Source organism: Streptomyces sp. NPDC002845 (assembly GCF_053591955.1).
The window spans coordinates 56,717-103,557 of the sequence record NZ_JBSFUU010000034.1 but is presented as its reverse complement, the minus strand read 5'-3'; the positions used below and the strand labels follow the sequence as shown (position 1 = coordinate 103,557).

At 70.2% G+C, this 46,841-nt stretch carries 47 protein-coding genes and 2 pseudogenes (1 of these 49 cut by a window edge); 15 read left to right on the top strand and 34 right to left on the bottom strand.

The annotated features are described in order from the left end of the window. Nucleotides 1-287: 287 nt before the first annotated feature. A pseudogene (locus tag ACWD3C_RS24970) lies at nucleotides 288-416 on the top strand (IS3 family transposase); the annotation flags it as partial. Between the two features lie 219 nt (nucleotides 417-635). Here the strand turns inward: ACWD3C_RS24970 and ACWD3C_RS24965 are convergent. The 3 genes from ACWD3C_RS24965 to ACWD3C_RS24955 all read right to left on the bottom strand — a co-directional run bounded on the left by ACWD3C_RS24965 (nucleotide 636) and on the right by ACWD3C_RS24955 (nucleotide 4,051). After that, nucleotides 636-2,495, bottom strand: coding sequence for a 2OG-Fe(II) oxygenase (locus tag ACWD3C_RS24965; protein ID WP_451147472.1), 1,860 nt, complete (start codon nucleotides 2,493-2,495; stop codon nucleotides 636-638). A gap of 900 nt (nucleotides 2,496-3,395) precedes the next feature. Then, nucleotides 3,396-3,812 (bottom strand): PIN domain-containing protein, encoded by a 417-nt coding sequence (locus ACWD3C_RS24960; protein ID WP_451147470.1) that lies wholly within the window; start codon nucleotides 3,810-3,812, stop codon nucleotides 3,396-3,398. Further along, nucleotides 3,809-4,051: a type II toxin-antitoxin system VapB family antitoxin gene (locus ACWD3C_RS24955; protein WP_451147468.1), complete on the bottom strand. Its 243-nt coding sequence runs from the start codon at nucleotides 4,049-4,051 to the stop codon at nucleotides 3,809-3,811. Before ACWD3C_RS24955 ends, ACWD3C_RS24960 begins: the two co-directional genes overlap by 4 nt. A 356-nt stretch (nucleotides 4,052-4,407) precedes the next feature. On the opposite strand from ACWD3C_RS24955, the gene ACWD3C_RS24950 reads away from it, so the two are divergent. Together ACWD3C_RS24950 and ACWD3C_RS24945 are read left to right on the top strand one after the other, a co-directional pair. Then, the gene (locus tag ACWD3C_RS24950; protein WP_451147466.1) at nucleotides 4,408-6,492 is read left to right on the top strand and encodes a hypothetical protein; all 2,085 of its coding nucleotides are present in this window, start codon (nucleotides 4,408-4,410) and stop codon (nucleotides 6,490-6,492) included. Nucleotides 6,493-6,616: 124 nt separating this feature from the next. Then, the gene (locus ACWD3C_RS24945) at nucleotides 6,617-7,336 is read left to right on the top strand and encodes a UPF0158 family protein (RefSeq protein WP_451147464.1); all 720 of its coding nucleotides are present in this window, start codon (nucleotides 6,617-6,619) and stop codon (nucleotides 7,334-7,336) included. A gap of 1,603 nt (nucleotides 7,337-8,939) precedes the next feature. Here the strand turns inward: ACWD3C_RS24945 and ACWD3C_RS24940 are convergent. Beyond that, nucleotides 8,940-9,287 carry a winged helix-turn-helix transcriptional regulator gene (locus tag ACWD3C_RS24940; RefSeq protein WP_451147462.1) on the bottom strand — a complete coding sequence of 116 codons (348 nt, stop codon included), beginning with the start codon at nucleotides 9,285-9,287 and terminating at the stop codon, nucleotides 8,940-8,942. An 82-nt stretch (nucleotides 9,288-9,369) separates the two neighbouring features. Here ACWD3C_RS24940 and ACWD3C_RS24935 point away from each other — a divergent pair, with 82 nt between their 5' ends. Next, complete coding sequence (locus ACWD3C_RS24935) at nucleotides 9,370-10,206, top strand: MBL fold metallo-hydrolase (RefSeq protein ID WP_451147460.1); 837 nt, start codon at nucleotides 9,370-9,372, stop codon at nucleotides 10,204-10,206. Then, nucleotides 10,203-11,087 carry an alpha/beta hydrolase gene (locus ACWD3C_RS24930; RefSeq protein ID WP_451147458.1) on the top strand — a complete coding sequence of 295 codons (885 nt, stop codon included), beginning with the start codon at nucleotides 10,203-10,205 and terminating at the stop codon, nucleotides 11,085-11,087. Before ACWD3C_RS24935 ends, ACWD3C_RS24930 begins: the two co-directional genes overlap by 4 nt. 684 nt (nucleotides 11,088-11,771) lie before the next feature. Here ACWD3C_RS24930 and ACWD3C_RS24925 read toward each other — a convergent pair. The 3 genes from ACWD3C_RS24925 to ACWD3C_RS24915 all read right to left on the bottom strand — a co-directional run bounded on the left by ACWD3C_RS24925 (nucleotide 11,772) and on the right by ACWD3C_RS24915 (nucleotide 14,131). Then, nucleotides 11,772-12,131, bottom strand: a complete 360-nt coding sequence (locus tag ACWD3C_RS24925) for a hypothetical protein (protein WP_451147456.1) — start codon at nucleotides 12,129-12,131, stop codon at nucleotides 11,772-11,774. A 504-nt stretch (nucleotides 12,132-12,635) separates the two neighbouring features. Continuing rightward, nucleotides 12,636-13,610, bottom strand: coding sequence for a YihY/virulence factor BrkB family protein (locus tag ACWD3C_RS24920; protein WP_451147454.1), 975 nt, complete (start codon nucleotides 13,608-13,610; stop codon nucleotides 12,636-12,638). Further along, complete coding sequence (locus ACWD3C_RS24915; RefSeq protein WP_451147452.1) at nucleotides 13,598-14,131, bottom strand: hypothetical protein; 534 nt, start codon at nucleotides 14,129-14,131, stop codon at nucleotides 13,598-13,600. Before ACWD3C_RS24915 ends, ACWD3C_RS24920 begins: the two co-directional genes overlap by 13 nt. 116 nt (nucleotides 14,132-14,247) lie before the next feature. On the opposite strand from ACWD3C_RS24915, the gene ACWD3C_RS24910 reads away from it, so the two are divergent. Together ACWD3C_RS24910 and ACWD3C_RS24905 are read left to right on the top strand one after the other, a co-directional pair. Further along, nucleotides 14,248-14,403, top strand: coding sequence for a DUF6131 family protein (locus ACWD3C_RS24910; protein ID WP_451147450.1), 156 nt, complete (start codon nucleotides 14,248-14,250; stop codon nucleotides 14,401-14,403). A gap of 1,285 nt (nucleotides 14,404-15,688) precedes the next feature. Then, complete coding sequence (locus ACWD3C_RS24905) at nucleotides 15,689-15,976, top strand: class I SAM-dependent methyltransferase (RefSeq protein WP_451147448.1); 288 nt, start codon at nucleotides 15,689-15,691, stop codon at nucleotides 15,974-15,976. Here the strand turns inward: ACWD3C_RS24905 and ACWD3C_RS24900 are convergent. Both ACWD3C_RS24900 and ACWD3C_RS24895 read right to left on the bottom strand, forming a co-directional pair. Beyond that, nucleotides 15,963-16,592: a hypothetical protein gene (locus tag ACWD3C_RS24900; protein ID WP_451147446.1), complete on the bottom strand. Its 630-nt coding sequence runs from the start codon at nucleotides 16,590-16,592 to the stop codon at nucleotides 15,963-15,965. The genes ACWD3C_RS24905 and ACWD3C_RS24900 overlap by 14 nt on opposite strands. A 556-nt stretch (nucleotides 16,593-17,148) precedes the next feature. After that, nucleotides 17,149-17,331 carry a hypothetical protein gene (locus ACWD3C_RS24895; protein WP_451147487.1) on the bottom strand — a complete coding sequence of 61 codons (183 nt, stop codon included), beginning with the start codon at nucleotides 17,329-17,331 and terminating at the stop codon, nucleotides 17,149-17,151. A gap of 37 nt (nucleotides 17,332-17,368) precedes the next feature. On the opposite strand from ACWD3C_RS24895, the pseudogene ACWD3C_RS24890 reads away from it, so the two are divergent. From ACWD3C_RS24890 to ACWD3C_RS24880, 3 genes and pseudogenes are all read left to right on the top strand, one after another. Next, a pseudogene (locus tag ACWD3C_RS24890) lies at nucleotides 17,369-17,617 on the top strand (peptidase inhibitor family I36 protein); the annotation flags it as partial. A gap of 103 nt (nucleotides 17,618-17,720) precedes the next feature. Then, on the top strand, nucleotides 17,721-18,695 hold the full coding sequence (locus tag ACWD3C_RS24885; protein ID WP_451147444.1) for a hypothetical protein: 975 nt from the start codon (nucleotides 17,721-17,723) through the stop codon (nucleotides 18,693-18,695). Continuing rightward, nucleotides 18,653-19,153, top strand: a complete 501-nt coding sequence (locus ACWD3C_RS24880; protein WP_451147442.1) for a peptidase inhibitor family I36 protein — start codon at nucleotides 18,653-18,655, stop codon at nucleotides 19,151-19,153. Before ACWD3C_RS24885 ends, ACWD3C_RS24880 begins: the two co-directional genes overlap by 43 nt. A gap of 18 nt (nucleotides 19,154-19,171) precedes the next feature. Here ACWD3C_RS24880 and ACWD3C_RS24875 read toward each other — a convergent pair whose 3' ends face one another. The 16 genes from ACWD3C_RS24875 to ACWD3C_RS24800 form a co-directional block, all read right to left on the bottom strand. After that, the gene (locus ACWD3C_RS24875; protein WP_451147440.1) at nucleotides 19,172-19,930 is read right to left on the bottom strand and encodes a class I SAM-dependent methyltransferase; all 759 of its coding nucleotides are present in this window, start codon (nucleotides 19,928-19,930) and stop codon (nucleotides 19,172-19,174) included. A gap of 81 nt (nucleotides 19,931-20,011) precedes the next feature. Continuing rightward, nucleotides 20,012-20,620, bottom strand: a complete 609-nt coding sequence (locus ACWD3C_RS24870) for a hypothetical protein (protein ID WP_451147438.1) — start codon at nucleotides 20,618-20,620, stop codon at nucleotides 20,012-20,014. Then, a complete protein-coding gene (locus ACWD3C_RS24865; RefSeq protein WP_451147436.1) occupies nucleotides 20,617-21,885 on the bottom strand; it encodes an MAB_1171c family putative transporter in 1,269 nt (422 codons plus the stop codon). The genes ACWD3C_RS24870 and ACWD3C_RS24865 overlap by 4 nt, the downstream gene beginning before the upstream one ends. A 10-nt stretch (nucleotides 21,886-21,895) precedes the next feature. Further along, nucleotides 21,896-22,579: a hypothetical protein gene (locus ACWD3C_RS24860; protein ID WP_451147434.1), complete on the bottom strand. Its 684-nt coding sequence runs from the start codon at nucleotides 22,577-22,579 to the stop codon at nucleotides 21,896-21,898. Between the two features lie 219 nt (nucleotides 22,580-22,798). Beyond that, nucleotides 22,799-23,305: an XRE family transcriptional regulator gene (locus ACWD3C_RS24855; RefSeq protein ID WP_451147432.1), complete on the bottom strand. Its 507-nt coding sequence runs from the start codon at nucleotides 23,303-23,305 to the stop codon at nucleotides 22,799-22,801. A gap of 448 nt (nucleotides 23,306-23,753) precedes the next feature. Continuing rightward, a complete protein-coding gene (locus tag ACWD3C_RS24850; protein WP_451147430.1) occupies nucleotides 23,754-25,439 on the bottom strand; it encodes a Na(+)/H(+) antiporter subunit D in 1,686 nt (561 codons plus the stop codon). Further along, nucleotides 25,429-25,959, bottom strand: coding sequence for a hypothetical protein (locus ACWD3C_RS24845; RefSeq protein WP_451147428.1), 531 nt, complete (start codon nucleotides 25,957-25,959; stop codon nucleotides 25,429-25,431). Before ACWD3C_RS24845 ends, ACWD3C_RS24850 begins: the two co-directional genes overlap by 11 nt. Beyond that, nucleotides 25,956-27,428 (bottom strand): proton-conducting transporter transmembrane domain-containing protein, encoded by a 1,473-nt coding sequence (locus ACWD3C_RS24840; protein WP_451147485.1) that lies wholly within the window; start codon nucleotides 27,426-27,428, stop codon nucleotides 25,956-25,958. Before ACWD3C_RS24840 ends, ACWD3C_RS24845 begins: the two co-directional genes overlap by 4 nt. A gap of 1 nt (nucleotide 27,429) precedes the next feature. Beyond that, complete coding sequence (locus tag ACWD3C_RS24835) at nucleotides 27,430-28,908, bottom strand: monovalent cation/H+ antiporter subunit D family protein (protein ID WP_451147426.1); 1,479 nt, start codon at nucleotides 28,906-28,908, stop codon at nucleotides 27,430-27,432. Then, entirely contained in the window at nucleotides 28,905-29,402 is a 498-nt protein-coding gene (locus tag ACWD3C_RS24830) for a cation:proton antiporter subunit C (protein WP_451147424.1), read from the bottom strand. The genes ACWD3C_RS24835 and ACWD3C_RS24830 overlap by 4 nt, the downstream gene beginning before the upstream one ends. Then, nucleotides 29,399-30,394, bottom strand: coding sequence for a DUF4040 domain-containing protein (locus tag ACWD3C_RS24825; protein WP_451147422.1), 996 nt, complete (start codon nucleotides 30,392-30,394; stop codon nucleotides 29,399-29,401). The genes ACWD3C_RS24830 and ACWD3C_RS24825 overlap by 4 nt, the downstream gene beginning before the upstream one ends. Next, nucleotides 30,391-30,705, bottom strand: coding sequence for a monovalent cation/H(+) antiporter subunit G (gene mnhG, locus ACWD3C_RS24820; protein WP_451147420.1), 315 nt, complete (start codon nucleotides 30,703-30,705; stop codon nucleotides 30,391-30,393). Before mnhG ends, ACWD3C_RS24825 begins: the two co-directional genes overlap by 4 nt. Then, on the bottom strand, nucleotides 30,702-30,983 hold the full coding sequence (locus ACWD3C_RS24815; RefSeq protein ID WP_451147418.1) for a monovalent cation/H+ antiporter complex subunit F: 282 nt from the start codon (nucleotides 30,981-30,983) through the stop codon (nucleotides 30,702-30,704). The genes mnhG and ACWD3C_RS24815 overlap by 4 nt, the downstream gene beginning before the upstream one ends. Then, nucleotides 30,980-31,519 (bottom strand): Na+/H+ antiporter subunit E, encoded by a 540-nt coding sequence (locus ACWD3C_RS24810; protein ID WP_451147416.1) that lies wholly within the window; start codon nucleotides 31,517-31,519, stop codon nucleotides 30,980-30,982. Before ACWD3C_RS24810 ends, ACWD3C_RS24815 begins: the two co-directional genes overlap by 4 nt. Further along, the gene (locus ACWD3C_RS24805; protein ID WP_451147414.1) at nucleotides 31,516-31,824 is read right to left on the bottom strand and encodes a hypothetical protein; all 309 of its coding nucleotides are present in this window, start codon (nucleotides 31,822-31,824) and stop codon (nucleotides 31,516-31,518) included. The genes ACWD3C_RS24810 and ACWD3C_RS24805 overlap by 4 nt, the downstream gene beginning before the upstream one ends. Continuing rightward, nucleotides 31,824-32,312: a CBS domain-containing protein gene (locus ACWD3C_RS24800; RefSeq protein WP_451147412.1), complete on the bottom strand. Its 489-nt coding sequence runs from the start codon at nucleotides 32,310-32,312 to the stop codon at nucleotides 31,824-31,826. Before ACWD3C_RS24800 ends, ACWD3C_RS24805 begins: the two co-directional genes overlap by 1 nt. A 225-nt stretch (nucleotides 32,313-32,537) precedes the next feature. On the opposite strand from ACWD3C_RS24800, the gene ACWD3C_RS24795 reads away from it, so the two are divergent. Beyond that, on the top strand, nucleotides 32,538-33,737 hold the full coding sequence (locus ACWD3C_RS24795; RefSeq protein WP_451147410.1) for a PucR family transcriptional regulator: 1,200 nt from the start codon (nucleotides 32,538-32,540) through the stop codon (nucleotides 33,735-33,737). A gap of 315 nt (nucleotides 33,738-34,052) precedes the next feature. On the opposite strand, the gene ACWD3C_RS24790 is transcribed toward ACWD3C_RS24795, so the two are convergent. The 4 genes from ACWD3C_RS24790 to ACWD3C_RS24775 form a co-directional block, all read right to left on the bottom strand. Beyond that, complete coding sequence (locus tag ACWD3C_RS24790) at nucleotides 34,053-35,768, bottom strand: bifunctional 3'-5' exonuclease/DNA polymerase (RefSeq protein ID WP_451147408.1); 1,716 nt, start codon at nucleotides 35,766-35,768, stop codon at nucleotides 34,053-34,055. 217 nt (nucleotides 35,769-35,985) lie between these two features. Further along, the gene (locus ACWD3C_RS24785) at nucleotides 35,986-36,726 is read right to left on the bottom strand and encodes a Clp protease N-terminal domain-containing protein (protein WP_451147406.1); all 741 of its coding nucleotides are present in this window, start codon (nucleotides 36,724-36,726) and stop codon (nucleotides 35,986-35,988) included. A 67-nt stretch (nucleotides 36,727-36,793) separates the two neighbouring features. After that, on the bottom strand, nucleotides 36,794-37,423 hold the full coding sequence (locus tag ACWD3C_RS24780; RefSeq protein WP_451147404.1) for a LysE family translocator: 630 nt from the start codon (nucleotides 37,421-37,423) through the stop codon (nucleotides 36,794-36,796). 125 nt (nucleotides 37,424-37,548) lie between these two features. Beyond that, on the bottom strand, nucleotides 37,549-39,738 hold the full coding sequence (locus ACWD3C_RS24775; protein WP_451147402.1) for an FtsX-like permease family protein: 2,190 nt from the start codon (nucleotides 39,736-39,738) through the stop codon (nucleotides 37,549-37,551). A gap of 206 nt (nucleotides 39,739-39,944) precedes the next feature. Between ACWD3C_RS24775 and ACWD3C_RS24770 the strand changes: the two genes are divergently transcribed. Then, on the top strand, nucleotides 39,945-41,096 hold the full coding sequence (locus ACWD3C_RS24770) for a DUF2786 domain-containing protein (RefSeq protein WP_451147400.1): 1,152 nt from the start codon (nucleotides 39,945-39,947) through the stop codon (nucleotides 41,094-41,096). 15 nt (nucleotides 41,097-41,111) lie between these two features. Here the strand turns inward: ACWD3C_RS24770 and ACWD3C_RS24765 are convergent, their stop codons facing one another. The 5 genes from ACWD3C_RS24765 to rpmB form a co-directional block, all read right to left on the bottom strand. Then, on the bottom strand, nucleotides 41,112-41,696 hold the full coding sequence (locus ACWD3C_RS24765) for a DUF4232 domain-containing protein (protein WP_451147398.1): 585 nt from the start codon (nucleotides 41,694-41,696) through the stop codon (nucleotides 41,112-41,114). Between the two features lie 100 nt (nucleotides 41,697-41,796). Then, a complete protein-coding gene (locus tag ACWD3C_RS24760; protein WP_451147396.1) occupies nucleotides 41,797-42,294 on the bottom strand; it encodes a hypothetical protein in 498 nt (165 codons plus the stop codon). A 68-nt stretch (nucleotides 42,295-42,362) separates the two neighbouring features. After that, entirely contained in the window at nucleotides 42,363-44,045 is a 1,683-nt protein-coding gene (locus ACWD3C_RS24755; protein WP_451147394.1) for a zinc ribbon domain-containing protein, read from the bottom strand. A 404-nt stretch (nucleotides 44,046-44,449) separates the two neighbouring features. Next, nucleotides 44,450-44,755: a 30S ribosomal protein S14 gene (gene rpsN / locus ACWD3C_RS24750; protein ID WP_451147392.1), complete on the bottom strand. Its 306-nt coding sequence runs from the start codon at nucleotides 44,753-44,755 to the stop codon at nucleotides 44,450-44,452. A gap of 39 nt (nucleotides 44,756-44,794) precedes the next feature. Beyond that, nucleotides 44,795-45,031, bottom strand: coding sequence for a 50S ribosomal protein L28 (gene rpmB, locus ACWD3C_RS24745; protein ID WP_218513959.1), 237 nt, complete (start codon nucleotides 45,029-45,031; stop codon nucleotides 44,795-44,797). 62 nt (nucleotides 45,032-45,093) lie between these two features. On the opposite strand from rpmB, the gene rpmG reads away from it, so the two are divergent. The 3 genes in view from rpmG to ACWD3C_RS24730 are tightly spaced (at most 5 nt apart) and all read left to right on the top strand, a layout consistent with a single transcriptional unit that may run on beyond the window. Next, nucleotides 45,094-45,258, top strand: coding sequence for a 50S ribosomal protein L33 (rpmG, locus tag ACWD3C_RS24740; protein ID WP_033321692.1), 165 nt, complete (start codon nucleotides 45,094-45,096; stop codon nucleotides 45,256-45,258). A gap of 5 nt (nucleotides 45,259-45,263) precedes the next feature. Next, nucleotides 45,264-45,512: a type B 50S ribosomal protein L31 gene (locus ACWD3C_RS24735; RefSeq protein WP_451147390.1), complete on the top strand. Its 249-nt coding sequence runs from the start codon at nucleotides 45,264-45,266 to the stop codon at nucleotides 45,510-45,512. A 3-nt stretch (nucleotides 45,513-45,515) separates the two neighbouring features. Beyond that, nucleotides 45,516-46,841: the 5' portion of a GTP-binding protein gene (locus ACWD3C_RS24730; protein WP_451147388.1), read on the top strand. Its footprint extends 372 nt past the window's final position; the window shows 1,326 of its 1,698 coding nt (coding positions 1-1,326); its start codon is at nucleotides 45,516-45,518; its stop codon lies off the right edge, out of view.

Here is a 46,841-nt window from a genome sequence, read left to right as displayed (position 1 = left end):
AGACTGTGACGGTGCCTGTCGCGAAGGCCCCTATCGGGACACGTCCCCTGCCCGGCGGCAGCGAGTACTGCTCCAGCAGTGGCCGACAGATCAACGCCAAGGCAGCAACGCCAGTCGAAGCACGGGTCAGGCCACCGCCCGGAGCGGCACCTGAGCATCCTCACAGTCGAAGCACGGGCCCACCCGTGTCGACGACGGCCCCCCCCGCCCCACCGGCGGCACGCGTTACCGGATCGTTTCAAGGTGTACTCGGTGGATTCAAGCTCGCCGAACACCGCGACGCGGACGGTATCGCGGCGAGTATCGGATCAGTCGGAGATGCATACGACAACGCCCTGATGGAATCAACGACCGGCCTGTACAAAACCGAGTTGATCAAGCTTCAGCGCCCCTGGAAGTCGCTCTCCCAGGTCGAGGTGGCCGGGCCCGCGCCTGGCTGGCCGAGGAGGGTTATTGCCCGAGGCTTCCGGCGCTGCGGCAGACGGCGTGATCCTGTCCCGCACGGCCGGAGGAATCGGCCCTTGTTCCGCTGGGTATTGCAGAGGCTGACCAGACGTCTATCTCACTTCAAACCACGGCCGACGGTTCATCGCATTCGCCAACAACGTCTCACGGGCTCAACACGGCCCAGCGGGCTAGGCGTTCCAGGTCGAGGTCAGCCATGTCAGGTCGGCTTCGGCCTGGCGGCGGGCGGTCCGCTCGCGGGTGAACAGCTGCTCGGTCTTGGTCAGCACGAGGGTGTACGGGCGTCCCTGCCGTCTGGTCTGGTGGTGCACCGGGAGTTCGGCTGAGTCGATCTTGGTGTGCACGTGCCGACGCCCGTCCTTCGCCAGCGGCCATTCGAGGACTCGCCGCGAGCGGGAACCAACGAACGTCTCCAAGGTCACGCACAGTTCGCAGCCGCAACCGGTCCAGGCGATCGACCAGTCGTCCGCGGCGCGCGGCTGTCGTGCGGCGATCGCGCGGAGCCGGTCCGCGCAGTCGCGCGCGACCGCGTCGAGCCCCGCCGCGCGTCGGGCGTCCGTCGGCAGCGCCTGCGCCGAATGGCGCAGCATCGGCATCAGGCATCCCAGCACCGTGTCCGTCTGGGCGCGCAGCGCTGCCAGGATCTCGGCCCGCTGCTCCTGGTCGGCCGCCTGCAGGATGCGTTGCAGCGGCAGGCCCAGCTCCTCCAGCTGGGAGCGGCGGATCTCGGCCGGCCTGTTCGTGGACCACAGCCGCAGGTCGCCGGCCACCGCGGTCCAGGCCCCGGTGAGCAGCAGCCGTGCCACCGCTGTATCCGGGTCGGAGGAGCGCAGCGCCGTGCACAGGTCCGGCAGGCTCTCGGTCCACTCGTACCGGTGTGGTTCGTAGCGGTACTGCGGGCCAAACCAGCCGTCGACGACCTGGCGCAGCCACGCGGTGCCGTACCGCTCGGCAGCCGCAGCCAGCCCGTCGGCGTGTTCCGGCCCCAGCGCGCTCACCCCGAACGGCTCCAGCAGCATCGCCGCGGTCTCGGCCACACCCAGGCCCGCGGCCACGTGCAACGCGCAGTCCAGCAGCTCGGGTTGGGCTTCGGTGTGCTTCCAGAACGGGGCGAGGGACTGTGTGGCTGTGCGTGCCCCGTCCAGGTCTCCCTGCTCAATGCGGTCGCGCAGTTCCTCCAGGGCCCATCGCGTTCCGGCCTCGCCGCGCGCCGCGAACGCCCGCTCGCGCGGCCACACGACAACCGCGGCCCTCCTGTACCACCGGTCCAGCGTGTTGCCGTAGTTGCCCATGTAGCCCTCGTACTGGGACTCATAGGGTGTGAGGTCCGTGCTCGGGGTGCTGGTACAGGACTCGTAGTCGTGGACGTACAACGAGATCGGCTCGCCGCCGGTGCCGTCCGGGCCGGTCCACCAGTCGAGGGTGATTTCGTCGTCGATCAGGTCCTGAACGACGTAGTCGTCGTCGGTTGCGGGGGTGCCGTCCTCGTTTTCGTCCTCTTCGTCGTATCCGTAGTAGTCGTCCCAGGGGGCGTCCTCGGTGGGGTAGGCGTCCCAGGTCTGCTTGACCTCGGCGAGGGCGAGCACCGATTCGCAGCGGGCCTGCCCGGCGGCGGCGCGCAGCAGCGCGGCGCGCTCGGCGTCGGCGCCCTTGAGGCGCTCCCAGCTCAGGCCCCGCTGGGTGTACTCGTGGTCGAGCAGATACACCAGCCGGTTCGGCGGGTCGAGGTCCCGCGTCGCGTAGCGCTGCCTGGCGGGGGTGCTGAAGTGCTGGTCCAGGCAGTGCGCCAGGTCGGTGAACGGACCGGCATCCGGCGTCGAAGCACCGGGCTTGGCAAGCAGGTTGAAGGTGAGGGTCACACGGTACCCGGATCGGACCGGGGTGACCTCGTGCCGGCAGTCGGCATAGAAGGCGACGAGGGCCAGCTCCGTCTTCGAGGCACGGTAGGTGCTGCGCTGCCCTGCATGCTCGATGACCAGTTCTCCGCCGGTGTGCGCCGAGGGTAGGGAGAGCACCAGTGTGCCCACCATGGCGTCGTCCTTCTCCGAATCCTGATGGGGAGGAAGAACTGGCCCTTGCCGTACACCAGCAGCGCGTGCGGCTCGGCCCGCAGTCGGGCCGTCGCCGGGAGCCCGAGCGCGTCCCGGAAATGCTCCAGCGCGCCACTCAGCAGCGTCGGCCAGGAGGGGTTGGCCAGGGTGATCTGATCCGGCGAGATCTGCCAGGTGTCGCGGACGCTGGTGTCGCTCAGCGTTTCCTCGCCCCGGCCGAACAACGCCGGGCGCGCCACCGCGATCAGCTTCTTCGCCTGGGGTGCGCGCAGCGGAAGACTCACCGGCCCGACACCGGCCACCTCGAGCCCGAGACCGTGCGCGGGTGCCTCGAGCTGGGCGCTGAAGGCCCTTGTCGACTTCAACCCACCGAGCAGCTCAGCCAGCCGTTCCCTCGCATACCCCGCCACGCGTGATCTCCCGCCCCGTCCGGTGTGCCACCCTCGGCCCGATCGTAGTGCTCGGAGAGACCGGAGACGGCGTGTGCTGCCGGGGTCTCCGGGCCAGGAGAGACGCCTGGCTCCGAGGTGCGGTCAAATCCACAGGGCGCAGGGCTCACGTGCACGCGCTCCCCCGAGGCAACAGGGCGCCTCCGTCACCTGATCCAACACCTCACGCGGTAGTGGGCCGTCCGCGTGCCCACCCCGCGCCGCGGGCAGCTTCACCAACACGACCACGACCTGGGGCGCGACTACCGCAGCCGTGCGGCCCGATCATTGCGCTGCCGATACCACAGCGCGAGCGTCACATCTCGTCACCGTCGGAACGCTCGAGCCCTGCTCGCGAGGTCCACGTCGGGTGCAGGGATCTGAGACTCGCGGCATGAACGGGCCGTCGGATCCCTGTCTGGGAAACGCGAGGCCCCTCACCGCGGTCGGGCTACCGGTCCGCGGTCCCGGGTGGTACGACCCACTGCGTAGGCTGTCCGGTGATCGAGGCGATCATGTCGAAGTCGCCGTCGTAGTGGAGCACGGTCGCGCGGTGGCGTTCAGCGGTGGCGGCGATGAGGAGATCCGCCATGGACAGGGCGCGGTGGAAACCGCGCTCCAGGGCGGTGCCTTGAACGTCGAGCACGCGGTCGAACACCTCGTCACCGCAGTGCAGAAAGTTGAAACCGCGCAACAGGAAGCGAATGCGGGCCATGTCCGGCTTGTTCCGGGCGCTGTAGACCATCTCCCACTCCACCGCCGCGCAGGTCGCCAGGACGCCCCGGTCGCTGAGGTCGTCAAGGACGGGGGCGACGGAAGGGTGACCCCAGCGCGCGAGCGCCGACTTGTCCGCGAGGTAGTCGGTCACGCAGCGCCCTGCGCGGAGCGCTGGAGAGTCCCGTCGGCGTTGCGGGGGCCGGTGCTCTCGACGATCTCACTCAGGTCGAGGTCGCCACTCTTGACCGCGTCCGCGAACTCCTGGCGCAAGTGACGCTTGACGGCATCCTCCATAGCCATGCGCACGGCCTTCGCTTTGGTCTTGGCGCCGTAGATGCGCATAGCCTCGGTGACCATTTCGTCATCGAGGTCGATGACAGTTCGAGCCATGTGAGAACTCCTTTCAGGCAACGGTTCCATCGAAAATGATACCTCATGCATCACTGAAGAGATATCGTTTCTGGTGTTCGCTGATCAGGGGATCGACCTGGGGGCGTGGATCGCGACGGTGCCGATCGAGTTCGGCCAGGAGGACGTGCCGTTCTATGTCGCGGGTCCGTACGACGATGCCCGTCCGTCGTCCGGACGCTCGAAGCCGCGGTCGGCGAGGGTGACTACCACTACATGCTGCGCATAGGGTAGAGGGCCGCTCGTCCTCGGCTGCGCTGCGCGTCGCGGTTCGGCGGTAGCGTGGCGCGGCAAGGAAAGCATCAAAGCTGCGGACAGGTTGGGCGAAGTTCATGCGGATGCGGTTCGAAGCCGGGGCCGAGGAGGAGTTCGAGGCGGCTTGCGGGCTGTTGGTCGCCCGCCTGGTCCGGTGGGCCGGGGAGCAAGGTCTTCTGGTGGACGGGTTCGTGGCCGAGACAGCGCTGGATTACCGGCACCGGGCGACTGCGGACGGTCGGCTGGGGTTGTGGGAGCCGAGGCATGTGGAGGAGCTGCTGCTCTCCTGGTTGCCGGAGCAGGTCACCGAACTTCCCGAGGAGGAACGTGCCGACGCCCCGGGTACGCTGCGTGCGCTGTTGCGCTATCTGCACGCCGCGCAGTTGGCGGACCCGCGCGGCCCTGCACTTGAGGACTCCCTCGCCGCGGTCGACGTGGTCGCGGAGCGGTATCCGGCGGCGATGGCGGACCGTACCCGCTGGGGACTGGCGAAGTTCTGGGCGATGACAGCGGCCGAGCAGGGCGTGGACGTGCTGGACGGGGCGGCGTTGCAGCGATTCGCGGAGCGTGCTCAGCGCGGGGAGGTCGGATACGACCAGCAGGCCCTTGATGCGATCATGGAACGGCGGTTGACCGGCCGTGCTCTGTCCAGTGTGGCTCGGGCGGAGCCGCAGCTGCCCGTGGTGCTGCCCCCGGACGACGAGCTGCGCCGACGGGCCGAGGTGTCGACGATCGTGGGGCAGCTGCGCGGGCTCGCCGAGTGGGCGGGGCGCGACGGCCGTGCGGTGACGGCGGCTGGGCTGCTGCGGATGGCCGATGCCCGTGAGCTGGTGGACGTGCTGGGTACCGGCGACAAGGCCGAGGGGGTGCGCTCTTCGGCCGATCTGCCGCGGCTGGGGTTGCTGGTGGAGTGGGCGAAGAAGGCGCGGCTGGTCCGGGTGGTCAAGGGGCGGTTGTATGCGGTGGCCAGGGCTCGGCCGGTGCTGGCCGACCCGCTTCAGCTGTGGCTCCGTGCTTTCGAGGCGTGCTTCGAGCTGAGGCAGGCCCTGATCGGGGCGCGCAGCGGCTGGCACGTCGAGTCGATGCTCTTCGATGCGTACGAGGATGTGCTGGAGGACGTGCTGAACACGCTCTACAGCCTGCCGTACCCGATGCCCTGGCCGCAGCTGCGTGACTCCGTTCACCTGGCCTACCGGGCCCGCTTCCAACTCGACGGCGGATTGGACATCCAGCACCGGATGTGGTTCGAGCACGCCGATCGGGACCTGCGCACGGTGCTCGACAGGCTGGTGGACCTGGGCGCGATCAAACGTGATCGGGGGATGGCCGATCCAGTGTTCCTCGATGTCGACCTCGCCGCTGAACCCGAGTTGCCCGAGGGCATGCCGCCGGAGCTCGCGGAGCTGCTGGGCGCCGCAGGGGCGGCGCCGGACCCGGCGGCGCAGGAGCGAAACCGCCGCCTGCGTGAGGAGCTGACCGCCGGACCGGTGGAGCTCATCCGTCTCACCGAGCTCGGTACCCGGGCGGTACGGCAGCGGTTGCTGGCGGTCGGCCGGGACGCACCGCTCGTCGGCGAGCTGGCCCATGCCCCGGCGGCGGGCCTGCTGGGTGTGCTGGCCGACGACTACGACCCGGATGCCGCCCGCGTGGAGCTGGCCGGCTGGATAGCGGCCCGCGGCGAGCGGGATGCCGCACTGCGGCAACTGACCGAAGCAGTACGGTCCATACCCTTCCGGGTGCGTGCGCAGGCGATGCTCGCCGTACTGCTGACGGGGTTGCCGGAGGGCGAGGGCGAACGGCTGCTGCACGGGCTGCGCGGCGACCCGGTGCTGGCGCCGCTCGTGCTGACCGCGCTGGCGCACCATGAGCTGCTGTCCCCCGAGGACATGACCGATGCCGAGCATCTGCTGGTGCTCGCCGAGAGCCTGCTCCAGCTCGTGGAACTGGCGGGCGGCGGGGACCGCGCAAAGGAGGTGCTGCGCGCCCAGGGCCCCGATGCCAGGGACGCAGTTGCCTCCGCACTTGATTCCGCGCACCCGGACCGGGCCGGACTCGAAGAGCTCGGACAGCTGGCGGCCCGGGCACTGCGTACTCCTGCCACCCGCATCGTCCGCGCCGGGAAGCGTCGGCGCACCGCAGGCAAGAGCGGCCGTAAGCGGCACCGCTGACCAGGGCATGACCGCCTGGTCATGAAGGCGCCAGGTGAGACCGGCACTGGCACGGCGTCGGGCGGTGGGAGACCGGTGGACCCGGCATCGTACGTCCCCGGTGGCGCGCGCTAGCGTCGGGGTCGTGGCCGAGGGATGGGACGAGGAAGGGCTGCGAGCCGTACGAGGCGCGCTCCACGCTCAGGACGGGGTGGCGCTGCTTGCCGCGTTGCGTCGTGGTCCCGCGAGTGAGGTGCTGCAGTTGGTCGGCGATGGTGTGGCCGGGGCCGCGGCGCTGGGCCTGCCGGGGGCTGCAGAGATGGCGGCCGCGTTTCTCGGCGCACTCCGGGAGCGCGGCTTCCGTGGCGACGAGGAGCTGGCGGACCAATTGCGCGCGGCCACGGGAGACGCGGCGATCCCCTTCCTGCGCCCGCTCGCGGTCGATCTGGAGATGCTCGCCATGCTGCTGGAGGGCGATCCGGCTGAGTCGGGTGGCCGGATCGATCTGTCCACCGGGGAGTGCTGGCCGGCGTTCACCGACGAGTTGGGGACTGGGCTTGAGGCCGAGGAGGCGGACGATCCCGATCGATGGTTGTACGTGCCGGCCCTGGGTTCCCGGGCCGGCTACCGGGACATGGAGCTGTTCATCGACGGGCTCGGCGACGCAGACCTCGCGGACCGGCTGCGGATCGCTGTCCGCGGACGCGGCGCCTTCCGGCGCTTCAAGGACGTCCTCGCCCGTGACGAGCGCGCCTGGCGCCGGTACCACCGGTTCGGCGATGAGCGACAGCGTGGCCGGGCCCGCGCCTGGCTGGCCGAGGAGGGCTACTGCCCGAGGCTCCCGACATCGCGGCAGACGGCGTGACCCTGACCCGTGCAAGGGCCGGAGGAACCGGCCCTTGCGCCGCTGTACTCCAGACGGAAAGACCGCCGGGCCCCTGGAGCGCGAGGACGAGAGTGTGGACGTCGGCCAGGGTGCCGGGATGGTCTCAGTCGGCCATCGCCGGCGGCGCCCGCTCCGCGGGAGCTCCGGCTCCGAGTCGCGCTTTGTTGACCGCCTACAGTCCGACCTTGGTCGACAAGAATCGAGCGAAGGCTCCACTCGACGGCCCCTGGATGTGCGGACGTGACATGGATGGGAGGCCAAGGGGAGGCCGGACGCCTTTGGACCAGATGGACGCGATAGCAGGGGTCGGAACGCCGTGTGTGTTCTGAACAGCCAAAACCGGAACCGGTGGTACGGGGCGGCACCCCGCGTCACGATCACTGGTGTTCTCGTAATGCGTAGGTCTCGGGTTCGAATCCCGAAGGCGGCTCCGATGTTAACCCCAGGTCGAACCTCTGACCTGGGGTTTCTTGCTTCTGTTGACCTTGGAATCGCCGTAAATCGGGTGCTCGTGGCACGTGCATCGTAATGCGTAGGTCGCAGTTCTACTTCCTGTCGCGCGCGAGGGACTCCAGCGCTGTGACCTGCGAGTTTGGTGAACCAGTTCGTTGGATCGGACTCGCCTGCAGGGGCTCCGGTGGACAGCCGGTGGACAGGCGTGCAGGGTCACGTCGTCGGAGCTTCTCGTTGGTCCCGAGCATCGTGGATATCTTGCGTGGAAGCGCGAGGTCGGTCGGCGTGATGTGGGGTTGTGGTGTTCCTGCAGTCCGCAAGGCGAGCCTTGGCGGTTGCGGTTGCGGTTGCGGTTTCCGAGGCCGAGACCGAGGCCGACGCGTCGAGGTCGAGGTCTGCGTGGCGGACGTGGTTCTGGGCGCCTTCGACTCGGATTCCCCTCCGGCCACCGGCATCGACGTGGATGTGGTTGTGAAGCCCTCCTGTGCGAACGGAACGTGGTGACAGGCCGTTTGCACAGAAGTCGCCGCGGTGCCGGGAATGTTGCCGCCGCCTGCCCGCATTCCGGCATCTCTCCTGGTGAAGTGCGGCCGGTACGTCGGCGGAGCCGCCGAGCCCGATCAGGTACTGGGCGTACGTCGTGACGGTGGACTTGGTGACGAGCTTGCCTTGCAGGGTCTTCTGGGCCGTGGCTCTCTTGCCGTCGAGGACATTCCCGGCGAGGCTGATGGCCTCCTGGCCGAGAGCGTGGATAGTTGACGCGTGTGGGGCGACTTGTTCCTGCCGCGCCCGGCCCGGGATGCCTGGCAGGCGCGGGTCCCTGAGCCGACCGAGGTCGACACCCCACGCCGGCAAGCTCGTCGACCACAGCACCGTGCACCTCATCGAGTGCGCGGACCGCGCGCCGGCGCTGCTGCCGACCGGAAGCTGCGGAGGCTGTGCACGCCGATGGGGGAACGAGAACACCGCGCTCACCGCGGGCTCCGGATACGAGCCCGCCTCCTGGCCACCGGGAACACGCGGTCATGGCCTTTTCCGGACCGTCCGGACCGCCGTCTTCCACCGTGCGTGTACCTGTGCGGTCGCCGACCTGGCCGGGGATCGGCGGCTGCTGCCTGTGAGGCAGGGTTCATGCCGGTGGCGCGGGGCGCGTGGGGTGGGTGGTGGCCCAGTCGCAGATCGCGGCCAGGGGTTCCCGGAGGGTCTTGCCGAGTTCTGTGAGGGCGTACTCCACGTGTGCGGGCGGGTCCTGTTTGAGGACGCGTCGCTCCACCAGCCCGTCCTCGGCCATGCCGCGCAGCGTCTCGGTGAGCATTTTCTGGGTGATTCCCGGCAGCCGACGGCGCAGTTGGGCGTGGCGCTGCGGGCCGGCGAGCAGTGCGTAGACCAGCAGGACGCGCCACTTGCTGCCGAGTCGCTCCAGTGCCTGCCGTGTCGCGCAAGCGGGTTCGAGTATGTCGGGGATGACCAGCGCCATGACGGTGACGGTTCCTTCCGTGGAAGGGCACTTCCAAGTGCCTTCTGTCCCGGAGGCGTTGCACGCCTCTAGCGTCGGGCTCATGACCGATCTTGCCATCCACACCCATACTGCGGACGAGTCCGGCATCTTCGCCAACGCCCATCTGCTGCAGACCCCGCACGGCGTGGTACTGATCGACGCCGGGCTGCGGGTCACCGACGGCCGCACCATCGCCGAGCACGCCGCCGCGCTGAGCGGCCCGGTCCTCGCGGCCTTCGTCACCCACGCCCACCCCGACCACTTCAACGGGCTGCCGTACGCGGTCGGCGACGACGTACCGGTGTACGCGAGCGCGTCGGTGGCCAAGACCATCGCGGAGATCGCCGAACCCAAGCGGGAGCAGTGGCAGCCGGTGTACGGCGACGAGTGGCCGGACCGCCACCGGGTACCGGAGCGGACCCTGGACGACGGGGCCACCGTGGAGCTGGGCGGGCTGCGGATCACCCTGCACGAGCTGGGCGTGGGGGAGAGTCACGCCGACTCCTACCTTCTGGTCGAGGCCGGCACCGAGAGGGCGGCGTTCATCGGCGATCTCGCCTTCGGTGACCTGATGCACCCCTACACCGCGGACGGCCATACCGGCGCGTGGCTGGCGCTGCTGGACCGGCTGGAGCAGGAGCTGGCCGCGGTGCGGCTCCACCCCGGGCACGGCGCCCCCGGCGACACCGGGCTGCTGTCCGCGCAGCGCCGGTATCTGCTGATGTTCCGCCAGGCGGTGCTCCGCATCGCCGACGGCCGCCCTTCGTTGACGGATGCTCAGAAGGCCGAGCTGACCGGTCTGATGGAGGCGTTCTTGCCGCAGGCGGCGCTGTCCTGGATGGTGGGCCTCGGCGCTGACGCGGTCGCCCGGGAGCTGGCCGAAGGGGCGGAAAAATGACAGTCGTGGAGCGGATCACCCTCACGGTGGACGGACCGGGCGACGGGCTGGTACTGGTCGGGCAGCTGCGGTTGCCCGACGGGCCGGGGCCGTTCCCGGCGGTGGCGCTGACCGGTCCGTTCACCGGGGTGAAGGAGCAGGTCACCGGCGCCTACGCGGAACGGCTCACGCAGGCCGGATTCGTCACCCTCGCCTTCGACCACCGCGGCTTCGGTGCGAGCCAGGGCAGGCGCGGCCACGAGGACAGCCAGGGCAAACTGGCGGATCTGCGGGCCGCCGTCGCCGCGCTGGCCGCCCGTGCGGAGGTGGCCGAGGACCGCATCGGCCTGGTCGGCATCTGCCTGGGCGGCGGCTACGCGGTCAAGGCGGCGGCCACGGACCCCAGGGTGCGGGCGGTGGCCGGGATCGCGGGGGCCTACAACAGCCCGGCACGGTTCGCTCAGGGGATGGGCATCGACAGCTACCGCACAGCCCTGGCCTCGTTCCTGGACCGCTACGACGAATCGCTTCCCGCGGTCGCCCCCGACGGCGCCGAGGCGGCGATGTCCGGCGAGGAGCCGTACGCGTACTACGGCACCGAACGCGGCGCCGCACCGTCCTGGGCCAACGAGGTCACCCGGGGTTCGCTGCACTCGCTGATGACCTTCGACGCGCTGGGCGCCGCCGATCTGCTGGGCGCCACCCCGCTGCTGATCGTGCACGGTGAGACGGACGACTACTGCTCGCCGGACCTTGCCCGCGTGATGTACGAACGCGCCACCGGGCCGAAGGAGATCCGCTGGCTCGACTGCAAGCAGCACATCGACCTGTACGACGCGGAACTCCATGTAGGGCAGGCCGTACAGACGACCGCGGACTTCCTCCACCGCCACCTGGGCTGAGCACGCCCGCGGGCGGACATCCTCGGGTAGCCCTGTAGCCCTCGTCGGGTTCACCGCATTCCAGCACACGAGCTGGAGCTGTCGGCGAGCGCGTGAGCATTGCGTGAGCGGACAGTGCGGCACACGGTGGACTGGGCGTCATGCGGGATCTTGGTCACACGTCTCTGACCAAGCGAAACAGGATCTCGTGTCAGGTGATGGCACCCACTGGCATGATCTTGCAAGCCCTCGTAATGCGTAGGTCTCGGGTTCGAATCCCGAAGGCGGCTCTTTTTGAACCCCAGGTCGGGTCTCTGACCTGGGGTTTCTTGTTGTTCGTGTTGCCTCGTCCGGCGGAGGCGCAATATTCGACCTACGTAACGTGATGCGTAGGTCAGAGGTTCAGTGGCGAGGGTGATCCATAGGATTGATTGTGCTTATGTGCCCTGACTTGCTGTTTTCGTGGATTGGCTGATGCCTGGTCAGTTCCGGCTGCTTGTGGGTGCGCGAGGGGAGCGCGTCAGTGCACCAGTGGTGCGGCAGGCGGTGTGTACGGCGGTCGGGCGAGCGGCATGTGCCAGGCGTGCTCAGGTTGTTGATGTCGGACAGAACTTGCGAGCTGATGGCAGCCGCGGCAGGGGTCGGGGGACTCCCGCTTCCGCTTGTGGGTGTGTGCGGTGTGAGCCGGTCGGCGAGGCGGCAGGGTCAGGCGATTCCGGTGCCGCGCAGCAGCAGTGCCACGTCCACCACCGCCACGGCGACCGCTGCGGCGAACGCCGCCCGCTCCCAGCGGCGTCCTAGCACCGTCCCCGCCACCGCGACCAGGACGGCCACCGCGAGCGCCGCCACTCCCCACCTGCCGGGTGGTCCGGCGGGCCCCAGCGCCAGTACCGCGGACGCGGCCACCAGCGGCACCGGCAGTAGCAGCCGGGCGCCGTCCGGGGCAGCCGTCCGCTGCCTGGCCGCCGGGCGACCGGAGGAGTACGAGAGCGCCTGGGCCCGGCTGACCCGGCGCCACAGGCTGCTGACCGGGGCCCTGCTGGCCGCGAGCCGCCGTCCTGGCACCGCCCGCCTCATTGTTCCCGCAGCGTCCCGGATGCCCCCGGTGTTCTCAGCCGCGGTCCACGCACTGCAGTGAAGATCACCAGTAGCATCCAGGATCGCCGACAGGGCCGGAGTGCCCGAGCGGCTGTGGGCCACGGCTTTCGCGTTGTGGGCCCAAGTACCGTACAGGGCACCGGATATGCGCGCGCCGCCACGCTTTGAAACCGTCCGCATTCTGAGACTGGCGGCTTCGGACCGCCTGCCGCACCGCGAGGGCTACGCTGCTGTACGGACGTCCCGGACTCCCGGCGCCACCGCGTGCGCTTCCGGATGGTCTTCCGAACCGAGGCGTCATGCCCCTCCCGCAGCTCACCGTCTACCCGTCATGTTCCCCAACTGGCGCCTGTCCGACGTGGCCCTGTCCTTCATCGACGGCTCCGAAGCCCTCCCCGGCCTGGTCGCCTGACACCGTCGCCGAGGCGGTAACCGCACGCAGCTGCCCGAGCACGAAGAACCACGCTCAGATCACGGGCCGTGCTTCTGAAGGCGCGGAGCCGCTGGTGCGCGGCTGCCGGCTGACGCCCTCTGTGATGCGGCCTCGGCTGCGGGGCTGATCCCCGCTGGCTCCGGGCCCTCGCCCTCGGCTGTCTCGTCGGACCGCACCGCTGTTCCCGTTGCTGTCGCTGTCCACGCGGCGCAGTACAGCAGCAGCCTGGCCATGAGGTTGATCCACAGCACGACGGCGACCGGTACGGCGAAGGCGCCGTACATGCTCTTCGCGGCAACGCCCTGCAGGTAGCCGGTCAGCAACCACTTGAGCAGTTCGAAGCCCGCCGCACCGATCAGCCCGGCGACCACGACCGCACGTCGGCCGGGATGTACCCGTGGCAGCCGGGTGAGCAGGTAGACCAGCAGCAGGAAGTCGACGACCAGGGCGATGGCCAGGCCGGCGAAGAACAGCAGGGCCCGTCCCGCCCCGTTCTCGATCCCGACCTTGTCGGCGGCCCAGCCGACGGCACTGGTCGCGAACACCGAACTGCCGATCGCGACCAGTCCGACCGCGCCGAGGCCGACCAGCACCACGGAGTCCTTGAGCTTGAGCACGAACGGATTGCCCGGGTCCTGCTCCCTCTCCCACACCGCGCGCAGGCACCCGCGCAGGACGCCGACCCAGTTGATGCCGATCATGAGCAGCAGCGCGCCCGCGATCAGACCGACGGATCCGGCATGCGCGACGAGACTGTCCAGGTCCAGCAGGTCGGAAAGGCCTGGTGCCTGGTCGGCGATTTTGTCCTGGAGTTTCCCGAGCTGGCCGTCGCTCAGCAGCTTGGCGCCGATCGCGGCGCCCACGGTGATCAGCGGAAAGAGCGCGACGAAACTGGTGAAGGTGATGGCGGCGGCGAGCCGGGCCCAGCGGACGGCATCCAGCCGCTCGTACGCCCGCCAGGCGTGCGTACGCATCAGCTTTCCGATCACAGGCAGCCTTCTCAGCCATTCCATGAGGAGCGCTCACTCTCTGCGTACCCGCCGTCACCGTGCCCGGCAGGTCGGCCGAGGTCCGTGTCGAGGCCGTCTGCGGGATCGTCAGCGGGGAGCGGCTCGGCGGTGGAACCGGTGCTGCTTGTGGCGGGGCGTTCGACCAGGTCGGCGGGGCCTGCGTCCTTCCTCTCCGCCTGCGCCGTCTGCGCCGCCTGCGCGCGGGAGGTGTCGCGTTCGTTGGTCAGGCCACCGCGTTCCTGTTCGGCTGCGGCAGACCCGCGCCGGGACGGTTTGAGCCCGCGATGTGCGGTGCGGCGGCGAGTGGTGCGGCGTGTACCGGCCAGGATCAGGCTCAGCCCGAGCAGCGCCGCCGCCCCGACGACGATGCCGCAGAGGAAGAGGGTGCCGGTGGAACCGGTGACGTCGACACCGAAGACGGAGAATCCGCCGGTGAATTCGTGTGCGCTGCCGCTGTTGGAGAGAACTCCGGCGACACCGATGACCACCGCGGCGACGAGGATGACGAGTCCGAGGCTGATCATGGCGCGCTCCTGGGATCTACTTCCTCTCCCCACGGTGGAGCCGTTCTGCCCGGCAGGCCACCGCCACAGGTTGGGTCTACCCTGAAGTTGAGGTAGGTGCGAGAACGGAGGACGCCATGATCATTCTCGGGGTCATCCTGCTCATCATCGGTTACATGGCCAGCATCGCCATCTTGTGGACCATCGGGATCATTCTGATCGTCATCGGAGTCATTCTGTGGATCCTGGGAGCGGTCGGGCACGCGGTCGGCGGACGTCGGCACTACTGGTAGGCCCATGAGACGCAGCGCCATGGTCCCCTTCCGGTTCTTCTCAGCACTGCCATCGCGCTGATCATCATCGGCACTGTCGTGGACGGCATGCTGTACCTGCTCTCCACCGGCGTGCTGCTCCTCGTTGCCGCCGTGCTGTACCTGCTCGTGCGCTCGGTATCGCGCTCGCGCCGACGCCCGGTCCACTGACGTGTGGCGGTAGAGGGCGGACCGCCACTCCACATGCCACATGTGGTCGGCAGTACCCCGGGGCAAGATCGTGAACTTCAGGCCGGGGAATTACGCGCACGTCCACAGGACCAGCGTTCACGGTGTCCGGGGCAGGGTTGGAGTGATCCTTGAGGTTCCTCGGGTTCACCGTTATGGAGCGGGGCCGGTCGGCAGCCTGCCAAGATCAGATTCTGTGAGCGCATCCTGTACTGGCCTGCTGCGGCCGTGCGCGACCGTCTGCCGGAGTCCACCTGTCTGGCGTAATGGGAAGTGAACTCGGCTTCGTGACGGGGGTGTTGGTGAGACATGTCCGTTGACCGCAGCTGCCCGCCCCAACCGGTGCGCCTTCTGGCGCGGCAGTCGTGCGCGTGACTGCGATGCGAGCGACCGGTTGGATCCCCCTGATTCCAGAACACAGCCGCCGCAGTCCGACCGGTGTGGTGTACGCACCGGCTTCCTGCGGCGGCTGTGCTTCCTGCGGGGAGGACGGTGTCACCGACCGGCCGGCGCTGACATGTGCAGCAGCCGTTCGGTGATCTCCCGGTACTGCCTGAGCGCGATCCGTAGTTCCTCGGTCTGCGCACCGGTGTCCTGGTCCTGCCAGCTTGCGCGCAGGACGCGCCGTCGTTCTGTGAGGGTGTCGGTGAACTGGGTGGCGACGTCGTCGAAGACGGTGACCCCTCTTCGACCGCCTGGCGCGGACTGTCGACGAAGGTGCTCAGAGCCTGTTGGAGGCGGAGGGTGAGCTTGTCCCGTTCACCCTGCGGGACCAGCTCCGGGCCCGCCTTGCGATCGGGGCCGTCGGCGTTGGTGCCGGGCTCACGAGAGGCGTGCGCGGGTTCGGTGCGGGGTGCCTGCGGGGCGCGCTGCATCGCGGGGTCCGGGCTTCCGGCCCGGGGGTGCCGTGCGTGTTCGGCGTTGTGCGACATCAGGTGCTGCTTCCCTTCGCGTGGCGTTGGTTCAGTGCCTGCGGCGCGTGGCCGCGGTCGTCGGGGGACAGCGGACTGTGCCGGTCGAAGTCGATTGCTTGTTCGGTGACTAGTGCCCTGTGAGGTTGAGGCTGTGCAGGTGGGGGATGGCGAGCATGGAGTGCTGGACGCCGGAGGCGGTGCCGACCCGGCATGGCACCGTGTCTCCGCACAGTCTGGTCCGCACCGAGTACCTGGAGCGCGCCCTGCCGCTGGTTGCCACCGCCGTATCGTCCAGTCTGGGCGCGTATGTCCATGTCGCCGAGTCCCTCCGTGCCTGGCCCGATCCGCGCGCCCTCGCCCGCCGCCTGCAGCGGGCAGCCTGGGCCGAGGTCGCCTGGCGCAACGTCAGCGGCGGCGTCGTCGTCCTGCAGTGGGGCGTCAAGCGTCGCTAGCCGTTGGCGCCACTCGCGTACAGGCACGGAGCACGGACGCTCCGACCGGGGTGAGGGTGTGGAGCACTGTCGTCGCATGCCGACTACTGGTGATCAGCCCCGCGTCCCGCAGGGCGGTGGCGTGTCTGCTGGCCGATGACGCGGACACCCCCGCAGCCCGCGCGATCTCCCCGGTCGTGGCCCCGGACGCCGAGACACACAGGGCGGTGGCCCGGGTCCGCCCGAGCAGAGCGGTCAGGGAGGCTGCGGGGGAGTCGTCCAGGGGGCCCCGGATGTCCGGTGGCGGGGCGGTCGGCTCATGGAGCAACGGGTACGTCAGGACCGGCGGGAGCTCGGGGTTGGCGAGGCTGACGGGGCGCTGCCAGCAGAAGTACGACGGGATGAAGAGCACCCCCCGACCGTCCAGGCGTAGATCCCGGTCCACGGCGGGGTGGTAGTCGACGTGCAGGACGGGACGGTGCCAGCGCATCGTGGGGCTGAGGCCGGCCAGCATGCCCTCGACACCCCCGTCCAGAAGCCCACGGCAACGCGTGGCACGCTCGGTCTCGACGCAGGCCTGCATCTGGTCGCCGTACGGGGCGATGGCGGCCTCGTGATAGGCGCGCAGTATCCGCACGAGTTCTTTGCGAGTCCGTGACTCGGCTAAGCGTGGTGCCCATGAAGGGGCTCCGACGACGCGGTCGAGGATGGCCATTTCCTCCAGGACCCGGCGTGGTGGCGTGGCCAGGATGGCCTTCAGTCCGGCGTCGAGCCCGTCAGCCGTCTGGACCGGAGTCAGGAAGTCCGGAAAATAGGCGGCTCTCGGAAACAGCGGTAGCAGTATGGTACGAAGGGCCTGCTCAAGCCCTTTCTCCCGCAGTCGGTGGCGGACGGTGCGATACCACCCGGCATAGGCCCAGCGGCCCTGTCGTGTCTGCAAACGGTGCAGGCTGGCGGCGATCTCCCATAACGGGTCCGGCGCGGCGGATAACCGGGTTCTGGCCAGGTCGGCGTCACTGAAGTGGATGCGGAGCATCTCGTTCTCCCCCGATGAGCTGAGCTTTTGCGGTCAGCCGCAACAGCATTGCTCTGTGAGAACTTCTGCGCAATGGTGGAGCGTACAGATCGAGCCCCTGATGCGCATTGTGGCCCGATTCGGCCTGCATGAGTATCAGCCAACCTGGAGGGGAAGATCAGTTGAAGAAGGCGACGAAGCGGTTATTCGCCATCGCGGCGGTGGTGGTTCTGCCGCTGGGTGGTCTGGCCGGTACGGCTACGGCCAGTTCAGCGAGCGATTCGGGAAACAGCAGTGGATACGTCTCGACTGCGGCACCCGTCAGCGCAAAGGCCGTCGCCGCGGCACCGCCCGGGTGCACGGCGACGAACGTCTGTTTCTGGAACTACACCGGTTACTCGGACGGTCCCGGACGTCTGTCCGGGACCAACTCGAACTGGGCTGTTTTCCCGCACAGTAGCTGTCCGGGAGACGACTGGGAGAACTGCGCCTCTTCGGTCTACAACAACGGGACCAGCTGTAGCGCTGTGCTGTGGACCGGCCGGAGCTACGGCGGGGCCAGTCTTACTCTCGGAAGGGGTTCAGGTCAGACGTATCTGAGTTCCACGATGAACAACGCCATATCGTCCAACAGTTGGCGCTGTTGATCGGGCCGATCGCGACTGGCTGGTGTCCGTGACTCGCCGATTCACGGACACCAGCCATGCGCACCCGCATGGCCAACCCGACCATTCACCGAGGGGCGCTCAGATGGCACGCGGCCAGAGACCGAGTGGCGGCAGTTTGCTCTCCTGCGTGGTAGTGGGATTCCTTGCTCTCGCGGGGTGCGGGGTGTCCGGGCCGGATGCCGCGGACGATGAAGGAAAGGGCTCCGGCCTCACTGAATCCGAGCTTGATCTGCTCACCCGGTCCGGCTCCTTTATCCAAGGTGAGCGTGCGCTCTTTCGAGCGGAATCGGAACTCATCACAGTGTGCATGGCGGACAAGGGGTTCCCGTACAAGGCCGGGAAATCCGATGCGGTCTCCGAGTCCTACGAGGACCAGCTGATCGGCATGGATGAGCGACGTGGCCAGGGGTACGGCCTCTATGTACAGTACTCCGATTCACCGGAGACTGAGGAGATGGGAGAGGAGGGCGATCCCCCGGCCTCGGGGCTGGAGAATGATGCGTATGTGGCCCAGTTACCCGAAGCGGAGGCGGCGGAATACCTGTATGCACTGCGTGGCGGAAATTCTGACCGTCGCGAGATGCGGCTCCCGGATGGTCAGGCGATTACCTTCTCGGGAAAAGGGTGTGAGGCGGCGAGCCGCGAGAAACTGTATGGGAGTCTGGACGAATGGGCGGCCGCCGAGCATGTCCCGCAGGCCCTCAACAACTCGCTCACGGACCGCGTGATGGAAGACCCGGGGTATTCGGCTGTCATGCGGAGCTGGAAGGAGTGCATGGGCGGAAAGGGATATTCCTACAAAGACCCCGATGACGCGTACCAGAAACTCAAAGGCGAGTACGGCGAGCGCGGCGCGACCCGGGCAATGCGGCAGCGGGAGATCGACGTGGCGACGGCTGACGGAACCTGTGCCCAGAGGATCCGCATCTCGGCCACCGTTCTGTCGCTCAGAAAACAGTACGCGGAATCTCTGTCCGCCGCCGACAAACGGGGCCTCCGGCAACTCACCAAGGTATGGGAAGTCGCGGTTACGAAAGCGCGGCAGTTGACCGATTGAGGCACGAGGGGCGCGGAACCAGATCTCGCCCCGTGCGTTTGAGCCGGCTTGGAGGAGGGGTCCAGTTGAAGAAGGCGACGAAGCGGCTACTTGCCGTTGCGGCGGGGGTGTTCCTGCCGCTGGGCGGTCTGACCGGGACATCTGAGGCCAGTACGGAAGCCGTCGCGGCAGCAAGCTGCCCCGTGGGAAATCTCTGTCTCTGGACGGCGACCAATTTCAAAGGGGAGCGGGTCCTGATAACAGAACCGAGGCCGGTCTCGGACTGGTCAACCTTGCACTCGCCTGCCTGTCCTGGCGGTTTGCCGACATGTGTGTCTTCGGCTTACAACAACGCAGTCAGATGCACAGCTGATCTGTGGGAACGCCGGAACTACTCCGGATCCAGAATTTCTCTGGCCAAGGGTTCGGGGTATAGCTACAACACGAAAAGCATCTGGTCCAACAGTTGGCGCTGCTGAAGTGTCCGGATGCGTGGCTCAGTTCAGTGTGCGGCGGAGGGGCTCTGCGAGTCCGGTGCTCAGTCTCCGTGCCCGGACGGCCAGCGCGATCGGGGTGGGTGTGCCGGCCTCGGTGAACCTCTCGAATGTCAGGCCGGCGTCGAGGACCGCGTGCAGTAGTTCGGGGAGTGGATGGTGGGTGGCGCCGACCTTGTCGCGTACCCCCTGGTCCGTCCAGGACGCCTTGGTCCAGTGACCGTCGAGGTAGCCCGGGCGGATCACCACCGCGTCGGGGTCGTGGCGGTAGGCGAAGCCGCCGCAGAAGCAGGGGTGGACGCCGACGTGTACGAACACTCCGCCGGGGCGCAGTACGCGGGTCACCTCTTGTAGTACCGCCGGGTACTTGGGCATGTCGGTGTGGACCATCATGGCGATGACGGCCGCAACGGAGCCGTCCCGGAGCGGCAGGCGCCCGGCATCGGCCAGAGCGACGGGTAGGCGGCCGCGGGCGTGCCGCAGCATCCCGGAGGACAGGTCGACGCCGACGGGAGTCCAGCCCAGTTCCCGGACGCCCGCGGCGTGTACGCCGGTGCCGCAGCCGATCTCCAGGCAGGTGCCGCTGCCCTCGCCGAGGAGGTCGCGGAGGATGCGGCCGAGGTTCAGGGGGTTGCCGGCCTCTCGCGCAGCCCCTGCTCGCTGTCCGCCGAGGAACTCCTCCTCGTACCAGTCTGCGATCTCGTCGTATGCCGCTCGCGGCGCCATGGGCTGCTCCCTTGTTCTGAAGCTGTTCTGCAGCATCGACTCTCCTGCTCGCAGGTGAGTCTTCCCAGGGAGGGGTGCAAGGCCTACGGGTTCACGGGCGGCGTAGTCGTCTCTCCATCACCGCAGTAGCTCGAACGTCACCCCCGCCACCACCCCGCCCAGCAGCGCCCCCGCCACGACCTGGGCCGGGGTGTGGTCGCGCAGGGCGATGCGGGACCAGCCGATCAGGGCGACCAGGGGGTAGGCGGCCAGCAGCCAGGGGCCGTAGTCGAGGGCGAGGATGGTGACGCTGCCGGAGGAGACGGCGGCGTGGACGGAGATCTTCCAGGCGAAGGTGATGGTCATGAGGATGACCAGGGTGGTGACCATCGCCGCGATGAGGGCGACCATGGCCGACGGGGCGTCCAGGAGGCTCATCAGCAGGGTGCCGGTCGTGACCGAGCAGATGATGAAGACCATGACCACGAGCCGCTGTTGCCGCACGCCGAGGTGACGGTCGGCCCAGGTGCCGCGCCGGATGCCGAGCTTGATGAAGAGCACCGGGATGACGGCTGCGAACAGCGCGCCGAACAACCCCCAGCCGACCCCGGTCAGTTCGCCGGCGTGCCAGCCGATGAGCAGGGTGACGACGAGGATCCAGTTCTTCGGCTCGAACCAGTCGGTGACGAGGCGGGCGGTGCGGGACTCCGGCCGAGCGGCGGAAACGGCGGTTTCGGTGCTGGTCACTGGGGGGCTTTCTCCTGGGCGGAGGGGCGGCTGTCGTGCGGGCTGGGGTCGCGGGAGATGGGATCGCGTGGACTGGGGTCGTGCGAGCCGGGGTCGGGTGGGCCGGGGGCGTGCGTGCCGTGGGTGCGGACGAAGTCCCGTACGGTGTCGTCGGCCCGGGCGTCCTCGATCCGCCGTAGCCATTGGGCCTCGGCTTCGAGGTCGAGGTCGAGGCCGAGGGCGGTGTCATCGTCGGCGGAGCCGGTGTCCCGGCGCTGGACGGCTTCGTCGGGGGCGCGGCCCGCGAGCTTGGCGTGGCGGGCGGTCTCGATCCAGCAGGCCTCCGCGAGGTCCCGTCGGGCAGTGGACGCGGCGGCTTCGGCGGCGTCCCGCTGGGCGGCGGAGACGTACGGCTGGAGGGCGAGGATCCCGTCGCGGATCTCCACGACTCGGCGGTGCAGCCGCATCCGCAGTTCCCGGCGGCGCAACTCCTCGCCCAGCACGACCTCGGGGACGGCCTCGGTCAGGTCCTGCCACAGGGGGTGCAGCGCGCGCAGGTACCGCCAGTGCCGGGCCGCCCGCCAGGCCACTCCGACGGCCGGGACGGAGCTGCCGACGAGTATCAGGCCGATGGCGGCGTGCTTCATCGCGTCGGTGACCGTGCTCGCGTCCGCGTCGCTGCCGGGCCCGGCCACCTCGGCGAGGCGCAGTACGAGGTAGACGGCGCGGGACAGTGAGTACGCCACCCCGACCGCCGTGCCCGCGCCGAGCAGCCGCAGGCCGGTGCGCAGCCAGCCCGCGCCCGCGTGGCGGCTGGAGCCCCAGAAGAGCCAGGTGGCCATGGCCATCGCGGTGCCCAGGTAGGCGAGCCAGACGAGCAGGTAGGCGGTGGCCGGGACGGAACCGGCGCTGCGGTCGAAGAAGTCCTCTGCCTCGGTCCGGCGCGGTACGAAGGCGAACAGTACGGTCAGCACGGCCATGGTCGCCCCGGCGGCGGCCATCCGTCGCCGTACCCCGGTGCGGTTGTGGGGCCGGGCGATGACGTAGACGAACTCCAGAACCGCGCCCGCCGCCGTGATGCCCAGGTACTGCTTCAGCAGGGTCGACAGGTTGTTGACGCCGGTGCCGCCGTCGATGGCGTGCATGATGGCCGAATGGCGCAGGGTCATGGCGAGCGTCAGCGCGGCGAAGGCGATCCACAGGGTGCGCTGCTTCGACGACCGTACGGCCGAGGGGGCACGCCAGAGGGCGACCATCCACAGCAGGACCAGTACCACGGTGGTCATACGCGCGCCCTCACGATCTGCGGTCCCAGGGGGTTTTGGGGGTTTCTGTGGAGGTGCGGATGGGATGGCCGAGGGCGTCGCCCAGCCGTTCCAGCACGGGGTTCGTGGTGGCCTCGCGGTCGAGGATGCGGTGACTGAGGATCGTCGCCAGAAGCTCGGCGTCCTTCTCCTCGTTGTCGCTGTAGCTGGTGCGCCCGAGGATGTGCAGCACCTGGTCGAGGTCGATCCCGAGGTCGTCCTCGTCGTCTTCGCCGTCCTTGCCGTACTCACTGCCGTACTCACTGCCGTACTCACTGGTCTCGCTGTCCGGCAGCAGCCTGGTGGCGTACGCGGGCCGGGCGGCGTCCGGCGAGCCGTGGCCGAGGAGCAGGTGGGCGAGTTCGTGCAGGACGATCTGGAGCTTGTGCAGGGCGCTGGTCGCGGGCTCGTAGAAGATCAGGTCCGCGCTCTCGGTGGCCACCAGGACCCCGCAGGGCATGCTGCTGTTCGGGGCGCCCTCCAGCGGGACCAGGCGCAACGGACGGCCTCGCTGGGCGGCGATGCCCTCGCACAGGGCGTCGAGGTCGAAGGGGCGCGGGATGGCGACCACGTCGGCGACGGCCTCGCAGCGGGCGCGGCGGCGCGTGAAGTACATGCGGTCCTCGCTGGCCGGGCAGACCTGAGCCGACCGGAAGTCTCGGGTGTCCCATGACATTCCGCGACATTCCGCCAAGCGTTGTCCGCTGAACGGAGCGAACGGATTTTCGCGTGAGCCTAAGTGATGGCGTGCACGTGCTCAAGTCGCCCCGAGTCGGCCGGACCGCAGACCGATACATTCCGGCCGCGGACGGCTCGGGACGGCTCACGCGTCAGGACCGGTGCAGGACCACCTCGGGATCGTGGCAGGACCACCTCGGGGCGTGGCAGGACCGCCTCAGGGCTTCGTGTCCCGCGCGCGGCCGGGCGGCGGCTCCGGCAGCCCCTCCAGTCTGCGCGCCTGGTCGATCACACCGCGGATGGCCTGGATGCTTCCGGCCGACAGGCCGTTCATGCGCAGCGCGACATCCCGTACGTCGCTGTCCTCCAGGATCCTCACCAGCTCCTGCTGGGCCCGGGTCAGCTCGACCCGCTCCTTGATCCGGGCGAGCTTGGCGTCGACCCGCTCGGCCACCGCGTCGTCGAAGAAGTAGGTCACCGGGACGCCGAAGAAGCCCGCGATCACGGTGAGGGTGCTGACCTTCGGGTCGGTGATCTCGCCCTTGCGGATCTTCTGGATCGTGGCGTGCGACACCGTCGGGCCGTCCGGCCCGGCCTTCGTGCGAATCCCCTCGGCGATCTCCATGTAGCTGAGCGGGCCCCGGTCCGGGGGATGGACGGTGCCGATCAGGTGGTCGAGCTTCTGGGCGATGGTGCGCCCGCTCGCCGGTTTCCGGCTCTGCACCCGATCACCCCTCGCTGCTGACACCGCCGACATCACCGGTCGCTCTCGGCGGCCACACCTTCACTGCGCGCCTCCACTGTGCACCGAAGTTTACGGGCGAGGGTAGCGGCACGGTGACCATAAAGTCTGATTGACAATCCGGAGGGGTGGTCGGCATGCTGAGGGAGGCCCGTAAAACAAAGTAGACGGCGCCGCGTGCGGTCCTACAACGGGGGAACGCATGCCGCGTCGTCGGCAACGGGGGGCGGGTCACGGGGGGACGGGGGCCGGGCCGGGAGCGCGGGGGCGCTTCCGGCCCGGTGCGGCGTGCTCTGTGCGCTCGGCGTGCTCATCATGGGTGATCTCTTGGGGCGGAACCCCATCCCAGCTGCGAGCCGCGAGCCGCGACACGTACGCCTACGCCGTGGCCCGGCGACGGAGGGCACTTCACGGAGACACATCGCAGGCCCTACAGCAGCGCCAGCAGGAGCACGGTTCCCAGGAGGAAGACGGCCCACCAGACCATCAGGTGGGTCGGCCACGGCGTCGCCAGTTTCGCCTCCGGACGCAACGGGCGGGTGGTCGCGTTCCACAGGGTGCCGCCGCGTTGGCGCAGAGGCGGGCCCAGGGTGCCGCGCAGCCGGGGGACGGCGCGGGACAGGGTGCGCCAGCCGTACGGCAGCACCCGGCGGTAGACCGCGTCCGTGTCGAGGTTGACCGAGCGGAGCTCCGGTGGGTAGAGCCCGGTACGGACCAGCACGGTGAAGGCCATCGAGGCGAGCAGCAGCAGTTGCAGCTGGTTGATCACGTGCGCGGTCGTGTAGGGGGCGTAGTCCACGGGGTGGGGGAGAAGTTCGTACAGGAGGTTCGGGGCCACCCCGATGCCTACGCAGATCAGCGCGGCCATCGCCATGGCCACACGCATGTTCAGCGGGGCCTCGGCCACCCGGTAGCCCCGGTCGTGGGCGAAGAAGGCGAAGTAGGGGATCTTGATGCCGGCGTGGTGGAACACGCCGGCCGAGGCGAAGAGGAGCATCAGCCAGACCACGGTCAGGTGCTCCTGGCCGACTGCCTCCATGATCATCGACTTGGTGGCGAACCCGGAGAAGAGCGGGAATGCGGAGATGGACGCCGCGCCGACCATACAGAGCGCCGCGGTCTGGGGCATGGACTTGTAGAGGCCGCCGAGTTCGGACCCCTTGACCGTGCCCGTACGCATCAGCACCGCGCCCATGGCCATGAACAGCAGGCCCTTGAACACCATGTCCGCCACGGCGTGCGCGCTCGCGCCGTTGACCCCGAGAGCACCGCCGATGCCGACCCCCGCGACCATGAACCCGAGCTGGTTGATCATGCTGTAGGCGAGCACGCGGCGCAGGTCGTTCTCGATCACGGCGTAGAAGATCGGGAAGACCGTCATGGCCGCGCCGACCCAGATCAGCAGGTCGGTGCCCGGGAAGCCGCGCGCCAGTACGTAGACGGCGAGCTTGGTAGTGAACGGGGACAGGGCCACCGCGCCGACGACCGTCGCCTCCGGGTAGGTGTCGGTCAGCCAGGCGTGCAGCAGCGGGAAGGCGCACTTGATGCCCACCGCGAGCAGGATCAGGGCGTCTCCGGGGCCGCTCAGCCCGAGGTAGCCGAACTCGATCCCCTCGCCGGCTTGGACCCGTAGCGCGATTCCGGCCAGCATCAGCAGCCCGGAGAGCAGTTGCGCGACCAGGTAGCGCATGCCCGCGCGGTAGCTGCGCTCGGTGCGGCCCGCCCAGATCAGGAAGGCCGACGACAGGCCGGCGAGCTCCCAGAACACGAACAGGGTCACGAGGTCACCGGCGAGCGCGCCGCCGACCGCGGTACCGGCGTAGAGCGGGATGATCGCCTGTTGCAGGGGGTCCCGCAGGTGCAGGGCGTAGATCGAGGTCAGCAGCGCGGCGACCAGGAAGCCGGTGGCGAACAGGCGGGACAGGGCGTCGATCCGTACCGGGGTCAGCTCCAGGCCGAAGAGCGCGAACGTGGCGCCGGGGCCCTCGGGCAGCAGCCACAGCATGACCAGGCCCGCCACCGGCAGCAGCAGCATCAGGACGCGGCGGGGCAGGCCGCGCAGCAACGCCACACCGGCCGCGCCGAGCATCAGCAGCAGAGCGGGGCTAGTCATCATCGCGGTCCCGTTCCGGCAGGTCGTTGCGGTCGTGTTGCGTCGGCTCGTCGCGGTCGTGTCGCCACTGCTCGTCGTGGTCGTGTTGCGACTGCTCGTTGCGGCCGTGTTGCGACTGCTCGTTGCCGTCCTCTTGCCACTGCTCGTCGCGGTCCTGCTGCGCCTGCTCGTTGCCGTCTTGTTCTGGCGGCTCGTAGTAGTCCTCGTCGCGACGCAGCAGCCGCCGCAGCTCCTTGGCCGCGAGGACGAGGGTCACGCTGCCCACGAAGCCGTAGACGGCGTAGAACGCGGGCCACCGTTCCACGGAGAAGTGGGGGTGCTTGGTGTAGAAGAAGTCGGCCACCAGCGCCAGCGCGCACAGCACGGCCAGGCCGTACACGATGAGGGTCACGTTGCGCGGCTCGTCCAGCCAGCGGCGGTCGTCATCGACCCGGTGGCGGTCGTCGAGCCGGCGGTCGCCATCGGCCGGGCGAGCGTCATCGGCCGGGCGGTGGCCGTCGGCCGGGCGGTGGTCGTCGCTCACGGCAGCTCCAGGGTCCTGGCCAGTGGTTCGAGCACGGCGTCCGCACCGAAGAACAGCGCGACGCAGCCGAGCGCGGTCAGGGTCAGCGGCCCGGTCATCACGAGCGGTGCCTCACCGTGCGCCGGCAGGTCGGCCGGCGGCCGCAGGAACGCGCGCACCGCGATCGGCATCAGATAGGCCACGGCGAGCAGCGAGCCGACGAGCAGCACCACGAGCGGCACGACCTGGTCCGCCTCGGCCGAGCCGAGGAGCATCAGCCACTTGCTCCAGGTGCCGCCCGTCGGAGGCAGGCCGATGATCGAGACCGTGGCCGTCAGGAACGCCGCGAAGGTCCACGGCATGGTGCGGCCGAGCCCGTCGAGCTCACTGACGCGGGTCTTCCCGGCCGTGATGGCGATGGCGCCCGCGCACAGGAACAGGGTGATCTTGCCGACCGCGTGGGTGACCATGTGCAGGGCGCCTCCGGCGGCGGCGACCTCGTGGGCCAGCGTCGCGGCCAGCACGATGTAGGCGAGCTGGCTGACCGTCGAGTAGGCCAGCCGGCGCTTGAGGTTGTCCGACCGTATCGCCACGATCGCGGCGGCGATCAGCGTGAACGAGGCCGCCCACTTCATCGGCTCCGCGGCACCGCTCTCGCGCAAGGTGTCCAGGCCGAACACGTACACGGTGACCTTGAGGACCGTGAACACCCCGGCCTTGACCACAGCGACCGCGTGCAGCAGCGCCGACACCGGGGCGGGGGCCACCATGGCCGCGGGCAGCCAGCGGTGCACCGGCATCAGCGCCGCCTTGCCGATGCCGAACAGGTAGAGCGCGAAGAGCAGGGTGAGCACCCCCGATCCGGCCTGGCCGGCCAGGATGCCGCCGAGCCGGAAGTCGGTGGTGCCGGCCAGGACCCAGGTCCAGATGATCGCGGGCAGCAGCAGTCCGATGGAGGTGACCAGCAGCATCACCACATACGTGCGTGCCCCGCGCCGGGCCTGCTTGTCGCCGTGGTGGGCCACCAGGGGCCAGGTCGCCAGGGTCATCAGCTCGTAGCCGATGAGCAGGGTGACCAGGTTGGCCGAGAGCGCGATCCACATCGCGGACGCGATGGTCAGCGCGAAGAAGGCGAAGAACCTGTCCAGGGCGGGCTCCCGCGCGGCGCGCAGGTACCCGGCGGCGTAGACCGTGGTCACCGGCCAGAGCACGGCGGCGACCGAGGCGAACAGCAGGCCCAGCGGTTCGAGTGCGAACTCCAGCGACAGGCCGGGCAGCCACGTCCACAGCTCGAAGCGCAGCCCGCGTTCGGCCACGGGCCACAGCGAGAGCACGGCGCCCGCCAGCGCGAGGCCGAAGGCGACCGAAGCGGCCTCGCGTGCGAGGGGCCGGCGCCGCAGAAGCAGTACGGCACCGCAGGCCAGCAGCGGAAGGGCCACCACGGTCGGAAGGGCGGCGGCCCGGTCGGGGGAGGTCCAGGCGGTGACCATCTCAGCCACCCCCCTTTCCGAGCAGCGCTTCCGCCGCGGCGTCGGCGAGATGGGCAGGCAGGGACGCGTCGATCCCGAAGTAGAGCGACAGCAGGACGAAGAACCAGATGGCGGCGACCATCGACGCCGGTGGGCGCAGCGGTTCGACCCCGTCGGGCGGTTCGCGGAACCACGCGACCTCGACGACGCGGCCGATGTAGACCAGGGCGAGCAGCGAGCCGGCCAGCATGGCCACGAGCACGGGCCACTGGCCCTTCTCGACCAGCGCTGTCACCAGCGCCCACTTGCTGACGAAGCCCGCGGTCGGCGGCACCCCGACCAGGCCGAGGCCGGCCACCGCGAACGCGGCGAACGTCCAGGGCATCCGGCGCCCGATCCCGGCCAGCGCCGAAAGCTGGACCGAGCCGAGCCGCAGCAACAGCAGCCCGGCCGTCGCGAACAGGGCGGCCTTGGTCACCGAATGCATGATCATGTGCAGATACGCGGCGGAGACACCGGCCGTGGTGGCCAGGCTGACTCCGGCCACGATGTAGCCGACCTGCGCGACGCTGGACCAGGCCAGCACATACCGGAGGTCGTTCTGGAAGCACGCGGCGGCTGAGCCCGCCAGGATCCCCAGGACGGCCAGGATCAGGCCGATCCGGTCGACGGGCATGGCCCCGAACACCAGCGACGCGCCGAACACGGTGAACGCGAACCGGCAGAACACGTAGATCGCGACCTTGGTTCCCGTGGCGGCGACGAACGTGCTCACGACGGACGGCGCCTCCCCGTACGCCGCGGGCAGCCAGGCGTGCAGCGGGAAGACGGCCATCTTGACCGCGAGACCGACGAAGACGAAGACCACGGCGGCCTGCAGCGCGCGGTTGTCGTGGCTGCCGGTCAGCCGCTGCGCCAGGTCGGCCATGTTCAGGGTGCCGGTGACCGCGTAGGCCAGGCCGATGCCGATCAGCACGAATGTCGCCCCGATGGTGCCGATCACCAGGTAGCGGAAACTGGCCAGCAGCGCCTGCCGACGACGCCCCATGGCGATCATCGTGTACGTCGACAACGAGCTGATCTCCAGGAACACGAACGCGTTGAACACGTCCCCGGTGATCGCCAGGCCCAGCAGCCCGGCCAGGGTGAGACACAGGCAGGCATAGAGCAGCGGGGCGCGCCTGGCGTCGAGCTCGGCCTCGACACTGCGCCGGCTGTAGACGGCGACGACCGCGGCGCTCAGCGAGACCAGCAGCAGCACGGGGGTGTTGAAGCCGTTCACCACGAACTCGATGCCGTACGGCGCCTGCCAGTCGCCCATCGCGTACCGCAGCGCGCCGGTCCGGTCCACGCGCTCGGCCAGCAGGACGGCACAGGTCAGCGAGGCCAGGGCGGCGACGAGGAACAGCAGCCACGCCACGATCCGGGACCGCAGCAGTACGCACAGCGGCGCACACAGCAGCGGGACCGCCACCTGAAGCACCGGCAGGTGATCCGTCATGAGCCGCCACCGTCCTGCCCGGCGGCACGGTCGCCGTCGTACTCGGGGGCGCGGTCGTCGTCGTACTCGGCGGCATGGTGGCCGTCCTGCCCGGAGGCGCGGTCGGCGCGGTCAGCACGGTCGGCGCTGTCGATGCGATCGGTGCCGTCGGTGCTGTCGTGTTTGAGTACCTCGTCCTCCTCGACGGTTCCGTATGCCTCGAAGATGCGTACGGCCAGGGCCAGCCCCACGGCGAGAGTGGCGACGCCGACCACGATGGCGGTGAGGATCAGCACCTGTGGCAGCGGGTGCGAGTAGACCTCGACGTCGTCCGAGATGATCGGCGCACTGCCCCCATCCCTCTTGCCGAGGCCGATGTAGAAGAGGAAGACCCCGACCTGGAAGAGGGTGAGGCCGATCAGTTTCTTCAGCAGGTTGCCGTGGCTGATGACGACGTAGAGCCCTATCAGCATCAGGGCGAAGAACGTCCAGTAGACGTAGTGGGACGCGATCACCGGGACACCCCCCGGCCCGCGAAGCCGAAGAAGATCGTCGTCATGACCGACGCGACGGTGATGCCGATGGCTGTCTCCACGACCAGAATCCCGAGGTGCTGCCCGGTCTCGGGGTGGCCCGGGGCGAGGACGTCATAGTCCAGGAAGGAGCCGCCGAGTAGCATGGTGGTCACGCCGAGCCCGATGTAGAGCAGCAGGCCGAGGGAGACCAGGAACCACAGTGCGGCACGCGGCACCACGCGCTGCGCCCGGTCCAGCCCGAACACCAGACCGTAGAGCACGAAGCCGGACGCGAAGATCACGCCGGCCTGGAAGCCGCCACCGGCGCCGTAGTCGCCGTGGAAGAGCACATAGAGCGCGAACAGCAGGATGAACGGCATGAGCGCGCCGCTGACGACGCGGATGACGCGGTAGTCGGCGAGGTGGAAGTCCGCGGTCGGCCGGGTCCGCTCCGGCCCCGCCAGCGGGCCGAGCAGCGACAGTACGGCGAGGCCCGCGGTGAAGACGACGACCAGCTCTCCCAGGGTGTCGAGCCCTCGGTAGCTGGCCAGCACCGAGGTGACGGTGTTGGGGATGCCGATGTCCTCCTGGGACTGGTGCAGGTACACGTCGGTGAGGGGGTGGCGTTGCACGGGGCTGTCGGCGGCGCCGAACTCGGGCAGGTCGAGACTGGCGTAGACGAGCATGCCGCCGGTCAGCAGCACGGCGACCGCGCCGGGCAGGCGCCGCCGACGCGGTGTGACGGCCTCCCGGGAGCGGGTGAGCGCGAGTACGCCGAGGATCAGCACGGTGCTGATGCCGACGCCTACGGCGGCTTCGGTGAACGCCACGTCCACGGCGTCGAGGAGGACGAAGAGGCTCGCGGTGACCAGGCTGAACAGCGCCGCCAGCATCGTGGCCTCGTAGAGCGCGCGCAGCCGTGTGATGGTCACGGCGGTCGCCATGAGAATGGCGAGAAGCGCTACGTTGATCAAGGTGAACGTCGTCGTCACTGGCGCCGGTCACCCTCCTGCCACATGGGTACGCCGTCGCGTCGCGCGGCGTGCGCCAGAATATGCGTCGCGGTGGGACTGGTCAGCCACAGGAACAGCAGAATGATCAGCAGGCGGACCGCGGTGCTCCAGGCGTCCACCCGCAGCAGCAGGCCCAGCAGGATCAGCCCGGCACCGGCGGAGTCGGTGATGCCGGCGGCGTGGATACGGGTGTAGAAGTCCGGGAAGCGCAGCAGGCCGACCCCGCCGGAGAGCACGGCCAGGGCACCGGCGGCCAGCAGCACGCCACTGAGTATGTCGAGGACGCTCACCCTCGTTCGCCCCCCTTTGCCTCGCTCAGCAGTTCCTGATAGTGGGTCAGGCGCAGCACCGCGACGGTGGCGACGAAGTTGACCAGTGCGTAGAGGATCCCGATGTCCAGGAACTCGGGACGGCCGAAGAGGAAACCGGCCACCGCGACGAACAGCACGGTCTTGGTGCCGAACGTGTTGATCGCGAGGATGCGGTTGTAGAGGCCGGGGCCCATGAACGCGCGCAGCAGTGTGAGCACCATGGTGACCAGCAACGCCGCCATGACGGCGAAGATCATCGTTGTGCCTCCGTCTGCCGCACCCGGCTCAGCATGACTCCCTCGCGGAGTTCGTCGACGCCGGCCCGTTCCAGGCTGTGCACCTTGATGGCGTCCTCGTCGACGTCCAGTGACAGCGTGCCCGGGGTCAGCGTGATCGAGTTCGCGTAGACCACCTGCGACAGCTCCGGCAGGTGCGCCGCCGGAGTCGACTCCACGACGGGCCGCAGAGCCGGCCGCGGTGACCAGACCTTCCGCATCACCGTGTACGTCGAGAGGAGAACCTGCCCGCTCAGCCACAGGAAGTACCGCGGCAGGCGCAGGGCGAACGACAGCGTCACGCTCTGGTGGTCCAGACCGGCCCGCCGCGTCAGCCAGCAGACCACGGCGACCGAGACCGCGCCGAGCGCCAGCAGCAGCGGCTCGAAGTGCCCGGAGAGCAGCAGCCAGAACACGACGGGGAACGGGGCGATCCGTAGGAATTGCATGGTGGTCTTGCGCCGGGGTTGCTGTCTCGCGCTCGCGGCGCGGGTGGAGTCACGGTCGAGCAGGCTCACACGGCTCCCTCGCGGTCGCGCCGGCCGGTCGGCCGGGTGCCGAGGACGGTGATCTGCCGGGTGCCGTGGACGGTGATCTGCTGGGTGGGCCCGGCCGTCACGCGCCGGGCGGCGGCCCGTTGGGCCACGCGGAGCCCGGGCGCCCGGACCGTCGCGGCGAACCGGGAGCCGACGGGCGGCGGGCCGTACGCCCCAGGGGGTGGTCCGGAAGCCGGAACCACCGGTGTGTACCGGGTGTACCGGCCGGGAAGGCCGCCCGCGAATTCGCGCGACGGCCACCGCGTGGGGTGCACATCCCTGGTCATCAGGACGCACCCCCGGACGCGCCTTCGGCGGATGCGCTTTCGGCGGCGGTGGCCAGCCGCCCGAGCAGACGGCTGGCGGTGACGATCCCGAGTATCCCGCCTTCTTCCCGCTCGACCAGGGCGAACGGGCACTGCCTCCGCACCATCAGCGCGGCGAGTTCGACGACCGTCGCCTGCGGCCCGACCCTCGGGATCCGGAGCGGCCCCCAGGTGAGCACGTCGCGGACGCGGGTTCCGACCAGCGTCCCGGCTATCCGGTCGGCATGCCGCTCGTCGATGACATGGGTGAGGCCGGGGTCGTCCAGGAAATAGTGCGGGAGCGCCGCCCGGAGCAGGTCGACCGACGACATGCAGCCGATCACCTCTCCTTGTTCGTCGGCGACGACGAGGCCGGGCAGGCCGTGCCGGGCGACCATCTGTACGGCGGACAGGACGTCGTCGTCCGGGAGCGCGGTCGGCAACGTCTCGATGACATCGGCGGCATGCATGCGTGTCTCCCGTCATCGAGAACGTCGTACGGGCAACTCGATCACCACGATGATTATCTGCTACTTCGTGAACATGTCCAACGTTCGGCGTGAACAATCAGCTGCCCGCAATCTTTGCCGACGACCGGCAAGAAAGGCTTCGCGACGCCGGAAGCGTCGCTCTCCCCGTACATCCGCTAGTGGTTCCGCTAGTGGTTCTACGCGTGGCATAGCAAGCTGTCCGGTGTGCCGCCACACAAGAAGGAGATCGAGCTCGCCATGACATGGGGGACGCCGTCGGACTTCACCGGTGCGGAGCCGCCCAGTGTGGCGGACCTCGTCGCACGGGCGAGCGACGAGGCGCGCGGCGTACCGGCGGATCTCCTGGAGGGATATCTGACCGTGCTCGCGAAGGTCAGCACGGGAGGACGGCTCGGCCCTGACGAACTCCGCCGTCGGCGCGACATCGGTGCCCGGGCGGCCGAGCGCAACGTGCCCATGCGTGGTGTCGTCGACCTCTACCTGAGCGCGACATGGCTCGCCTGGCCCTCGCTGCCCGGGGTGCGGGAGGCCGCGGGCGCGGACGCGATGCGCCGGATCGGCGAGGCCGTCTTCCGTGCCGCCGACGCGACGATCACGGCTGTGGCGGAGGGGTATGAGGAGGCCCAGCGCTGGTCGTTGCGCCAAGAGGAGTCGTTCCGGCGTGAGTTCGTCGACGACCTCCTCGACGGGCGCAACGTGGAGACCCTGGTGGGACGCGCCGAACGGTACGGCCTGCGGCTCGTCGGCAGCTATGTGGTGATCGTCGCGGCGGGCCCGCAGCCGTTCGTCGACGGCGGCCCGATGACCCGTCAGGTGGAGTCCATCGTCGGCCTCGGCCCGGCGAGTAGGGACGTGCTCGTGACGACCAAGGACGCCCTGCTGGTGTGCATCGTGCCCGATGTGCACGGCACGGTGCAGGAGTTCGTCGCGCGCGTCATGGAGAGCCTGAGGCCCGACGGCGCCTGGCGGATCGGCATCGGACGCCCGCAGCGCGGGCCCGGCGGTGCCGTCCGCTCCTTCGAGCAGGCCCGGCAGGCCCTGCACATCGGCCAGCGCCTCCAACTGCCCGGCCAGGTGCACCGGGCGTCCGACCTCCTCGTCTACCAGGTGCTGATACGGGACAGAACAGCGCTCGCCGACCTGGTCGAGGTCGTCCTCGAACCCATACGCAAGGCCCGCACCGGCCCCGGCACACTCCTGGACACCCTGTCGGCGTACTTCGCGGCGGACCGGGTGGCGACCGCCGCGGCACGCGAACTCCACGTCGGCGTACGAACAGTGACGTACCGTCTCGACCGGGTCCGGGAACTGACCGGGTACTCGGTGCACGACCCGCAGCAGAGCTTCACGTTGCAGGTTGCCGTCCTCGGGGCGCAGTTGCTCGGCTGGCCCGGTGAGTCCTGACCGCTTCGGGTGCCTGGCCCATCAAGGACGTTGACCCGCCTCACGCGCACCAGCAGAATGAGCGCGCGTTGCTGAGAGCGCGTACGACGGCAGGCTTCGGCAGGCGTACAACGTGGGGCCGTACGTGTTCTTCGACGGGGTGCCGCAACCGGACGGGTTCGTGCGGGGGGACGGGACCGCGAATGTGGGGAGTCAGTTCGGGTACTACCCGTACCGGCACACGGGGGGCGACCGCCTGGTACCTGCTGGCAGCGGTGCGGGCCAATCCGTTGCGGGCCTGAGAGGCCGAGAAGGGTGACTTCGGGCGCTGAGTGATCACTTCGCGTCGGCATAGCACTCCACCACCGCCGTCGTGAACGGGAACCGCACCGGCGTCTGTCCGAACGTGAGCCGTCCCGCGAGCTCCGACGCTTCCCCGATGGCGGCGACCACCGCGTCCGCCTCCTCCGCCGGGCAGTGGACGATCACCTCGTCGTGCTGGAAGAAGACCAGCTCGGCGGCCATGCCCGCGAGGGCGCGGCGGAGGGCGGCGAGGAGCAGCAGGGCCCAGTCGGCGGCGCTGCCCTGGACCACGAAGTTGCGGGCGAAGCGGCCTCGGGCGCGGGAGTTGGTGGAGGCGTAGCCCGGGGTCCACTCCTGGGCCGGGCTCGTGCCGGGGCTGTCGGTGGTGTCGGTGGTGTCGTCCTGGGACTGCGGGATGCCTGCCTCCTCGGCTGCGGACTCGGAGGCTCCGGCCGCCGGTGGGCACGTACGGCCCAGCCACGTCCGTACGAGCCTGCCCTCCTCGCCCGCGCGGGCCGCGTCGTCGACGTACGCGACGGCCCTGGGGAAGCGGCGGCGGAGGGCGGCGAGGTTCTTCAGGCCGTCGCCGGACGTCTGGCCGTAGACCGCGCCCAGTACGGCGAGTTTCGCCTGCTCCCGGTCGCCGGAGAACGCGCGGTCGGAGACGGACTGGTACAGATCGCTCTCCCGGCCCGCGACCTCCATGAGGCCCGGGTCGCGGGAGACGGCGGCGAGTACCCGTGGCTCCATCTGGTCGGCGTCGGCCACGACGAGCCGCCAGCCGGGGTCGGCGACGCAGGCGCGGCGGACGACCTTGGGGATCTGGAGCGCGCCGCCGCCGTTCGTGACCCAGCGGCCGGTGACCGTGCCGCCCGCGAGGAACTCGGGCCGGAAGCGGCCGTCCCGGACCCAGTCCTGGAGCCAGGACCAGCCGTGGGCGACCCAGATGCGGTAGAGCTTCTTGTACTCCAGGAGGGGTTCGACGGCGGGGTGGTCGACGGTCTCGATCTCCCATCGGCGGGTCGATCTGATCCTGATGCCGGCCTTGGCGAAGGCCTTGACGACCTCCGCGGGCAGGTCGGGGCGGACGCGGTGGCCGAAGGCGTGGGAGACCTCGTCGGCCAGCTCGGCGAGACGGCGGGGCTCGCCGCCGCCCGCGTAGCGCTCGCCGAGCAGTTCGTGCAGCACGCGGCGGTGGACGTCGGCGCTCCAGGGGAGGCCCGCCCTGTTCATCTCGGCGGCGACCAGGGTGCCGGCGGACTCGGCGGCCGTGAGGAGGCGCATGCGGTCGGGGTGGGCGGTGGTGTCGTGTCGTCTCTGCTGGTCCGCGTACACCTCGATGAGGTCGGTGAGGGGGACGTGGACCGGGCGGGGTTCGAAGAGCGACGACTGGGTGGTGGGTTCGGCGGAGCGCTGGGGCGGGTCGGGGGGTACGGGGGCGCCGTGGAGGCGGGCGAGGGCGGCGGCCGCCGAGCGGGGCTCTCCGAGCCGGCCCTCGTGGCCGAGCAGCAAGGTCTCGGCGACCTCGATGTCGTAGCAGCGCTCTACGTGCACGCCCGTGGCGAGCAGCTGCGGGTACACCTCTGCGGTCGTGCGCCAGACCCACCGGGTGACCTGCGGTCGGCTCCGCACGGCCGTGACCAGGTCCGGCTCCCTCTCGACCGGCCCTGCGGGCAGCCCGTCGGGGCCGAGGGGGGCGACGTCCACGCCACCTTCCTCGGCCGGGGCGAGGGCCCAGCGGTCGGTCATGGGGGGAGTCTGGCAGGGGGGTGTGACAGTGGGGCTGCGCGGGGCTGAGCGCGGGGTGTTTTCGCCCCCGCCGCCCCTACCCGTTCCCATCCCCTGGGGCTCCGCCCCGGACCCCGCTCCTCAAACGCCGGAGGGGCTGAATTCGCGCGGCCGGGGCTTGGATTCTCAGCCCGTCCGGAGTGTGCGGTGAGGAGCGGGGGCGAGGCAACCGGCCCGCTCAGGCGTCCCCGGTCTCCTCCTTGAAGACCCTGATCGCCCGCAACGTCTCCAGCACGTTCTCCTCCACCAGGTCCTTCCGCACACCCAGCCCGCTCAGCACCCCGTCCCCGTTCTCGAACTCCAGGAGGGCGAGAAGAATGTGCTCGGTGCCGATGTAGTTGTGGCCGAGGCGGAGGGCCTCGCGGAAGGTGAGTTCGAGGGTCTTCTTGGCGTCGGCGCCGTAGGGGACGAGCTCGGGCGCCGAGTCGGAGGCCGGAGGCAGCGCGGCCGTCGCGGCGGAGCGTACGGCGTCGAGGGTCACCCCCTGCGCGGTGATCGCCTTCGCCCCGAGCCCCTCGGGCTCGCTGAGGAGGCCCAGGACGAGGTGGGCGGGAATGCCCTCGGCGTTGCCCGCCGCCTTGGCCTCGTTGTGCGCGGCCGTGACCACGTTGCGGGCGCGCGGGGTGTAGCGGCTGAAGCCCTGGCTGGGGTCGAGGTCCGCCTCGGCCTTGGGGACGAAGCGCTTCTGGGCGGCCTGCCGGGTGACCCCCATGCTCTTGCCGATCTCGGTCCACGACGCGCCCGAACGCCGGGCCTGATCGACGAAGTGACCGATCAGGTGGTCGGCCACGTCATCGAGGTGGTCCGCGGCGATCACGGCGTCCTGGAGCTGGTCGAGCGGCTCCGGGTGAACCTTCTTGATGGCCTCGATGAGGTCGTCGAGGCGCACGGATGTGGTGATCGAGGGGTTCGTCGTCATGTGTCAACTGTAGGTTGACGACCTCTGGTGCGTCAACCGCGAGTTGACACTTCCGGGGTTCTGACTGCTACTTCGGCGACGTCACCGCCAACCGCACCGCCAGCCCCGTGAACACCGTCCCGGTGAAGACGTTCAGCGCCCGGGTCACCCGCCGACTGCGGCGCAGCACCAGCGAGAGGCGCCCCGAGAGCAGGCCCACCGTGCCGTCCCACAGGAAGCCCATCACCACCAGCGTGACCCCGAGCAGAAGGAGCTGGCCCGGGACGTGTCCCAGCGACGGGTCCACGAACTGGGGCAGGAACGCCACGTTGAAGAGGATCACCTTGGGGTTGAGCAGATTCGTCACGGCGCCCTGCCAGAAGGCCCGCCTCATCCCCGTACCGCCGCCGTCGCCGCTCTCGCCGGGCACCGACCGGTCCCGGAACGCCTTCACCGCGAGGTAGAGCAGATACGCGGCCCCCAGCCACCGCAGTACGTAGTAGAGCACCGGCAACGCCGTGAACAGCGCCGAAAGACCGACCGCGGCGGCGGCTGTGTGCACCAGCATCGCGCTCGCCACACCCGCCGCGGCCGTCACCCCCGCGGCCGGGCCCCCGCGACCGCCCACAGCCACGATGAACATCATGTCCGGCCCCGGAGTGACACACAGGGCGAAGGCCGCGACCAGAAACGCTGCGTACAGGGATGTGTCCACCATGAGGGCCATGCTTGGCGTGGCGGGGAGGAGCGTCGACCGAATTTCGGTGAGTGAGACGGGAGTCGGGGAGACGGGGCGCCTCACCCGACCCCCATCCCTACCCGCACGTCGCCGCGCGCTACTCGCTACTCGCCTCCCACCCCCGCCCGCACCGCGACTCCCGCAACCCCCGCCACCACCCCAGCGACCACCGCACACGCCCCCACGCAACCCCCGAGCGCCCCCCAAGGCACCTCCACCCCCACCGGTGCCCCCAACAGCCCCAACGCGCCCCCCAATCCCCCGAGGTTCACCAGGGTGACGGCCAGCCCCAGCCCTGCCCCCACCCCGACCGCCACCAGCGCCTCCCCGACGACAACGCCCAGCACCTGCCCCCGAGTGGCCCCCGCCAGCCGCAGCGCCCGTACCTCCGCACCCCGCACCGACGTCGCCATCGCCAACGTCCCCGCGAGTGAAATCGCCGTATACACAAGGGCGATGCCCAGCACGACCCACACCCCGAGCCGTGTCGGCGCCCCGGCGCCCGGCCGGGTGGCCGCCAGCCACTCGTCCGCCGTGCGCACGGTCACGGTCGCGCCGGAGGCCCGGAGGGCTTCAGCCATCGCCTCCCGGTCCTCCCGGTCCTCCGCTTCCTCCCGGTCCTCCCCCTCCGTCATCCGCACCTCAAGCCGGTCCACCACCGCCCCGCCCGCGTTCGCCGCCGTCACGTACACCCCGTTGTCCCCCGTCCCCCGGGCGAGCACGGCGACGATCCGCAGCCGCGCCGGCCGCCCGTCCCCGAGCCACACCGGCACCCGCTCACCCACCTCGTGCCGCTCCCACTCCTCGTTCACGACGATCGAACGGTCGTCGAGATCGCGTACGTCCCCGGCGACCACCGGCAGCCGCACCACCGACGCGAACGCCGCCACGTCCGACACGGCCCGCGCCTCGGAACGGATCAGCGCGCTGCCCTCCTCCATCACGAACACCGCCGTGGAGGCCGAACCCGCGACCGTCGCCCCGGCCACCCGTACCAGCTCCACTTCCTCCACCTCCCCCGACTTCTCACCCATGACCACGAAGTCCGCCCGAGTCCGCTCCCGCGCCTCCGCCCCCTTCGCCGCCGCCACGCTCTCCGCCGACCCCAGCAGCGAACCCGTCAGCGCGACCGTCACCAGCACGGGAGCCGCCACGGCGGCCGTACGCCGGACCGACGCGGCCGCGTTCGCACGGATCAGCCGCCCGAGCGCACCGGGAAGGCGGATCAGCCGTACGAGCGGACCGACGAGCAGGGGCGCCAGCGCGGCCACGGCCGTGATGAGGAGCATGGGCTGGGTCGTGTACGTCTTCCGCTTGAGGAGCTCGGCCGGTTCCGTGCCCAGCTTCCAGGCCAGCAGGCCGAGTCCACCGGTCAGCAGTACGGCGCCGATCACGCGCCGCGACCGCGGCAGTGCCGCCGTGTCCACGGAGGCCTCCCGCAGCGCTGCGACCGGAGTGATCCGGCCCGCTCGTCGCGCCGCCGTCCACGCACCGGCGAAGGCGACCAACACCCCCGTCCAGAAGGCAAGGTGGTACGGCCAGGCCGCAGAGCCGTGGAGCGCGAACCACGCGGGCGCCACCCCGCCCGCCACCAGTTCCCGTACCAGCCAGGGCGCTCCCCACGCCCCGAGCGCGCAGCCCGCCGCCGACGCCACGCACCCGACAGCCAGCGCCTCCCCGAGCAGCAGTCGCCGCACCTGCCCCGGCGTCGCGCCCGCCAGCCGCAGCAGCCCGAACTCCCGTCTGCGCAGGGCGACCACGAAGGCGAAGGTCGACGCGGTCACGAAGACGGACACGAAGACGGTGACCCCGGCGGCCGTACCGAGCAGGGAGTTGACCGTGACCAGGGCCTCCGCGTCCCGTTCGTAGGAGGGGTCCACCCGGCTTCGGTCGTCGCCGGTGAGGACGCGGGCACGGTCGCCGACAACCGCTCGTACGGATTCGGCCGGGGCGTTCACACCCACCGCGTCCCGCGCCGCGCCATCCGTCCTGACCTGTCCCAGTTCCCGCAGGTCGGCGAGGAGCCGGTCGTCCACAGGGTGTGGATGCGCCAGCTTGTGCGACACGTGCGCGGTGGACGGGCCCCGCCGTACCTCCACCGTGAGCGTGTCCCGCCCCGCCACGACGACCGGCGAGGACGTGAACCGCTGTGGCTCCCGCAGGGGCTGGTCCAGCGTCGCGGCCAGCCCGAGCCCCATGGTCGTCATCACCCCGACCCCGAGCGCGACGGAGACGAACGAACCGAGGAGGGAGGCCCAGCGCGTCCGCAGGGAGGAGAGGATCAGGGGCAGCATGTCGTACCCGTGTTCGGTGCCGCTGCCGGGTGCTCCACGCCTCCCGATACGCCTGTTCGGGAGGAGAAACTCGCGTACATGTCTGTCGTGGTCATGCCCCAAGCCAACCCGTCGCCGCCCCACCCCGCACGACCACTGGAGGGCGTCCCGAAGGTAGGTCCAGCCCTACCCGAACCCGTCCACAGCCCCCGTGTCACGATCGAGGCGTGAGTACGCCCAGCACCGTGGACCGCGCCTTCGACGCCGCCCTGTACGCCGACACCGACGCGGCCCTCGACACGGGCGCGTCCCTGCTCGCGGCAGATCCGGCGGCCGACGCCGAACTCGCCCGCAGGGGACGGGAGTTCACTGCCGCCGCCTGGCGCCGGGGCTGGCAGCCCGCCGATGTCGTACGGATCGTGCGACGGGAGCTGGACGACGTACACGTACGACTGGTGTCCCGGCTGATCCTGGACGAGGCGGGGGACCGGACGCCGCCGAGCCCCCGATGGGCCGCGCAGCTGGCCGAACTGGACGCCGACGACCCCCAACCCCAGCGCGCCGACCGTTTCTCGCACGCCACCGCCGCACTGGAGGTGTACCGCCTGCTCCTGCGCCTCCCCGCCCTGGAACCCCTCGACGCGTCCCACGGTCACCTCCGTCAACCGCCTCGCGGCGACTCCCGCATGCTCACGCGAATCCGGGCCCTCCTCGCCAAGGCGGAGGCCACGGGCTACCCGGAGGAGGCGGAGGCGCTCAGTGCGAAGGCGCAGGAGCTGATGGCGCGGCACAGCATCGACGAGGCGTTGCTCGCGGCCCGGGCACACGACCCGGACGCGCCCGGCGCCTGCCGGATCGGTGTCGATGCGCCGTACGAGACGGCCAAGGCGGTGCTGCTGGACGCGGTCGCCTCCGCGAACCGCTGCCAGGCCGTCTGGAACGAGGCGCTCGGCTTTTCCACGGTCGTCGGCTTCGAAGCGGACCTGGAGGCGATCGAGCTGCTGTACACCTCGCTCCTCGTGCAGGCCACGGCCGCGATGACCAAGGCGGAGGCGGCGCAGCGGGCCGGTGGCCGGAAGCGGACGAAGACCTTCCGGCAGTCCTTCCTCGCCGCGTACGCACACCGGATGGGCGACCGGCTGGCGGCAGTCGCCCAGGCTCAGGAACAGGTCATCGATACAGAGGGGGACCGGAGGGACCAGGGGGACCTGCTGCCCGTCCTCGCCGCCCGTGACGTGGCCGTCCGCGACCACGTCACGCGCATGTTCCCGGACACCGTCACCACGCGCGTGCGTGGAGTCAGCGACGAGGCCGGCTGGCGCCAGGGTGCCGAGGCGGCGGACCGGGCCCAGGTCGCCGCCAGGCGCCCGCTGCCGTAACGGACCGCGTCGGGCTCAGTCGCCGTTCGGCAGGAACGGGCTCACCGTCGCGTCCAACTCGCCCTCCGACTTCACCGCGACCTCGGCGTCCGGCCAGTCCCAGCTCTCCACGACGCTGTTGCCGGGCAGCGTGAACTTCACCTTGTCCACGGCGACACCCTTCTTCTCGTCGCCCGCGACCCCGCGTACGTACGAGATCGTGAAGGTCGCCGACTCGTCCTTCGCCAGGGTCAGCTTGGGCTCCTTCGCGTTCTTCTGGAGGCTGAGGGCCCAGGAGGAGCCGCCGCTGTAGAGGTCGGTGCCCGGGGTGCCCTGAATCGTGCAGGTGGCGTCCCCGCGGTAGGTCACGGTGACCGGGATGTTGCCCTCGTCACCGGCGACCGGGGCGGCGTTGCTGGGGCCGAAGGCGATGCCGACCTCGTCGTGCTTGCAGGCGGTGCTGTTGCCGCCGCCGCTGTTGTCGCCGCTGTCACTGTCGCTGTCGCCGCAGGCGGTCAGGGCGAGCGCCGCCACGAGGACGGTGACGGCGACGGGTACGGTGCGCATGGGCTTCCCCCGGTTCGTGCGGATCGTGCGGTGCGTGCGGTGCCTGCGGTTCATGATGACCGTGGTGTGGTGCTTCACGGATCATCATGCAGGTTGCCGTGGACGCGATGTCCGGCGCCCCGGGCCGCCGCGCGCGCCGATTCCCTCCGTACGCCTACGAGCCCGAGCCCCCCGTCGGCAGCCCCGGCGGGAGCGTGCCGCCCTCGGCCTTCTGGTACGTCTCCTCGCCGACGTCGCCCTCCCACGTGACCGTGAGCGAGTCGGCGTCGACGGAGTCGACCGTGCCCTTGGTGCGGGCGCCACTGCCGTCCGTGCAGGTGAGGCGGAGCGTCCGGGTGCCCGACGCCTCACCCGCGGCGCCGCTGCACACGGAGCCGCCCGTCTCGAAGACCGCGGCATCCTCGCCGGTGACGATCAGCGCGACCGCCTTGCCGTCGGTCGTGGCCAGCCAGCTGCCCGCCAACTCGCCCACGCCACCGGAGGTTTCCGAACCGGAACCGGAACCGGAGCCGCCGCCCGTGTCCGCCGTCTCGGTCGCGCTCGGGGCGGCCGAGGCCCCGGTCTCCGCCGTACCGCCGGAGTCGTCGTCGCCGCTGCATCCGGCCAGCGCGAGCGCGGCCGCCAGTCCGGCCGCCGCGGTCGCGATGCGCATCCGTCGGAGGGGGAAGGCCGACGGAGCAGTCGAAGTCGAAGTCGCCGTAGTCACTGGAGCGTCTCCAATCAGCTTAGTGATCCCGTGTCAGACATGGTGTCTGGTGTGGGGTGTGCCCATTGTGGCGGGGTGGCGTGGGCGTGCAGGTGGAAGCCTGCGCCCAGTGCTGCTCCTCGTGGCCGGTGTCGGCCGGATGGGGGTCTCCCCGGACGTGGTCCGGGGGTGGGTGTGCTGATCGTCGTCACGCCCTGGTGCCGGTGGGCTGCGCGGGGCAGCGGCCTTGGGCCCGTGTGAGCGTGTCCCTCCGGACGCTTGCCCGCCGGGCCCGAGGGGCCGGTGGGGGAGGGTGCCCTGCGTCGCCTGGGCGCGGGGCGTGTGGAACGTGGCCGGGTGGGGCCGGTCTTGGACCGGTCGGCCCGGCTGGTCTCGGCGGTCGGGGTGATGACCGCGTTGGTTTCGAGTGTGTCCACCACGGTGCGGATCATCATCTGCCCGGTGGCCCGGTCGGTGACGGTCTTGGCCTGGTGGACGAGGCCGCGTGCGGCAATGCGCTGCCATGCGCCCAGGTCGCGGTCGCCCTGCCAGCCGCATCCGGCGCGGTCGGGGCAGATGGCCCATTTCCAGCCCGGTGCGGTGGGGCGGTCGGGTGCTTTGCGGTGCCGCAGCGGGGTGAGGCACTTCGGGCAGTGCCGGGAGGTGTTCCGCGGCGGGACGGTGACGACGGCGATCCCGGCCTCGGCGGCCAGGTGCCGGATGCGGTCGGCGACCTGCCCGCGCACCGTCTGGGACATGCGCGTGTTGTGGGTGCGGCCCATGCCCTTGGCTTCCATCGACCGCAGGTCTTCGAGGTGGATGACCGTGGCGTGGACAGCGATGGCCTGATCCACCGTCCAGCGGGCTGCGGACCAGGCGAGGGCGTTGTTGAGGTGCGACCTGCGGGCGGACACGAAGCGGGTCTCGTCCCGCAGCACCTGGTGTCTGCCGGACAGCTCGTGCTGCTCGTCGGCGTCGATGAGCCGCTCGATGTGGTCGGCCTTGGTGTGCAGGTGTTCCGACAGGCGCCTCAGGCGGTGCTGCTTCGCGAGTATCCCAGCGGCCCGGAACTGGGCGCCGTGCCCGAGCGCGGTGATCCGCCCGTCGTCGTGCAGCCGGGCCGCACCCGCGGACAGCAAGGTGTTCAGGCCCCAGTCCACACCGAGCGCCACGCTGTGCCCGGTACGGCAGGCCTTGGGTACAGCGTGGGTGTAGGCGAGATCGGCGCGCACCTTCCCGCCCACGAGGCGGAGGGTGGGCAGGTGCAGCACCGCGACGTGCGGGACCGTGGGCGGCAGCGTGACGGGGCAGGCCACCCACGTCCAGTCCCGGTAGGAACGCGGGTCGGGCCGGGTGGGCAGCTGCAGACGCAGCAGCGCGCGCTGCGGGTCGTCCTCGCCGCGTTCGATGGTGGCCTGCTGGCTGTCACACGCCGTCCAGCCCAGTCGGCGCAGTGCCATCCACGCGTTCGACGGCAGCTGTTGCCCGCCCGCGTCCTCACCGGAGGCGAGTACGTCCACATCGGCAGCGTTCCAGTGCTCGGCCAGCAGTTCGGCGGCCATGCCGGACACCAGATCAGCAGCCCAGCCGACCCGCTCCACCAGTACAGCGGCCGACAGGACCTCGCCCGTCTTCTCCACCACACCCGCACGCAGCAGACCACGGGCACAGGCGGTCCGGGCCGTTTCGCTCTCGCCCAGCGGCAGCTTCCGGCTCACCGGTACCCCCTCTCCCGCCCGTGGTGCTGTCATCCGATCAACGACACTCCCGCGAGAAGGTCACGCATTCGATCCGCGAACTCACACACGGAGCTGACACCGAAACCGGTACCGGACACACAGCACGACACCGACGGATGACACATCGCTACGGATACCGAAGAAAACGCGTGAGCCTCCCAAAGGGGCGGCCGTCGAGTTCGACGCAGCGACATCGGCAAGCTACCAGCTGGTACGGGGAGGACCTCAGCGATCGGAACGGCCTCGGCGGGCGGCCCTCACGGCGACCGGTGAAAGTGCGAGGTCACCGCGAGATCACCGCGGGGTCAACACAGGCTCACCCCGAATTGACCCCGAACTCGCCCCCGAGCCCACCCGAACCCGCCCTCGGACTCACCCCAAGCTCACCACGAGGACTTGCGCACCCCGGGCAGGAAGCCCGCGTGCGCCTGTTCCCGCAGGCTCACCCGGGACAGGCCGAAGGTCCGGAAGTAGCCGCGAGGGCGGCCGTCCACCTGGTCCCGGTTGCGTACGCGGGTGGCGCTGGCGTCGCGCGGCTGCTTGCTCAACTCCCGCTGGGCGGCGAGCCGTTCGGCGTCCGTCGAGGACGGTCGCCGGATGATCTCCTTCAGTTCGGCGCGGCGCGCGGCGTACCGGGCGACGATCTCCTGCCGCTTCTCGTTCTTCGCGATCTTGCTCTTCTTCGCCATCAGACTCTCAGTCCCTTCGGCCTCTTCGGCCTTGCCTCTTCAGACCTTCACTCCGCGGGCGCGGATACGGGCCACCGCTGCCTCGACGCCGATCGTGTCGACGGTCTTGATCCCCTTCGCGCTCAACCGCAGGCGTACGTAACGGCCTTCGCTGGGCAGCCAGTACCGCTTGCTCTGGATGTTGGGGTCGAAGCGGCGGGACGTACGCCGGTGGGAGTGCGAGATGCGGTTGCCGAAGCCCGGCTGGGCGCCGGTCAGCATGCAGTGGGCGGACAAGGGTGATGCACCTCTCTCGATGTGGTGATGTAAATGGAATTCGTTTTCAGTAAGGTACCAGCATGGCACGCAACGAACTCCGTCCGGTCATCAAGCTCCGGTCCACGGCCGGCACCGGCTTCACCTATGTCACGCGCAAGAACCGCCGCAACGACCCGGACCGGCTGACCCTGCGCAAGTACGACCCGGTCGTCGGCCGGCACGTCGACTTCCGAGAGGAGCGCTGACCGTCATGCGCAAGGGAATCCACCCGTCGTACGGCCCCGTCGTCTTCCGTGACCGTGCCGCGAACCACGCCTTCCTGACCCGCTCGACCATGACGAGCGACAAGACGATCGAGTGGGAGGACGGCAACACGTACCCCGTGGTCGACGTCGAGATCTCGAACGTCAGCCACCCCTTCTACACGGGTACCGCGCGTGTGCTGGACACGGCGGGGCGCGTGGAGAAGTTCCAGAAGCGGTACGGGAAGCGGAGCTGACCCGTGGGCAAGCTCTCTGTCGCGATCGTCGGCGGGCTGCACGCCGACGCCCGCCGGGCCGCTGTCGAGCAGCTGCTCGCCGAGGTGCCGGGCAGCGTCGCGCTCCACCACGACCTGGACGCCGCCGTCGACGGCAAGGTCCTCCGCACGGTCCGCGACCGCGCCGGCCTCGTCTCCACGGGCGAGACCCCGCTCGTCAACGACTGCGCGTGCTGTGCGCTCCGCGAGGACCTCGTGCCCGAGCTGGAGCGGCTCGCCGACAGCGGCCTCACCCGGCTCGCCGTCGTCGAACTGTGGGACTCGGTCGAGCCGAAGGCCATGGCCGAGGTGGTGGCCGCCGCCGGGCTCACGGTCACCTCGGTGATCACCGCGGTCGACCCCGCCCTGCTGCTGCCGTACCTCGGCAACGGCGACGACCTCGCCGAAGCCGGCCTCGCCGCTGCCGCCACCGACCAGCGCACCGTCGCCGACACCTTCGCCCGGCAACTGGAGTACGCCCCCGTCCTCGCCGTGGCCGACTCCCCGGAGGCCGACGACGAGGACCGCGCCCTCCTCGCCCAACTCCACCCGACGGCCCGCCAGGTGCCGATCGCGGGCGGGGGAGCCACGGACGCCTCCGGCGACGCGATGCCGGGGATGGACTGGTTCACCCGGCCGAACCCGGCCGATACGTCGGGCTCGGCCGACGGCTCCGCACCGGGCTCGCACCCTGCCGCGAGCCAGGGCCCGTGGGGCGACACGAGCCCGGCCGGGGCGCACGACCGGTTCGGGGCCGCGAGCTCGATGGGCTCGGGGTCTGCCGGGACGGGGGACACGAGCGGTGTGGCCGATACGCCTGGCGCGGGCGGCGTGGTCGACGCAACGGGGGCGACCGGCACGGCTGGCGCGAGCGCCACGGCCGACGCGACCGGTGCGGGCGGCGTGGTCGAAGCGGCGGGGGCGACCGGCACGGCTGGCGCGATGGGCGCGAGCGGCACGGCCGGCGCGACCGGTGCGAGCGGCATGACCGGCGCGACTGACGTGGGTGGCACGGTCGACGCGGCCGGTGCGGTCGACGCGAGCGCGAGCGATGCGGACGGGACCGGCCTGGCCTCGGCTGGTGCGGGGCGTCAGGGCCCGGTGGGCCCCGCAGATCCCGCACACCCCGCGGGCCTTTTTTCTCCCTCCCCCCTCACCGAAGCCGCCTTCGCCGGGTTCGACGTCGAAGCCGCGGCAGCGGCCCAGCACCCGGCGTGCGCGCTGTTGCCGACGGACGCGGACGAGTGCGGGGTGTCGACCTTCGTGTGGCACCGGCGCCGTCCGTTCCACCCGGAGCGGCTGTACGCGGCG

What these genes read in the sequence shown, in the direction of transcription:
- ACWD3C_RS24965 (WP_451147472.1), bottom strand. Translation starts at nt 2,495, where the DNA reads ATGGTGGGCACACTGGTGCTCTCCCTACCCTCGGCGCACACCGGCGGA.
- ACWD3C_RS24955 (WP_451147468.1), bottom strand. Translation starts at nt 4,051, where the DNA reads ATGGCTCGAACTGTCATCGACCTCGATGACGAAATGGTCACCGAGGCT.
- ACWD3C_RS24950 (WP_451147466.1), top strand. Translation starts at nt 4,408, where the DNA reads ATGCGGTTCGAAGCCGGGGCCGAGGAGGAGTTCGAGGCGGCTTGCGGG.
- ACWD3C_RS24940 (WP_451147462.1), bottom strand. Translation starts at nt 9,287, where the DNA reads ATGGCGCTGGTCATCCCCGACATACTCGAACCCGCTTGCGCGACACGG.
- ACWD3C_RS24935 (WP_451147460.1), top strand. Translation starts at nt 9,370, where the DNA reads ATGACCGATCTTGCCATCCACACCCATACTGCGGACGAGTCCGGCATC.
- ACWD3C_RS24930 (WP_451147458.1), top strand. Translation starts at nt 10,203, where the DNA reads ATGACAGTCGTGGAGCGGATCACCCTCACGGTGGACGGACCGGGCGAC.
- ACWD3C_RS24920 (WP_451147454.1), bottom strand. Translation starts at nt 13,610, where the DNA reads ATGGAATGGCTGAGAAGGCTGCCTGTGATCGGAAAGCTGATGCGTACG.
- ACWD3C_RS24915 (WP_451147452.1), bottom strand. Translation starts at nt 14,131, where the DNA reads ATGATCAGCCTCGGACTCGTCATCCTCGTCGCCGCGGTGGTCATCGGT.
- ACWD3C_RS24910 (WP_451147450.1), top strand. Translation starts at nt 14,248, where the DNA reads ATGATCATTCTCGGGGTCATCCTGCTCATCATCGGTTACATGGCCAGC.
- ACWD3C_RS24905 (WP_451147448.1), top strand. Translation starts at nt 15,689, where the DNA reads ATGGCGAGCATGGAGTGCTGGACGCCGGAGGCGGTGCCGACCCGGCAT.
- ACWD3C_RS24885 (WP_451147444.1), top strand. Translation starts at nt 17,721, where the DNA reads ATGGCACGCGGCCAGAGACCGAGTGGCGGCAGTTTGCTCTCCTGCGTG.
- ACWD3C_RS24880 (WP_451147442.1), top strand. Translation starts at nt 18,653, where the DNA reads ATGGGAAGTCGCGGTTACGAAAGCGCGGCAGTTGACCGATTGAGGCAC.
- ACWD3C_RS24875 (WP_451147440.1), bottom strand. Translation starts at nt 19,930, where the DNA reads ATGCTGCAGAACAGCTTCAGAACAAGGGAGCAGCCCATGGCGCCGCGA.
- ACWD3C_RS24865 (WP_451147436.1), bottom strand. Translation starts at nt 21,885, where the DNA reads ATGACCACCGTGGTACTGGTCCTGCTGTGGATGGTCGCCCTCTGGCGT.
- ACWD3C_RS24860 (WP_451147434.1), bottom strand. Translation starts at nt 22,579, where the DNA reads ATGTCATGGGACACCCGAGACTTCCGGTCGGCTCAGGTCTGCCCGGCC.
- ACWD3C_RS24850 (WP_451147430.1), bottom strand. Translation starts at nt 25,439, where the DNA reads ATGATGACTAGCCCCGCTCTGCTGCTGATGCTCGGCGCGGCCGGTGTG.
- ACWD3C_RS24840 (WP_451147485.1), bottom strand. Translation starts at nt 27,428, where the DNA reads ATGGTCACCGCCTGGACCTCCCCCGACCGGGCCGCCGCCCTTCCGACC.
- ACWD3C_RS24835 (WP_451147426.1), bottom strand. Translation starts at nt 28,908, where the DNA reads ATGACGGATCACCTGCCGGTGCTTCAGGTGGCGGTCCCGCTGCTGTGT.
- ACWD3C_RS24815 (WP_451147418.1), bottom strand. Translation starts at nt 30,983, where the DNA reads ATGATCTTCGCCGTCATGGCGGCGTTGCTGGTCACCATGGTGCTCACA.
- ACWD3C_RS24805 (WP_451147414.1), bottom strand. Translation starts at nt 31,824, where the DNA reads ATGACCAGGGATGTGCACCCCACGCGGTGGCCGTCGCGCGAATTCGCG.
- ACWD3C_RS24800 (WP_451147412.1), bottom strand. Translation starts at nt 32,312, where the DNA reads ATGCATGCCGCCGATGTCATCGAGACGTTGCCGACCGCGCTCCCGGAC.
- ACWD3C_RS24790 (WP_451147408.1), bottom strand. Translation starts at nt 35,768, where the DNA reads ATGACCGACCGCTGGGCCCTCGCCCCGGCCGAGGAAGGTGGCGTGGAC.
- ACWD3C_RS24785 (WP_451147406.1), bottom strand. Translation starts at nt 36,726, where the DNA reads ATGACGACGAACCCCTCGATCACCACATCCGTGCGCCTCGACGACCTC.
- ACWD3C_RS24780 (WP_451147404.1), bottom strand. Translation starts at nt 37,423, where the DNA reads ATGGTGGACACATCCCTGTACGCAGCGTTTCTGGTCGCGGCCTTCGCC.
- ACWD3C_RS24775 (WP_451147402.1), bottom strand. Translation starts at nt 39,738, where the DNA reads ATGCTGCCCCTGATCCTCTCCTCCCTGCGGACGCGCTGGGCCTCCCTC.
- ACWD3C_RS24765 (WP_451147398.1), bottom strand. Translation starts at nt 41,696, where the DNA reads ATGAACCGCAGGCACCGCACGCACCGCACGATCCGCACGAACCGGGGG.
- ACWD3C_RS24760 (WP_451147396.1), bottom strand. Translation starts at nt 42,294, where the DNA reads ATGCGCATCGCGACCGCGGCGGCCGGACTGGCGGCCGCGCTCGCGCTG.
- rpsN (WP_451147392.1), bottom strand. Translation starts at nt 44,755, where the DNA reads ATGGCGAAGAAGAGCAAGATCGCGAAGAACGAGAAGCGGCAGGAGATC.
- rpmG (WP_033321692.1), top strand. Translation starts at nt 45,094, where the DNA reads ATGGCACGCAACGAACTCCGTCCGGTCATCAAGCTCCGGTCCACGGCC.
- ACWD3C_RS24735 (WP_451147390.1), top strand. Translation starts at nt 45,264, where the DNA reads ATGCGCAAGGGAATCCACCCGTCGTACGGCCCCGTCGTCTTCCGTGAC.